Origin of the sequence: Bradyrhizobium sp. dw_78, from assembly GCF_018449525.1 — a bacterium.
Lineage (GTDB): Bacteria > Pseudomonadota > Alphaproteobacteria > Rhizobiales > Xanthobacteraceae > Bradyrhizobium.
The window spans coordinates 230687-288357 of record NZ_JAAVUS010000007.1; the positions used below are offsets into that span (position 1 = coordinate 230687).

General features: G+C 58.6%; 51 protein-coding genes, 1 tRNA gene and 1 pseudogene (2 of these 53 running past the window's edge). 24 read left to right on the forward strand and 29 right to left on the reverse strand.

What is annotated here, in order from left to right; translation table 11 throughout:
• Positions 1-1808 carry the 3' portion of an acyltransferase family protein gene (locus HB630_RS19270; protein WP_213773861.1) on the forward strand. It extends 136 nt beyond the left edge of the window, so only the last 1808 of its 1944 coding nucleotides appear in the window; its start codon lies off the left edge, out of view; its stop codon occupies positions 1806-1808.
• A 316-nt stretch (positions 1809-2124) separates the two neighbouring features.
• Here the strand turns inward: HB630_RS19270 and HB630_RS19275 are convergent, their stop codons facing one another.
• The 3 genes from HB630_RS19275 to HB630_RS19285 all read right to left on the reverse strand — a co-directional run bounded on the left by HB630_RS19275 (position 2125) and on the right by HB630_RS19285 (position 6161).
• Positions 2125-3210, reverse strand: a complete 1086-nt coding sequence (locus HB630_RS19275) for a hypothetical protein (protein WP_213773862.1) — start codon at positions 3208-3210, stop codon at positions 2125-2127.
• Positions 3211-3242: 32 nt separating this feature from the next.
• The gene (locus tag HB630_RS19280; protein ID WP_276571610.1) at positions 3243-4634 is read right to left on the reverse strand and encodes an oligosaccharide flippase family protein; all 1392 of its coding nucleotides are present in this window, start codon (positions 4632-4634) and stop codon (positions 3243-3245) included.
• A gap of 69 nt (positions 4635-4703) precedes the next feature.
• Positions 4704-6161 carry a hypothetical protein gene (locus HB630_RS19285; protein ID WP_213773864.1) on the reverse strand — a complete coding sequence of 486 codons (1458 nt, stop codon included), beginning with the start codon at positions 6159-6161 and terminating at the stop codon, positions 4704-4706.
• A gap of 273 nt (positions 6162-6434) precedes the next feature.
• Between HB630_RS19285 and HB630_RS19290 the strand changes: the two genes are divergently transcribed.
• Complete coding sequence (locus HB630_RS19290; RefSeq protein ID WP_213773865.1) at positions 6435-7322, forward strand: hypothetical protein; 888 nt, start codon at positions 6435-6437, stop codon at positions 7320-7322.
• 51 nt (positions 7323-7373) lie between these two features.
• On the opposite strand, the gene HB630_RS19295 is transcribed toward HB630_RS19290, so the two are convergent.
• The 5 genes from HB630_RS19295 to HB630_RS19315 all read right to left on the reverse strand — a co-directional run bounded on the left by HB630_RS19295 (position 7374) and on the right by HB630_RS19315 (position 11704).
• The gene (locus HB630_RS19295; RefSeq protein WP_213773866.1) at positions 7374-8597 is read right to left on the reverse strand and encodes a glycosyltransferase; all 1224 of its coding nucleotides are present in this window, start codon (positions 8595-8597) and stop codon (positions 7374-7376) included.
• Between the two features lie 7 nt (positions 8598-8604).
• Entirely contained in the window at positions 8605-9591 is a 987-nt protein-coding gene (locus HB630_RS19300) for a glycosyltransferase (protein ID WP_346656113.1), read from the reverse strand.
• 6 nt (positions 9592-9597) lie between these two features.
• The gene (locus tag HB630_RS19305; RefSeq protein WP_249780919.1) at positions 9598-10047 is read right to left on the reverse strand and encodes a DapH/DapD/GlmU-related protein; all 450 of its coding nucleotides are present in this window, start codon (positions 10045-10047) and stop codon (positions 9598-9600) included.
• A 114-nt stretch (positions 10048-10161) separates the two neighbouring features.
• Positions 10162-11175, reverse strand: coding sequence for a glycosyltransferase family 2 protein (locus HB630_RS19310; RefSeq protein ID WP_213773868.1), 1014 nt, complete (start codon positions 11173-11175; stop codon positions 10162-10164).
• Between the two features lies 1 nt (position 11176).
• Complete coding sequence (locus HB630_RS19315; protein ID WP_249780920.1) at positions 11177-11704, reverse strand: serine acetyltransferase; 528 nt, start codon at positions 11702-11704, stop codon at positions 11177-11179.
• Positions 11705-12048: 344 nt separating this feature from the next.
• Between HB630_RS19315 and HB630_RS19320 the strand changes: the two genes are divergently transcribed.
• Complete coding sequence (locus HB630_RS19320) at positions 12049-13314, forward strand: WecB/TagA/CpsF family glycosyltransferase (protein ID WP_213773869.1); 1266 nt, start codon at positions 12049-12051, stop codon at positions 13312-13314.
• A 91-nt stretch (positions 13315-13405) separates the two neighbouring features.
• Positions 13406-15742, forward strand: a complete 2337-nt coding sequence (locus HB630_RS19325; protein ID WP_213773870.1) for a tetratricopeptide repeat protein — start codon at positions 13406-13408, stop codon at positions 15740-15742.
• 115 nt (positions 15743-15857) lie between these two features.
• Here HB630_RS19325 and HB630_RS19330 read toward each other — a convergent pair whose 3' ends face one another.
• The 3 genes from HB630_RS19330 to HB630_RS19340 form a co-directional block, all read right to left on the reverse strand.
• Positions 15858-17225: a hypothetical protein gene (locus HB630_RS19330; protein ID WP_213773871.1), complete on the reverse strand. Its 1368-nt coding sequence runs from the start codon at positions 17223-17225 to the stop codon at positions 15858-15860.
• Positions 17140-17784, reverse strand: coding sequence for a polysaccharide biosynthesis/export family protein (locus HB630_RS19335; RefSeq protein ID WP_249780921.1), 645 nt, complete (start codon positions 17782-17784; stop codon positions 17140-17142). Before HB630_RS19335 ends, HB630_RS19330 begins: the two co-directional genes overlap by 86 nt.
• Positions 17785-17854: 70 nt before the next feature.
• The gene (locus HB630_RS19340) at positions 17855-18700 is read right to left on the reverse strand and encodes an AAA family ATPase (RefSeq protein WP_213773872.1); all 846 of its coding nucleotides are present in this window, start codon (positions 18698-18700) and stop codon (positions 17855-17857) included.
• A gap of 245 nt (positions 18701-18945) precedes the next feature.
• On the opposite strand from HB630_RS19340, the gene HB630_RS19345 reads away from it, so the two are divergent.
• Both HB630_RS19345 and HB630_RS19350 read left to right on the forward strand, forming a co-directional pair.
• Positions 18946-20313 carry a sugar transporter gene (locus HB630_RS19345; protein ID WP_213773873.1) on the forward strand — a complete coding sequence of 456 codons (1368 nt, stop codon included), beginning with the start codon at positions 18946-18948 and terminating at the stop codon, positions 20311-20313.
• Between the two features lie 216 nt (positions 20314-20529).
• Positions 20530-21135, forward strand: a complete 606-nt coding sequence (locus tag HB630_RS19350) for a CpsD/CapB family tyrosine-protein kinase (protein WP_249780922.1) — start codon at positions 20530-20532, stop codon at positions 21133-21135.
• On the opposite strand, the gene HB630_RS19355 is transcribed toward HB630_RS19350, so the two are convergent.
• Together HB630_RS19355 and epsI are read right to left on the reverse strand one after the other, a co-directional pair.
• Complete coding sequence (locus HB630_RS19355) at positions 21129-21737, reverse strand: serine protease (protein WP_249780923.1); 609 nt, start codon at positions 21735-21737, stop codon at positions 21129-21131. The genes HB630_RS19350 and HB630_RS19355 overlap by 7 nt on opposite strands.
• Positions 21738-21876: 139 nt before the next feature.
• Positions 21877-22578: an exosortase-associated protein EpsI, B-type gene (gene epsI, locus HB630_RS19360; RefSeq protein ID WP_249780924.1), complete on the reverse strand. Its 702-nt coding sequence runs from the start codon at positions 22576-22578 to the stop codon at positions 21877-21879.
• Positions 22579-22780: 202 nt separating this feature from the next.
• Between epsI and HB630_RS19365 the strand changes: the two genes are divergently transcribed.
• The 3 genes from HB630_RS19365 (at position 22781) to xrt (ending at position 24908) form a co-directional block, all read left to right on the forward strand.
• Positions 22781-23674: a hypothetical protein gene (locus HB630_RS19365; protein ID WP_213773874.1), complete on the forward strand. Its 894-nt coding sequence runs from the start codon at positions 22781-22783 to the stop codon at positions 23672-23674.
• Positions 23675-23688: 14 nt separating this feature from the next.
• Positions 23689-23916: an XrtV sorting system accessory protein gene (locus HB630_RS19370; RefSeq protein ID WP_213773875.1), complete on the forward strand. Its 228-nt coding sequence runs from the start codon at positions 23689-23691 to the stop codon at positions 23914-23916.
• Positions 23917-23978: 62 nt separating this feature from the next.
• A complete protein-coding gene (gene xrt / locus HB630_RS19375) occupies positions 23979-24908 on the forward strand; it encodes an exosortase (RefSeq protein WP_213773876.1) in 930 nt (309 codons plus the stop codon).
• A gap of 25 nt (positions 24909-24933) precedes the next feature.
• Here xrt and HB630_RS19380 read toward each other — a convergent pair whose 3' ends face one another.
• Positions 24934-26169 carry a glycosyltransferase family 4 protein gene (locus HB630_RS19380; protein WP_213773877.1) on the reverse strand — a complete coding sequence of 412 codons (1236 nt, stop codon included), beginning with the start codon at positions 26167-26169 and terminating at the stop codon, positions 24934-24936.
• A gap of 353 nt (positions 26170-26522) precedes the next feature.
• Between HB630_RS19380 and HB630_RS28675 the strand changes: the two genes are divergently transcribed.
• Both HB630_RS28675 and HB630_RS19390 read left to right on the forward strand, forming a co-directional pair.
• Positions 26523-27140, forward strand: coding sequence for a PEPxxWA-CTERM sorting domain-containing protein (locus HB630_RS28675; protein WP_213773878.1), 618 nt, complete (start codon positions 26523-26525; stop codon positions 27138-27140).
• Positions 27141-28065: 925 nt separating this feature from the next.
• Positions 28066-28485 (forward strand): VanZ family protein, encoded by a 420-nt coding sequence (locus HB630_RS19390; RefSeq protein WP_213773879.1) that lies wholly within the window; start codon positions 28066-28068, stop codon positions 28483-28485.
• A gap of 488 nt (positions 28486-28973) precedes the next feature.
• Here HB630_RS19390 and HB630_RS19395 read toward each other — a convergent pair whose 3' ends face one another.
• The 3 genes from HB630_RS19395 to HB630_RS19405 all read right to left on the reverse strand — a co-directional run bounded on the left by HB630_RS19395 (position 28974) and on the right by HB630_RS19405 (position 33299).
• Positions 28974-29345 (reverse strand): H-NS histone family protein, encoded by a 372-nt coding sequence (locus HB630_RS19395; RefSeq protein ID WP_213773880.1) that lies wholly within the window; start codon positions 29343-29345, stop codon positions 28974-28976.
• A 568-nt stretch (positions 29346-29913) separates the two neighbouring features.
• The gene (locus tag HB630_RS19400) at positions 29914-30510 is read right to left on the reverse strand and encodes a PEP-CTERM sorting domain-containing protein (RefSeq protein ID WP_213773881.1); all 597 of its coding nucleotides are present in this window, start codon (positions 30508-30510) and stop codon (positions 29914-29916) included.
• 452 nt (positions 30511-30962) lie between these two features.
• A complete protein-coding gene (locus HB630_RS19405; RefSeq protein ID WP_213773882.1) occupies positions 30963-33299 on the reverse strand; it encodes a Tex-like N-terminal domain-containing protein in 2337 nt (778 codons plus the stop codon).
• A gap of 453 nt (positions 33300-33752) precedes the next feature.
• Between HB630_RS19405 and HB630_RS19410 the strand changes: the two genes are divergently transcribed.
• Positions 33753-34784 carry a DUF4331 family protein gene (locus tag HB630_RS19410; RefSeq protein ID WP_213773883.1) on the forward strand — a complete coding sequence of 344 codons (1032 nt, stop codon included), beginning with the start codon at positions 33753-33755 and terminating at the stop codon, positions 34782-34784.
• Positions 34785-34876: 92 nt separating this feature from the next.
• On the opposite strand, the gene HB630_RS19415 is transcribed toward HB630_RS19410, so the two are convergent.
• The 4 genes and pseudogenes from HB630_RS19415 to HB630_RS19430 form a co-directional block, all read right to left on the reverse strand.
• Positions 34877-36517, reverse strand: coding sequence for a Na+/H+ antiporter (locus HB630_RS19415; protein ID WP_213773884.1), 1641 nt, complete (start codon positions 36515-36517; stop codon positions 34877-34879).
• Positions 36518-36723: 206 nt separating this feature from the next.
• The gene (locus tag HB630_RS19420; protein WP_249780925.1) at positions 36724-37668 is read right to left on the reverse strand and encodes an SDR family NAD(P)-dependent oxidoreductase; all 945 of its coding nucleotides are present in this window, start codon (positions 37666-37668) and stop codon (positions 36724-36726) included.
• Between the two features lie 51 nt (positions 37669-37719).
• On the reverse strand, positions 37720-38247 hold the full coding sequence (locus HB630_RS19425) for a TetR/AcrR family transcriptional regulator (RefSeq protein ID WP_249780926.1): 528 nt from the start codon (positions 38245-38247) through the stop codon (positions 37720-37722).
• 220 nt (positions 38248-38467) lie between these two features.
• Positions 38468-39360 (reverse strand): annotated as a pseudogene (locus HB630_RS19430) (LysR family transcriptional regulator).
• Between the two features lie 94 nt (positions 39361-39454).
• Between HB630_RS19430 and HB630_RS19435 the strand changes: the two are divergent.
• Complete coding sequence (locus HB630_RS19435) at positions 39455-40474, forward strand: SDR family NAD(P)-dependent oxidoreductase (RefSeq protein ID WP_213773886.1); 1020 nt, start codon at positions 39455-39457, stop codon at positions 40472-40474.
• Positions 40475-40478: 4 nt separating this feature from the next.
• On the opposite strand, the gene HB630_RS19440 is transcribed toward HB630_RS19435, so the two are convergent.
• On the reverse strand, positions 40479-41090 hold the full coding sequence (locus HB630_RS19440) for a TetR/AcrR family transcriptional regulator (protein ID WP_213773887.1): 612 nt from the start codon (positions 41088-41090) through the stop codon (positions 40479-40481).
• 95 nt (positions 41091-41185) lie between these two features.
• Between HB630_RS19440 and HB630_RS19445 the strand changes: the two genes are divergently transcribed.
• Positions 41186-42406, forward strand: a complete 1221-nt coding sequence (locus tag HB630_RS19445; RefSeq protein ID WP_213773888.1) for an FAD-dependent monooxygenase — start codon at positions 41186-41188, stop codon at positions 42404-42406.
• Between the two features lie 102 nt (positions 42407-42508).
• On the opposite strand, the gene HB630_RS19450 is transcribed toward HB630_RS19445, so the two are convergent.
• The gene (locus HB630_RS19450; RefSeq protein ID WP_213773889.1) at positions 42509-42931 is read right to left on the reverse strand and encodes a hypothetical protein; all 423 of its coding nucleotides are present in this window, start codon (positions 42929-42931) and stop codon (positions 42509-42511) included.
• 84 nt (positions 42932-43015) lie between these two features.
• Positions 43016-44032 carry an NADP-dependent oxidoreductase gene (locus HB630_RS19455; RefSeq protein ID WP_213773890.1) on the reverse strand — a complete coding sequence of 339 codons (1017 nt, stop codon included), beginning with the start codon at positions 44030-44032 and terminating at the stop codon, positions 43016-43018.
• Between the two features lie 95 nt (positions 44033-44127).
• Between HB630_RS19455 and HB630_RS19460 the strand changes: the two genes are divergently transcribed.
• Positions 44128-45066 carry a LysR family transcriptional regulator gene (locus HB630_RS19460; RefSeq protein WP_213773891.1) on the forward strand — a complete coding sequence of 313 codons (939 nt, stop codon included), beginning with the start codon at positions 44128-44130 and terminating at the stop codon, positions 45064-45066.
• Positions 45067-45427: 361 nt separating this feature from the next.
• On the opposite strand, the gene HB630_RS19465 is transcribed toward HB630_RS19460, so the two are convergent.
• Positions 45428-46234: an SDR family oxidoreductase gene (locus HB630_RS19465; protein WP_213773892.1), complete on the reverse strand. Its 807-nt coding sequence runs from the start codon at positions 46232-46234 to the stop codon at positions 45428-45430.
• Between the two features lie 95 nt (positions 46235-46329).
• On the opposite strand from HB630_RS19465, the gene HB630_RS19470 reads away from it, so the two are divergent.
• The 3 genes from HB630_RS19470 (at position 46330) to HB630_RS19480 (ending at position 48743) form a co-directional block, all read left to right on the forward strand.
• Complete coding sequence (locus HB630_RS19470) at positions 46330-46947, forward strand: TetR/AcrR family transcriptional regulator (protein WP_213773893.1); 618 nt, start codon at positions 46330-46332, stop codon at positions 46945-46947.
• Positions 46948-47221: 274 nt separating this feature from the next.
• Entirely contained in the window at positions 47222-48013 is a 792-nt protein-coding gene (locus tag HB630_RS19475; protein ID WP_249780927.1) for an alpha/beta hydrolase, read from the forward strand.
• A gap of 34 nt (positions 48014-48047) precedes the next feature.
• Complete coding sequence (locus HB630_RS19480) at positions 48048-48743, forward strand: alpha/beta hydrolase (RefSeq protein WP_213773894.1); 696 nt, start codon at positions 48048-48050, stop codon at positions 48741-48743.
• Positions 48744-48820: 77 nt separating this feature from the next.
• On the opposite strand, the gene HB630_RS19485 is transcribed toward HB630_RS19480, so the two are convergent.
• The 3 genes from HB630_RS19485 to HB630_RS19495 form a co-directional block, all read right to left on the reverse strand.
• Entirely contained in the window at positions 48821-49846 is a 1026-nt protein-coding gene (locus HB630_RS19485) for an AraC family transcriptional regulator (protein ID WP_213773895.1), read from the reverse strand.
• A 176-nt stretch (positions 49847-50022) separates the two neighbouring features.
• Positions 50023-50112, reverse strand: a tRNA-Ser gene (locus HB630_RS19490).
• A gap of 493 nt (positions 50113-50605) precedes the next feature.
• Entirely contained in the window at positions 50606-51745 is a 1140-nt protein-coding gene (locus tag HB630_RS19495; protein ID WP_213773896.1) for an ROK family protein, read from the reverse strand.
• A 319-nt stretch (positions 51746-52064) separates the two neighbouring features.
• Here HB630_RS19495 and rplU point away from each other — a divergent pair, with 319 nt between their 5' ends.
• From rplU to HB630_RS19510, 3 genes are all read left to right on the forward strand, one after another.
• A complete protein-coding gene (gene rplU / locus HB630_RS19500; protein WP_213773897.1) occupies positions 52065-52451 on the forward strand; it encodes a 50S ribosomal protein L21 in 387 nt (128 codons plus the stop codon).
• A 120-nt stretch (positions 52452-52571) separates the two neighbouring features.
• Positions 52572-52844: a 50S ribosomal protein L27 gene (rpmA, locus tag HB630_RS19505; protein ID WP_213773898.1), complete on the forward strand. Its 273-nt coding sequence runs from the start codon at positions 52572-52574 to the stop codon at positions 52842-52844.
• A gap of 122 nt (positions 52845-52966) precedes the next feature.
• Positions 52967-53563: a GNAT family N-acetyltransferase gene (locus tag HB630_RS19510; protein WP_213773899.1), complete on the forward strand. Its 597-nt coding sequence runs from the start codon at positions 52967-52969 to the stop codon at positions 53561-53563.
• A 54-nt stretch (positions 53564-53617) separates the two neighbouring features.
• On the opposite strand, the gene HB630_RS19515 is transcribed toward HB630_RS19510, so the two are convergent.
• A complete protein-coding gene (locus HB630_RS19515; protein WP_213773900.1) occupies positions 53618-54535 on the reverse strand; it encodes a DMT family transporter in 918 nt (305 codons plus the stop codon).
• 169 nt (positions 54536-54704) lie between these two features.
• Between HB630_RS19515 and HB630_RS19520 the strand changes: the two genes are divergently transcribed.
• From HB630_RS19520 to proB, 3 genes are all read left to right on the forward strand, one after another.
• A complete protein-coding gene (locus HB630_RS19520; protein ID WP_213773901.1) occupies positions 54705-55190 on the forward strand; it encodes a MaoC family dehydratase in 486 nt (161 codons plus the stop codon).
• Positions 55191-55293: 103 nt separating this feature from the next.
• Positions 55294-56358 (forward strand): GTPase ObgE, encoded by a 1065-nt coding sequence (obgE, locus tag HB630_RS19525; RefSeq protein ID WP_213773902.1) that lies wholly within the window; start codon positions 55294-55296, stop codon positions 56356-56358.
• Between the two features lie 185 nt (positions 56359-56543).
• Positions 56544-57671: the 5' portion of a glutamate 5-kinase gene (gene proB / locus HB630_RS19530; RefSeq protein ID WP_213773903.1), read on the forward strand. It continues 15 nt past the right edge of the window; only the first 1128 of its 1143 coding nucleotides appear in the window; it begins with the start codon at positions 56544-56546; its stop codon lies beyond the right edge, outside the window.

Genomic DNA, 57671 nt, shown 5'->3' on the forward strand with positions numbered 1-57671 from the left:
CTGGCTTTTTGATCACGTCCATCGTCAAGCGCCAATTGGATGACGGAACGTTCGATCTCCGTCAGTTCTATGCCAATCGTATCCGGCGCTTAGCCCCAGCGTTATTTACTGTCATGGCCCTGACACTCTGCATGGGGATGGTTTGGTTGTTACCCCGACAATTGACGGATTTGGGCAAGGAGGCGATGGCGGCACAAACCTATCTGTCAAACTTCTACTACTGGAGGACAATAAATTATTTCGGCCTAAGTGCTAATTCGGCGTTTTTCCTGCACACTTGGTCGCTGGCCGTCGAAGAACAGTACTACCTGCTATATCCGATATTCTTGATCGCGGTTCATCGGATAGCAAAGCGACGCTTTTGGTTGGCCCTTGGCCTAGTGCTGATCGTCTCCTTTCTAATCAACATCTATTTCGTCGACAAAAAGCCGGAAGCGACGTTCTATCTTCTTCCAACCCGGGCGTGGGAGTTTTTGGTTGGAGCGCTAACATCTCGTATTGCGAGCATTTACGTGTCGCAAGCCGAGGCTTCATTGATTTTTCTCACGGGCCTCGCCTTGATCGGAGCAAGCGCCATATTCCTGAACCGTGATCTTCCGCTGCCAGGATATTACGCAGCCATCCCGGTTTTGGGTGCAGCATTTACCCTCTTTGCTGGCGATAAATGCTCTCTTCACATCCTCAGGGCTTTCAATGCCAGCAGCATCCGGTACCTGGGAAAGATTTCTTATAGTCTATACCTTGTTCATTGGCCTGTGGTGGTCTTCGCTCGATCGATGCTCGGGACTGAGGATAACCTGCCCTGGCGAGTGGTGCTATTTCTTAGCTCGATCGGCTTGGCAGTTGTCATTTATCATTTGGTGGAGAATCCAATCAGGAATCGAAAGGCATTTGCTGCTTCAAGGCAACTGGCGAGCGCCTACGGCCTGGGCCTGATCTGCTCTATCCTTTTTTGTGCGGTCATATTAGCAACCGGCGGACTACCTCAGCGTTTTCCCGGGCCGGTAATTGACCTGGCTGCTTATACCGATGACAAGACGCCGCCGCTGACCCAATGCGAATTCAGCCATCAGTCGCTCAACTCGATTACTGACCTGTGCATGATCGGATCAAACACAGCTCCGCGGTGGCTCATCTACGGCGACTCACACGCCTGGGCGGGATATCAGGCATTCGATATCTGGTTGAAAAGAACCAAGCAGTCAGCAGTCTTCATGTTTCAACATTCTTGTCCGCCGCTGCGGGGCGTCCATCTTTATCATGACCAGGATCGGTGCTTTAACTTCAACGAGCAGATATTCAACGTACTTGCGAAGAGCCCGGCAATCAGCAAGGTTCTGCTGGTGTCGATATGGCGCCAGGGAAAGGATGGCATCGCCACATCAAAGGACATCGTGCCTACCCAAGCAAGCGCATCAGTCCTATTCAAGGAAGCATTTCCGAAAACCGTCGCTGATTTGAAGGCGCTCGGTAAAGATGTCTATATTTGGGAACCCCTACCAGGCGCGCGTGAAGATGTCCCAATTTTCATGGCTAGAGCAGCGATGATGCATTTGAATCGGGAGCTTGAGTTTAGCCGTGACGAGTACCTGTCGGACTTCTCGTTCTTCTTCGACGTGCTGAATTCACTTCGCACCCAGGTTTCGGGACGACTGTCCTCTTCACGGGCGCTTTGCGGTTCAGGCATCTGTATGGCTTCGCTGGATGGAAAACCACTCTATTTCGATACAAATCACCCGACGGCTTCGTCGGCTGAGTTTTGGGCTGATCTGCTTGTTCGCATGGAAAGAGGGGCGTCGCCCTCGTGATGGGCGTTGGGTCTAGAAGGAAATAGAAAATCTAATCACTGAAGAGTGGATTGGTGAAGAAATTCCATTTGGCAGCTATTAAGCTGTCAATACTCCGACCCGTGTAGAACTTCTCTCGTGTTTGAACAGTGAAGCTGTTAGCCAAAATTCCGAACGAACCCATGGCAGCCGGCGCCAACCTGTTGCATACCTGCATCTAACGAGAAGACGTGACTAACCGTCTAGCCACCGGAGTAATAAAACGAGCCTAACTGTTGAAGCCTGCGATTCATCGCAGCTTCACATCTAGGCACAGGCATTCCGCATGCCCCCCCTTTTAATTCAAGAGATGCGAATGCACTTGTAATTGCCACTCTGGATCAATCAGATCGATTGGCCTTTCTTCGAGGGCAGCATTCATCAAGGCAAACGTGCGCTTTTGCGCGGCTGCGTTCGTCAAATATTTGAGGGCATAGCGCTTGGCCTCCTGGCCATAATATTCGGCCAATTGATTATTATTATAAAGTTTTACGATCGCTTGTCTTGTAGCGGTGGGGTCGTTCAAAGGAACTGCGAGTCCATGATCGCCAGCGATTAGGTAATCGTTCAGCACATCTGCATCCGAGAACACCTGAGCCTTCCCGAGCATCATGGCGCTCACGGCGGTAATGTGGCCCGCGCCCCGTTTCTGGTCCTTCAAAAGAATGATGCTCAGAGCCGCGTTGGCTATAATGGCCAGACAGTCGTCGAAAGGAATGTCGTATAGAATTTCGATCTGATCCGAGCTTTCCAGCCAAGGGTCGGTCACCCGCGATGCCACATAAATCGCCGGGATGGACGTCCCGCGTATAGCTTCGGTCAGCGCGGCAAAATCCCGGTTATTTCGTCCGACCATGCAGACATAGCGCTGATCGAACCGCCCGAGTGAAATGGCGCGACCTTCGCGAAACGTGCGTGGAAGATCATATCCCCAAAGTGCCAGCGCAACTCGATTGGGATCCAGATCATGAACCTGACAAAACAACCGACGTTCGGCGCGCGAATGCACCACGATGATGGAAAGCCGGGAGAAAATCCGATTTATGAGCCGGTTTGCCGAGCGACTTCGGGTGACGAGATAGCGTCGAGAAACGTTAAATCCGATGACCGCCAATTTGGTCGCGGCCGAAGAAACCGAAGCGCGGAGAGCCATCCCAAACGCGGAAAAATATTCCTGAGCGATAACGAGGTCGAAATCTCGGATGTCCTTGCACAGCAGGAAGGCACGAAGCACCTGCAAGTACGATCGGGCCTCTTTGATCCTTCTGGTTTCGACGTAGTTTCCTTTTTCCCGCAGCATATTGATGAAATCGGGATCTGGCGGGACTGCATCGGAAGAAGCTATCGCCAGAAACAAAACTCTCTTCGGAGTACTTGCAGTCATGGAGCCGCCATTTTTCATAAACCAGATCGCGACTACGCGCCAAAATGAAGTACGGGTCGGTATTGATGCCAAATGTTCAAGGCATACGGTGCCGCAAGGCCCGATACGTAACCGACCAGCCAGAATCCAAATGCAGCAAACTCGAGCTTGATGTTGTTCAGACTGTGTTTCCTGTTGAATACAAGGATCAAAAGAATAACCGGACATCTGTGAAAGGCGATACCAATAACCGCCCCGGTAACTCCATATGTGTAGAAAAGCACGGGGACGAGTATGAAGAGCGAGGCGAGCTGGAGGTAGTTCATTGCGGCGACGTAGTTCGGCTTGCCGATGGCAAGATAGGCATTTCCCGTCAGGTTATAGCGGTTGAACAGCAGCCCGAATGAGAGATATTGGAGCATTGCGCCCGCTGGCGCATATCGAGGGTCATACATGATCGACACAATGGATGGGCCGGCACTGAACAGCAAGCCCGCCATCCAAACGAAGCCCGCATCCGTCAACCATCTCATGCGAAAATAAACCGATATGAACCGCCGATGCCCGGAGCGGGCGGCCTCGCTCAACGCGGGAAAAAACAGACTTGTAAAAAGTCGGTTGCCGATTCCTTCGGTAAGCGTCGCCAGGTTTGCGGCAAGTGAATAATTTCCCAGCGCGGCGGGCGAGAGCCACAGGCCAAGAAGGAACCGGTCGCCGTTCATGCTGAATGCCATCGAGGCTGACGATAGGAACGCCCATTTTCCAAAGCGGCGCAGTTCGGCAAGGGCCGCCGGCTCCCAACCAAAGCGATCGGAATCTCCGCTCAACCAGATATGACTAATGATCGTGGTTGCCAGCGCGGAAGCAATAACGCCGCTGACGAATGACCAGACCGAGCCTGTAATGAAACCTACCCCCGCAGCGACGCAAAGACCTACCATCGAGCCAATGATCTCCATAATTGTGAGGTGCTTCATCTCGAGGCGCCGATTGTGAGCAATCGATTTCATCGATTGAAACCCAAGGATTACGGCAGTCAGCGAAGTCGCGACCACGACACCCGGGAGACGCGTATCGGCATACACCGAGTGGGAAGTAATCCAGCCCACAGAATTCGCGACAGCCAAGCCAATCGCAAGCAGAGAGCAAACCAACCAGATGAGCGCGCCGCGCAGGATCTGGACCGTCCACGCTGTCCGAAGGAAGTCACGCTCGGCACCTCGCGAACTCTGAACAATGGCTTGGTGAAGGCCAATGTCAGAAAGAAGGGTAACCATGATTTGTATCGCCGAAGCGATCGCCATAACGCCGAACGCATCCGGCGCAAGAAGACGCGTCATGATGAGGCTGTTCGCCAGTCGAACTACCTGAGAAAGACCATGCGCAACAAGAATCCACCGGCCTGCGCGAAATGCCCGTGCTCTCAGAGATGTTGGCCCCGACAATCTGAATACCCATCTTTGCTACAACTTCGACTAATGCACATTCTGAAGAACGGTCTTCTTTATCTTTTCCTAACGAGGTGATGGCCGGTCAAAGGCCACCTTGGAGGGATTCGACGACCGATCTCCCAGCGGTGTGAACATTGGCTGCATTGAGGTCGTGCGCCTCCTTTGGCGAGCGCTTACACGGAGGGATTCGGCGCGGCCGACCAGAGCCCCCGCAAGCAACCATGTCCAAGGCAGAAGAGCAGAGTTAGGTATCAGCTCGACAAGATTTACGGCAACGATAAGTGACAAGCCTGCCAGCAGCGCCGCCTCCTGTTGGGAAGCGGCGTATCGTGCAGAGGAACCGGCCCGAAATACCGTAATGGCCAGCAACCCGAACTCTGCGATAAAGCCAACAATGCCGTACTGTCCTATCGTTATGACCCAACGGCCGTCAGTAATGCTGTCGTCCCGACCACTCGTCTCGCTATGCAATCGGCTGCGCCCATATCGCCCCCATCCAAAGAGGGGTCTTTCCATTGCGCGGTCGACCAATCGATGTTCATTGTCAAATCTCGTTTGAAGCGAGTCGGCCCTCTCAGGATTAACTGATCTGATCGTCTCGTCTATCAGCTGCGTTGGAATGATATCCAGCGTTCGTGCAGCGGGATAAATCAGCACGACAGCCGCCAAAACTGTGGCAACGCGGAATTGAACCCTGGTTGAGCACAGGCGTATTAAAGGTATGAGAAATAATGCATAGAGGATCGCACCGAAGCTCTTCGTAAGAACAAGCATACTCGTCAGGTAGACTGTAAGGGGACCCGCTTCGACGCCTTTTACCGTCGCGCGAACACGCCAAAGCACACAACTTGCAACCGCGCATGTCATTGCAAAGAATGCAGCAATCAAACCATGGCCCATGAACACGGTCGGACGGAAGGTGCCATCACGCGCTTCTTGATAAAACTCGCCCGGCATGAAGCCATAAATCCAGGCCTGAAGTTGTGGGCTCATACGAATTTCGAACAGCATCGGGAGCGAGTAAAGCAAGCCGGCAACAGCGAAGCAGCGAAAGATCTGCTCGGTGCTTCGCTCCGTCGTCAAAATGCTTCGTCCCAGAACAAATGGAATCACGACGACGCATTGGCTGATGACGGACGATAGGCCGTCATAAAGCCCTACGGATGGCAATACTCCATTGGGCAACGGAATTACGTCACCATTCAGCATCGCCGTAATCAGAGGGCTCAGCACAAACACGAACAACAGAACATCGACCAATCCTGGTCGCCAAGGATTGGCCGACTTGAGTCGGCCGCTCAGGATACAAGCCAGCAGCACCGCCAAACTGGGGAGCGAGGCCTTATCCAGTTGTGGGATCATCGACAGCTTTAATGCTGAGCCGGCGGGGAGCAAAAGCTGTCCGCCCAGTACGGCCCATAACAGAGCTTGGCTAACCTCGGTTCTCGTCAACAGGACAAAAACAACGACAGGCCAGGAAAAAAGCGCGGCTACAGCGAACCAATTTCCTTCCATCGGCAAGTCTAACTCTAAGTGTTGACGGCTATTTTGAACAGCAGCGCCCGCGTCTAATCGAGATATTCAATAATTCTTGGCCGTTGGAAAGACCAATTTACATCCTTCTAGCGCAAAGACCGATTTGCCAAGGTATGGCTCATTTTACCTTCGATCGAGATTAAGTGGCTCGTTATCGAAAAATCTGCAAACTCCGCATATTGTTAGTGGGAGCGGGTTCATATTACTAGTCGATAGGCAAACAGACCTACGCGAGATTTATAGAGTAAAGAGGGTAAAATGAGCTTCGGAGTCTTAACCCTTGCAACTATGGATGACTATCTGAAGGCGATCGGCTTGGCTCTTTCGCTTCGGGTTTCAAATTCTGACGTCCCCCTCGCGGTGGCATGCTCGCCGAAGGTGCGCCCTTACGTTGCGCCTTATTTCGACCTATGCGTGGACGAAGATCCGGAGCTTAAAGGCTTTGTCCATAAAATTCATTTGGATCGGTATTCGCCCTTTGACGAAACGTTTTTCTTCGATTCGGACGTTTTCATCTTTCGACCTTTGAAAGGATTATTAAACGATTGGCGTACGCAATCCTACTCCGCCTGCGGGAAATACACGACGGATGGAATCAGCCCATTCGGACTCGATACGGAGGCAGTCCTTAGGAAAATCGGCCGGAAAGCCCTCGTCCAAATAGACGGTGCCGGACATGCTTACTTTCGCAAGCCCGAATGTGTGGCAATTTTCGATCTCGCTAGAACGATTGCTGCAGACTACAGGAATTACGCCGGGAACATCAAGTTTGCGGATGAAGATGTCATGAATATTACAATGACTTTACTCGATCTCCGACCGATGCCGCATTTTGATTTTTGGTCGCGGCCTTTGAGTGCAAGAGGAAAAATCGATATCGACGCCACGAACGGGAAATGTGCATTTGAACTTATGGACACTGGTCAGAAGCAGGAACCTGTTATGATGCACTTCGCCGCAAATGAGGCCGCGTTTCTCTATGTCAAGCAATTAAGGCGATTGTTTAATAAGTTTGGGGTGCCTGCCCGCGGCCTAACCGAGGTCGCGCTGAAGGACTTCTATCTTCGAGAGATGAAATGGCCGATAAAAGCCAGGGTTGACATTTTTAAAGCGTGGTTGTCAGAGCAACGCTATTTCTCGCGGTAGTCGGCTTCGGTCGTTGTTGTTGTATCGCAGCTTTTAATTTTGCGCGGGAGTTCAGAGCTTGATGTTGGCCGGATATGATAGTCTCGTGAATAATCTCTGCAATTTTAAGGCTTCGTCATCGGAATCGTGGTAGTATTTAACTCGATGGTGAGCAGCTTGCCCTAACATGGATAATTCATTGTCTGACGCGATGATACAATTCTGAATGGTGTCGACAAGAGATTGAACGTCCCCCGCCGGAACTAACCATCCGTGCTCACCGGGTATAACAAGCTCCGGAATACCCGCGACAAATGTACTGATCACCGGCCTGCGCAGCGCCATCGCTTCCATGATCACGACCGGCAAGCCTTCGGCAAAACTGGGCAGCACTAATACTCGCGCCGCCAACAGTTCCTCGCGGACCTGATCGTTGCTAATCCAGCCGGTGATGCGGACCCTGGAGGTGAGCTTGTGCTGCTCGATAAACGCTTCCGCTTCACGGCGCATTTCGCCATCGCCGGCGAGCACCAGTTCGAAATCGACGCCCTTGGCGGCAAGGATTCGCGCGGCCTCAAGTAACAGCAACTGACCTTTTTGCTCGCAAATCCGCCCGACGCAGACCAGCCGCCGTGCCGAGAGCGGCCGATCAGGCACATCATCGAAAAACTTGCGATCCAGACCACAGCGTACCACGTGGATCCTGGGCCAGTAGCGATGATCCACCAGCCTATAGAGCTGGCTTCGGCCATAAGAGCTGATCGCCACCACGAAAGTCGCGCGCCGGATCTTTTCCGCCAGCCCAATGGCGAAGGGCTTGTCGAACTCTTCCGGCCCATGAACGGTAAAGCTCCAGGGCGGTCCTCCCAGTACATGAATCAGCATCGCCACTTCAGCGGAATTGGTGCCGAAATGGGCGTGCAGATGCGTCACGCCTGCGCGTTTCAGCCACAGGAATATGCGGCAGGCTTCCGCGAGATAAATCAGGTGAACGGGCAAAGGGCGGTCGGAACGACGCGCCATCCTGATTTCAAGCGCAAGCGCCCTGAGAAAGCGGATGGGATGCGTCAAACAGAGTTTTAGCGTCGCTAAAACCATAGCAAGCGCGCCGTCGCGCAGCACGTAACGCGTGCGGGTTCGTTCTTCCAGATCATCGACATCCACCAGCGGCTCGTTCCAGCCGCGGATCGAAATCCGCATCACGTCGATGCCAAGACGTTCCAGCGCCTGGATTTCACGGCGGATGAAACTGTGGCTGACCTTCGGATATTGATTGATCAGGTAAGCAATAGGCATCGAAGTGTCATTTATACTCGATCAAGAGCGATTTACGGCTGAACAGCCGGTCGCGCCAGAATTGCAGTTGGCCCAGCGCTTCGGGAAACCGGCCGATCACCTGAAAGAAAGCCTTGGTCGCACGCTCGCGAAAGTCGCCCGGCCCCCGCGACGACTGCCGGATCATCTGCAAGGGATAAATCGCAAAACTGACCCAGCCCCATGGCATCAGCGCTATGCCCGCCGCCACGCACAGGATTGGCAAGAAGACACCCCAAATCCAGGCCCGCCGGGATTCCCATACCCAGTGCCGCTCCGGCGGCGCGCCATGCAGATAAGCGCCCTCGGCAAAGGCGTAGCCGCTGCGCAAGGTACGCTTCCACCACTGGCTGAAGCGGGTCATGGCGGCATCGTGCCATGTCATTTCGGCATCGAGACGAACGATGCGCCAGCCGGCCGCGCGCAGCCGCACGCATAGTTCGGGCTCTTCCCCCGCAATCAGGAGATCGCGGTACCCTCCAACCTCCTGGAAAGCGGTAGACCGTATCATCACATCGCCGCCGCAGGCGCGGCTGTCGCCCGCCGGCCCGTCCCATTCCCAGTCACACAGCCGGTTATAGACCGAGCGATCGGGAGCCCGTTCGCGCCGCCGGCCGAACACCGCCGCAACCTTGGCGTTACCTTGCAAAAATGAAATGGCGGTGTCCGGCCATTCGCTGGCGAGTTCGCAATCGCCGTCGACAAACTGCACCCAGAGAAGATCGCGATTGAGTTGCGACAGCCGGCGAAAGCCGGCGTTACGCGCCCGCGCCGCCGTGAATGGCGTAGACAGATCGAGTTGCACCACCTCCGCGCCAAACCCGCGCGCCCATTGGTCCGATCCATCGCTTGAGCCGGAATCGACATAGACAATTGGCGCGCCCGCCGGCAGCGACCTCAGGCAGCGCTTGAGGCGATCGCCTTCATTGCGGCCGATCGCCACAATGCCGAATGTACTCTCAGCGCTATGCGCCACATCGCCTCACAGTGTCGTTGGCGCGGCGTCGCGCGGCTTCACCCGTGCCGGCACGCCTACGGCAATCGAATTGTCCGGCACATCACACAGCACCACGGCATTGGCGCCGATCAGGACATTATTGCCGATACGGATCGGACCCAACAGTTTGGCGCCAGCGCCAATATCGACATTATCGCCGATGATCGGCGCGGATTTCTCCTCAACCCGGCGCAGTCCAATCACCACGCCATTGCGGACCCGGCAATTGTCGCCGAACTGGGCATAGCCGCTGATGATGATTCCGCCGAAATGATCGATGACAAAATTGCGGCCGATCTGCGCCTCGCAAGGCAGCTCAATTCCAGTGAGGATCTGAATCAATTTGAACAGCACCTTGTAGATTAGCGAGAAAAGCTTCCGCGCCATGGCCGGCCGCACCCCGTAGCGCCAGCGGCCGAACCGATATACCAGCATGACCCAAAATCCTTGGGCGCCCCAATCCCCGTCATGCGCACAAAAATCGTTACGGATGTTCTCAAACATCGCTGGTTGCTGTGTTCAAATGCATGAGACGAGCGTTTTGCAATCCTATCTCGTCGGTTGAGCGGCCAATCTGGTTGCACCGACAATTCTAAAAACTGTCACGATGTGCTGCCAGGCAATTCGAACGCCTTGAAAATCGAGCCGCCGGAACAGGCCATTCATCGCCGTGAGAGCATCGGCAAAAATCGATAGCAGGACGCCGCTGAGCAATCCAACCAGCCCGTAATATTTGCGAAAATAAAGAAATTCGCTCTCGATCTGCAGCACTGAAATTTGCCGCCCTGCTTTCGTAATCGCGCTGCTGCTTTTGGCACTTTCCCCGCCGATATGCATGACCTCGGTGAAAGGATAGTAAATGACCTCCCAGCCGGCATTTTTGACCACACGACAGTGATCGACCTCCTCATAGTAAAGGAAGAAGCGCGGGTCAAACAGACCGAGTTGACGGACGAGTTCGCCACGCGCCAGATAATAGCAGCCGGGAACCCAGTCGCAGCGACGGACCGAAGCGTGATCCCAGTCCATGTCGTCGACCAAACGATGGCGCGAAAAAAAACGGGACAGGCCGGTGCGCCGCAGGAATACATTCCAAGGCGTCGGAAAATAGCGGCAGGATGGCTGTAGCGAGCCGTCTTCCCCGATCAGCTTAACCCCGAGCACGCCGCAAGAGGGGTGGTCGTTCATATAGGAGACGGTCTTTTCCAATGTATCCGCTGCAACGAACGCATCTGTGTTGAGGAGCAGCACGTAGCGGCCGTGAAGATGCGGAATCGCCTGGTTGTTGGCGCGGCCAAAACCAACATTTGTCTTGTTTTTAATGAGGGTAACGGTCGGATATTCGTGCTCCAGGATCGCGACGGAATCATCCACCGACGCATTGTCGATAACAATGACCTCGACCTTGAGCGAAGCGGTTGCCGCGTCAAGCGCCGCGAACATGCGTTTGAGCAGATGGGCGGTGTTGTAATTGACAACAACAACCGAGACATCAGCTGATGGCTGAGCCGCAGGGGAAACGTTTAGAGCGCCGGCGCTCGGCGAAGCGAGAGGACAAATCATGTTATTGAAAACCGATCGCGGTCCCAAACGCTGGGACGTTTTTGGTGACCACTGCATTCGCCCCAATTCTCGCGTGATCGCCGATGACGACGTTACCCAGAATCTTTGCACCCGCGCCGATATCGACATGACCGCCGATTACGGGAAGCCTGTCGCTTGAGCGGGAGCCGATTGTTACCTGTTGGAAGATCAGGCAATTGACACCAACAACAGCCTGCGGATGGATCACAATCCCATTGGGATGCGGGATGAGAAGGCCTCCCCCTATTTGGCAACTCAGCGGAATGTCGGCACCGGTCACCACGCTCCAGAACCGGTGACGCAACACATGAAGTTTACAGCATAGGCGCGCGACCAGGCCGGTCTTACCGCACCATTTTTGATAGCCCCGGATGGTTGCAAGCAGCTTGCGGCCTGGATCCCAGAATGTTTGCGGCATCTCCCTGGTCCAGTCCGGAACATCCGCGCTGATCGGGATGCCCGATGACCGCATCATCGCATCAGGAAGCTCAATCGAGTTCGCAGACATTGTTCAACTCAAGGCTCAACCCACGCCTGCCCGCAATTCCTCTCAGCAAAGCGCACTCCGGGCGCATAGTAACGGTAAACCCGTCAAAATAACCCGAGCACGGGTAAGAGGTGGATGTGGCAATAACCGTTGCCGGTAAATAGCATGGATCGGAATTTTTGGGACCTTTTAATTCAGAATGACGTAAATGGCGGGGACGGATGCCCCGAAGGACATTTGCGCCCCCACCGACACGAGGCATGATCGGCGCTTAAATTAATCAACTTTAAAAAGTCCTATTTACGTTTTTGCCGGCGTGCCATAATGGCAGCCTTAAGGCTTTAAATTATTAAAGCGATAATTGGTTGGTTTCTGCAATGGATTGCCCGGCCGGGTCGACGCAAATGCAGTATTGGGCACCCGTTGCGGAACCCGAGGCAACGCACCAGTTCGGCCACCCTATCATACCGGCCAAAGCGGCTTTGTTAGACGGCCAAGAATTACAGGAATTAAACGACCATGACGATTTGTCACGAAATGTGTTTGGCGTGCTGGGTATCCCCATCGATGCGCTGGACTTGAGCGCGCTGCTCGGTCTCATCGATGCAGCGGCGGCTGAACGCCGACGCTTTCTATTGTCCACGCCCAACGTCAATTTTTTGATGATGAGCAGGTCGGATAAGGATTTTCGAGAATCCTTGCTGGTCAGTGACAGTTGCCCGGTCGATGGCATGCCCATGGTCTGGATTGCTCGCCTGTTGGGGGCGCCAATACCGAAGCGGCTCTCGGGATCGGATATTTTCGATGCATTGCGATCGCGCAAGCCGCTGGGCGACAAGCTGAAGGTATTTCTGTTCGGCGGCGCCGAGGGGGTTGCGGATACCGTGAGCCGATCCATCAATGCCGATGCGCATGGCGGGATGGATTGCCTCGAAGCGTTCAATCCAGGTTTCGGCTCGATTGCAGACATGAGCGCGGACACCGTCATCCACCGGATCAATGCAAGTAAGGCAGATTTTTTGACGGTATTTTTGTCGGCGCGAAAGGCCCAGGGCTGGTTGTTACAAAATCATGACCGACTTGAAATTCCCATTCGCGCGCAGTTAGGGGCAACCATCAACTTGCAAGCCGGTATCGTTCGGCGTGCGCCCCCTGTCGTCCAGCGCTGGGGTTTTGAATGGCTGTGGCGGATTAAGGAGGAACCATATCTTTGGCGTCGTTACTTTAGCGATGGGCGAGGCCTGCTATACCTCGTCCTGACCTGTGTGCTGCCTCTATCGGCCCGTCATCTTTTTCGATCGCTGACCGGAAAAGACCGGCGCGAGGGCCTCGTCATCGAGCACAGCCAGGAACCCGAAGCCATGCGGATCAAACTTGTGGGAGCCGCGACCGCACGGCATATCGACGCCGCGATCGCCTTTTTCAAGCGCGCGGTTGCAGCCCAAAATGCTATTGTCATCGATCTGTCGCAAATTTCGGCGATCGATACACGTTTTTTCGGCTTGCTCCTGATGCTACGAAAACGGCTGTTGCGCCAAGGCAGGCGACTGTCATTCATCGCGGCGACACGTCGGATGGAGTATATCTTCCGCATGAACGGGTTTGGGTTCCTGTTGAACGAGGAAGCGTGATCGCGCTACAGCGTGAGCTTCGAACAGAGAGCGAGAAATGATCAGGTTTAAAAGTAATATCCATCGGTTGAGCCTCCTCGCCGGCTTGCCAGTGGTCCTTTTGGCCGGTTGCGGCACGCCCGACGAAAACGCCCAGACCTATTACAAACAGGGACTGGAGCAGGTCGCCAAGCACGATGACGTGGCGGCGCGCGGCGAATTTTTAAAGGCCCTCAAATATAAAGCCGACAAGGTCGATGTCTGGCGTGCTTTGGTCGGGGTGGATGAACGCACCAAAGCCGGACCGGCATCGGTTTTTGGCGATCTTCGCCGCGTGGTCGAGCTTGACCCCAATGATCTGGACGCCCGGCTGAAGTTAGCGCAGATGATGCTAAGCGGCGGCGGCGCGGATGCGGCGCTCAAGATCATCGAGACCGCCAAGGAGGGAGACAAGCCGAGCGCGCCGCTCCACGCCCTGAAGGCGCTCATTCTGTTGCGGACCAGGGATACCGCTGGCGCCGAGCGCGAAGCCCAGCGCGCGATCGCGATCGACCCCAGCAACATTGACGCGACCGTCCTGCTCGCTTCCACCAGGACCGCTAATGGCGATAGCGACAGCGCGCTCAAGATGCTGAACGCCCTGCCCGCGCAGGACAACGACCCCAAGATCTCGCTTGTCAAGGTGCAAGCCTATGCCCGCAAGGGCGACCTGCCGCAGGCGGAAGGCTTGCTGAAAAAGCTGATTGCGGACAATCCCAAGGAAACCAGCCTCCGTGGCCAGTTGATCCAGTTTTATATCGCCAGCCGCGATTTCGATGACGCCGAGCACGAATTGCGCACCGTTGCGGATGCTGCGCCGGCGAACAGCAAAGCGGGAATGGATCTCGTTCGCTTTCTCATGACGACCAAGGGATCGAAAGCTGCCCGCAGCGAACTTGAAACGCGCATCAAGGGGGGCGGGGACGTATTCGATTATCAGATCGCACTGGCAGAAGTGAACTTCGCCGATGGAGATCTGTCGCAGGCAGCGCAACAACTGCAGGACTTGGCCAACGGCGCCATGGCTCCTGAACGCAAGGTAGCGGCGCAAGCCAGACTTGCCGAAATGTATGTGAACAAGGGAAATATGGCGGCAGCCGAGCCGCTCATCGCGGAGATTCTGCAAAAGGACCGGCGCAACACGACCGGGCTTCGCCTGCGTGCGGCCATCGCGATTCAAAAAGAACAGTTCGACAGCGCCATTGCCGATCTGCGCGAGGCCCTCAATGATCAGCCAAAATCGCCGGATCTTTTGATGCTAATGGCGACCGCCTACGAACGCAGCGGCAAAACCGAACTCGCCGAGCGGCAATACGCGGATGCGTTGAAGGTTTCCGGACAAAACAGCGATATCGCGCTGCAATACATTGCTTTTCTGCAACGCCGCAGCGACCTCGCCCACGCCGAGGATGTCTTGAACCAGGTTTTGACGCAAAATTCGCGCGATACCAGGCTGCTGGCCGCGCTCGCGCAGCTTCGCTTGGCGCGGCAGAACTGGACTGGCGCGATGGCCGTCGCCGACGCCATATCCAAGCGTGACAATGGCCGCGTACTCTCCGACGAAATCCGGGCCTCGGCGCTGGCCGGCCAAAACCGGATTGATGAGAGCTTGAGCGCGCTGGAAGACGCCCATGCCGCGATACCGGATGCAGTTCAGCCGATCGGTTCGCTGGTAACCAGCTATCTCAAGTTTGGAAAAGCGGACAAGGCCGAGACTCTGTTGCAGCAAATGCTCAAGAAGTTTCCGGACAATGCAGAATTTCTGGTCTGGATGGGCCAAACAAAGCTGGCGCAGAACAAGCCCGACGACGCCTCGCAAGACTTCAAGACCGCCATGGCCAAGCAGCCAAAGGATTCTAGCGGCTACCATGCGCTGTCCGATCTCTATACCCGCCAGAAGAACTATGACGGCGCTATGCAGGTAATCCAGGCGGGTCTCAAGGAGCAGCCTGACAATATCAATTTGCGCCTGACGTCGGCAGCGCTTGAGATCCTCAAGGGTGATCCAGGCACGGCCGTGTCGCAATACGAGACCCTGATCAAGGATCAACCCAATTCACCGGTGGTGATCAACAATCTCGCCAGCCTGATTTTGGATAGTCGGTCCGACAAGGAAAGCCTCGATCGCGGAATTGCGCTTGCCGAAAAATTAAAGGGCGCGAGCTTGCCGCAATTCCAGGATACCTATGGCTGGGCGCAGTTCAAAAAGGGCGATTACAAATCCGCCATTGCGATCCTTGAGCCGGTCGTGAGCAGCATGTCCAATTCGGCGGTGGTGCATTATCACCTTGGTATGAGTTACGCCGCCAACGGAGATACGGCCAAAGCCGGCGAGCAATTCAAGGCGGCGCTTGCCCTTGAACCCGACGGCACGCCGCTGAAGACCAATATCCTCGCCGCAATGAAGTGACGCGGGCGCGCGTCGCCCGCCGTCAACTTTCGAGCATGATCTCGCGCGCAAACCTGAAGAAACGCGTCAAACAAAAATAGAGTCTCGATTCTGATTCCATCGGAATCGAAAGGCTCTAATAGCCGTCCGGCAAGACGCTGACACTGCGCGAAACCACCAGCATGATGCTGTTCGAGTTGGCCGCACCGAGAGCCGATGAAGTTGGAACCGGGATGCCCGTGACCGGATCGATCACAAGGCCGGAAGCCGCAGTTCCACTATCCGCAAAGCGGTGCATATAGCGGTAGGTCAACTGGGCGGACCATTCCCGCGTGAACAGATAACCATAGGTCACCGACGTCGACATATAGTCGGACGTCGTCCCCGACGACGTCGTGCGCGAGCCGTTGGTGCCGAACGACAACGTCTCTTTCGAATTGACGGTATAATTGACGCTGGCGCCGACCGAGGTCGTTTCCATCAGTGAACCCACTAAGCTCGGTGAGATCGATTGGATTCCATTGAAGGTAATCGTGGTGTCCGGATACATTTTATACGTCAGCACCATGTTGGTGATGAAATCCGCAGCCGAGCCCGAACTTGATGCATTAGGACTCAGGGACGCCAGCGATATCGCCGGACTACCGTTGTCGGTTTTCACATAGGCAACACCAGCGGTGCCACTGAAAATTAACAACGGCGACAGAGTCGCATCGACGCCCAGATTCTCCTTCAACATCGTGACGCTGGAATTCAGCGTGTTGTTGTAACTGAGCTCTTCGACGTCCGAGGACGCAGAAAACGTCGTCTGCGAATTGACCCGGTGGCGCCAGCTGCCCGTCGCCCCGGAATCGACAAAGGTCGTGCCACCGCCGCCGGGATCGTAGCTGGTATAGCTGGACCGACCCGACAGGCTGATCGTGTCGAGATTGGTAATGGCATGATCAACGCCACCCGAAAGACTGGTGTTGTCGATAAAGCCCTGGCTATTGGTGACCAGGCCGAGTTGGCCCAACAGCGCAAACGCCGTGCTCTGGCGTGTCCAGCCAGCGTCCAGATAAGTACGATCAGCGCTGTTTTTGCCGTAGTTTTCGTAATGCAGCTTGGCGTCGCCGCCCATCGATTCGGTCGGTGCGTCGGCGGCTCCCGGTCCCCAATACTTCCGATAATTTATGTCGCCATCGAAATTGAACTTGGAGTCCGGCGTCTTCGCCACCGCATTGGCGGCAATGTTCGAATAGGAATCGAATGCGCCGGCGACCACGGCGCGCAAATATGGATTATCGTTGACCTCGACATTTTCGGTCAATGTCGAATTGAGCGCCCAGTCCGTCGCATGGACAGGAACAGCGCCCAAGCCCACCAAGACCGCTAAAATGATTCTCTTCACGGGCGGTGGCCTTGGCGCTGATAACTGATTATTCGAACAGACCCCGCTCCGGCACCATGATGACGTCGCCGGCCTGCAGCGTAATATTGCCTTCCAAGTCTTGTCCGGCTTCATAGGCGCGATAATCGAACGTATAGATATTCTCGCCAGGCTCGCTCTTGCGGCGAACCATGATGCGCCGCTTGGCGGCATAGGGGCCAAGTCCACCCGCCAAGGCAATGGCCTGCATCAAGGTCGTCTTTTGCCGGACCACGTAAGCACCAGGCCGACCGACTTCTCCCGTGATGAAGACCTTCGGCTTTAGGTCTTCTTCTGGAACGGTCGTGCCGGAGAGCCCTACAGTGATGTCCAGATCTTCATCCTTGTAGTTGTCCTTCAGCCGTTCTTTCAGGATGCGTTCAAGGGCCTGCGGGGTGAGGCCCTCGGCGCGAATGTGCCCAGCCAGCGGGACGGCGATCTGTCCGGAGGGATCGATCAATACCTGCCGATCGAGCTTGGGATCCTGCATGACGCTGATGCTGAGACTATCGCCGGGTTTGAGCGTTTGCGCCGCGGCCGCCGATGCCAAGACAGCCAGGCCAAGGACGGGGCCAAGCAATAATATCAAAAATCGCATGCTTATCTCCATACCGCCAGCCCTCGCCGAGTAAAATCCGGGCAAAACGGCGGTCAAGCAAAACAGCAGTTAATATGGGTTCCCCACTCTGACACCATTAAACCGCAATATTATATTCCACAAATGCTTAACGGGCCGCGAGGGCATTACGGAGTGGAAAAATACTATACTGTTGCTTGTCTGCAATGACGTCGTCGACAAGCTCTGCTGAAATAGCCCTTTCCCCCCGGGCAAACCCATAAACCAGTGCGGTATCGCAGAGAATATTGATCATCCGCGGAATTCCGCCGCTGGCTGCGGCGATCTTGTTGCACGCCTCGAGCGTAAACAAGGCACGCGGCGGCGCCGGCCCCCCCATGCTTTGCAACCGGAAGGAAATATAATTCACCACGTCCCGCTCACCGAGTGAACGCAAATGAAAGTCGGAGGAAATGCGCTGCGCAAACTGATGCAGCTGCGGCGATTGCAGAAGGTCCCGTAGCTGCGGCTGGCCCACGAGGATCAATTGAAGGATCTGATGCTGATCGGCATTAATGTTGGAGATCATGCGCAGATGCTCCAGCGCTTCGGGCTCGAGATTTTGCGCTTCATCGATGATCAGAATGGTGCGGCGGCCGCCGGCATATTGGCCGTGTAGATAGTCCTGCAACCGTTTGAACAGCGTCGGATAGTCGCCCTCGAACGACCGCCCGAGCGACATCATGATCCACTGCAGCAATTCCTGCCGCCCCTGCGGGGAATTCGAAATCAAACCGACCGAGATATTCGTCGGCAATTTCTTGAGCAGATGCCGGACCAGGGTGGTTTTGCCAGACCCGATTTCGCCGGTAATCACCGTAAAACCCGCATTGTTCATCACGCCGAATTCCAACATGGTGAAGGCCATGCTGTGCATCCGCCCCCAGTAGATCAGGTCGGGATCCGGCAGAATCGAGAACGGCTTACCCCGGAGCTCGTAAAAAGCCTCGTACATTAAATTTCCTGAAAATCTCGATCCTTGACCCTATCATACCAGTTTATGCGACGACCCGCATATTTTACAGCGGCAGGGTAAACCGCGGAGGTGCTTTTAAAGAGGGGGCGGCCCGGAACTCCCGCGGCCGCCTATTAACGACGCGAGCTTTGTCTTGGTGCGTTCATGCAAGTTTGATGCTATACACTAAGGCTAATATTCCTAGGCTCGGTTTTACCTGCGTCGCGACCGCAATCGGATTTTACATGCTGCAGAAGCTCGATCGTGAAGATGACGGTCAAGGGCGGACTTTCCAGTTCCAGCCGCCGGTTGACGAGGAACCCGACCAAAGCCATCTGCTGCGGCCGTCGTTCTATTGGCATTTAATCAAGCGCCGGGCCGTTTTCTTTGCGATTCCCTTTGTCCTGGTGTTGTCGGCCGGCTTGGCGGCTGCGGCGCTTTGGCCGGCGTCGTATGAATCGACCGGCAAGATCCTGGTTGAATCCCAGCAAATTCCGACCGAGCTTGTCCGCCCAACGGTGACAAGCGCCGCCACAGAACGCATCCAGGTCATCGAGCAACGCACGATGACGCGTGAAAACCTGCTAGCCATTATCGACAAGTTTCAGCTCTTCCCGGAGCGGCGCAATTTCATGTCAGCGACCCAGCAGGTCGATCTGATGCGCAAAGACACCAGGATCGAGCCTGTGGCTCTGCCGCTTACCTTCGCGCAGACACGCCGAGACGATAATCCGACCGTTGCGTTCACGGTGAGTTTCGAGGCGTCTGATCCGGAGGTCGCGGCCAAGGTGGCCAATGAGCTGGTCACGCGTATCCTCAATGAAGATCTGCGCGACCGCACCAGCCGCGCTTCCGACACGACCAAATTCCTGGCGCGGGAAGTACAGCGGCTGCAGGCCGATAATGCGGCGATCGATGCCAAGATTGCCCAGGTCAAACTCACACAAGTAAAATCGGCAGGATCATCGACCTCGGACCAGCCGAGCCCGTTGGCTCAGCTGAAAGCAGAATTGGTTCAGAAGAGCGCGCTCTATTCGGATCGCCATCCCACGATGCAAGCGCTGAAGCGGCAGATCGAAGCGATGGAAAAGGCCGCAACGCCGCCGCCGCAAAACGGAGCCGACTCTCCGGTTCCGCTCGATTCGCTGGAAGCACAACAAGAGAGCGTTCAAAAGGACCTGGAAACCGCGTCGGCGAAACTCGCGGCGGCGCAGATGGGCGAAACGCTGGAAAAGGACCAGCAATCGGAAAAACTCGAGGTCATCGAGCAGCCTACCGTTCCACAGGAGCCGACCAAGCCGAACCGGCGCAAAATCGCCGGCATGGCCCTGCTCCTTGCCTTTGCCGCCGGCGGCGGATTGGCATTCCTGGCGGAAATAGCCGACAAAACCATTCGCCGCAGCAGTGATGTTTTCAGCATCGTCGATAGCCATTTGGTTGTCGCGATACCCTACATCACCACCAAAGCCGAGCTTCGAAAACGGAAACAGTGGCTTTGGGCTACAATTGCGCTGGGACTGGCTATCGTCGCGGCGGCGCTCATTGCGGCCTATTTGTTTTTGCCGCCACTCGACCTGATCCTTGCAAAGGCCCGCGTTGGACTTTTTAAGTAGGTCAGTCAATCTTCCCCGGAGAACGCACGCGTGGATTCAATCAGGCAAGCCGTCGAACTCGCGCGGGCAGGCAATCCGCACAGCACGCCTGTTGGCGTTGCGCGAGCCGCGGACGAGTCGCCGCAGCTCAAAACAGTACAGCTTGATGCCCGATACCTCGAATCCATGCGGATCGTGGCGCACGATCCCATCGATCCGCGCGGCGGCCTTTATGACATGCTGCGCACCCAGGTTCTCCGGGAGATGGATGACAATGGCTGGCAGTTTCTTGCAATCACCTCGGCAACCGCCGACTGCGGCAAGTCCGTTACAGCCTGCAATCTTGCGCTCAGTATCGCCCGCCTGGCGGAACGGTCGGTGCTTCTGGTCGACCTCGATTTCAAAAAACCAAAGGTCGCGGAATATCTTGGTCTGCCAGGTAACGGCGGCCTCTTAAGCGTGCTCAAAGGCGAAGCGAGCCTTACGAGCGTCATCACCGAAGCCGGCATCGGGCCGAGCAAAATACTGGTTTTGCCCGGTGAGGTCTGCAAATCCGGCTCATCCGAATGGATGGCTTCGCAGAACATGAATACCGTGCTGCAAACCGTCAAACGTGAATTCAGATCCCGGCTCGTCATATTCGATATGCCGCCGATGCTGACCGGCGACGACGTCATTTCCGTGTTGCCACAAATGGAAGCCGTTCTGCTGGTGGCCGGCGTCGGCACGACCTCGCTTGCAGACATCAAGGAGTGCCGCAAGCACTTGAAAACCACGCCAGTGGTCCGTGTCGTGGTGAACCGCGTCACCGAGGTAAAAGACTCCTATTACGGCTATTATTGATGGCCGGAAAACTGGCTCGGCGGATTGCTCTCGGGCATCAACCCAAATCGTGCCGGCATGAACGCGGCAATGGTCGCGGCTGGCACGAAATACTTGGCAATGTCTTGCATCTTCTTCTCGCCGGTATCCTTCCGCATCCGCATCTGAGATATTTTTCGGCTCATGACTCCAAGCAGACATTTGCGATCTGCATCAAAAACCCCTGACCCGGAATTGCCAGTCGTCGCCACATCGCGGATCACGGTGGAAAATCGTCTTGTTTCCGGCGGAAGAGCCAGAGGCGACAGGATATGCGACCGCACCGGGGTCTGCCCCAACAGACTGATGACTTGCTCGCCCGGCCAGGGCGTGCCCTGACAGAGGGTGATTCTCCGCAATCGCAGGCTTATCGGCAGACGCGATTCGTCGAACTCAAGAACGGCCAAATCCAGCTGCTCAAACGGACTTTCCTTGACGACGGTCGCGGAGCGTTGCTGACCCGCGACCGTGATGGTGGGCCTGTCGATAATGCCGCCGCCGACCACGTGCGCAACCGACAGCACGAGGCCATTACCAAGATAGACGCCGGCGCCGCCATTGACACCGACTCCGTAGATCGACAACGAATCTTCAGGGCTTGAAGCGTAACCTTGGCCAGGAAGGCTCAAGACGAGCAAAACAAACAAACTACGCCATATCCACATTCCTTGATGTGATTCAAAACAGCACCATCGATCAAGACGTTTCGGCAATTTTGCGCAGTTAGCCCGTGAAAAATTTTCGATCCCGAGGCGCCAAAGCTTCGAGCAAATCATGAATGAACCGGTCCTGCAGCTCGTAGGAGGCTCTCTCCGATAGGCCAACCGTCGACACCCGGATCAGCGCGCCGTCTGGAATTATACCCTGCAGACCATACTTCATGCGTGCGATTTGACGATCGAAAACCCCCGTAGCCACATCGCCGCCAACTTTCATCCAATAGGTGATCGGCTCAAACCGGCGCTCCTTTTGCGCGATCAGCCGGCTGACCGTGAGCGGAGCTACACCTGCTTGATAGGTGAATTCGGCGACAGTTTTTGCCGAGACCCGAAAACCGGCAGCGCCATAGCAGACTTCCGGCAAATGCGATTTGAGACGGTAATTCTGCACCGGGCCATACGCGACCAGAAACATCACCATATTGCCGTCCGTATCGGCATATGCACGGGTGACTTCCTGGCTATAAATGCGCGCCTCAAGTTCACTTTTAAGGTAGGTCTCGGGCTCGCTGGGGGTCACGAGGCTGACGTTGGGAATAAGGTGCCACTGCCCAAATTGCTTTGGGATCACTTTTTCGAGGTCAGGCGCTCGTTGCGTGCTGGCGAGCAATTCGGTCGGCCGCAGGGCCTCCGAAAGGCCGGCAGCGCATAAAATAACTACCGCGGCCAATATGGCCTGAACCGGATTAATTCGCATCTTCTCCATGTCCCTTTAATCGCACCCATAAACGAACGATTTATAGCCCAAAATCCCGGTCTGGACAGGCGGCGACGGCAATTTTAATCCGTTCGGCCATTAATATAAACGACGTATTCTTATGAGATTTGTTCGCGCTATATCGGCGACAGGTCGACCGACGGGCGATATCCCGTTATGAGAACGGGCTGAACGCCCACCGGAGCTTTTGATGACAATCTGGAACCATATGTCCGCCACTGCCTTGCGCGCGGGATTTCTTATTGGCCTGGGCAGCCTCGTCTTGGCCGGCTGCAGCAAGAACGCCGACGTTCAGACCGAAGCATCAAAAAGCCAGGTGGTGGCCAAGCTTGGCGATCAGGTGGTCACCATCCAGGAACTCGATAATGAATTCCGCCTGGCCAATGTGTCCGGCGAAATGCGCAAGGATCCGGAAACTATCAAGCGTGTCCTCGGTGAACTTGTCACACGAAAATACATGGTCAAGCAGGCCCTCGACGCCAAGCTCGATCGCGAACCGACCGTGCTCCTCGATATCTTGCGTTCAAGGGAATTGACGCTCGCCAACGCCTTGGTCACGCGCGACGTAACCACCAAGAGCGCGTCGATTTCGAATACCGACATCGACAGCTACATCGCTAACAATCCGATGAAGTTCGCCAATCGCCAGATCATGTCGGTGGAGCAGATTTCTGTTCCGCTGAGCGCGACCTCACCAGCCGTCCTTGACGCGACCAAGGAAATGAAAACGCTCGATGAGGTCGACCAGAAACTGACGTCTATGGGAGTGCAGCATGGTCGCTCGACCGGCGTGATCGGCAGCGGCGACGTTCCCCAGGATCTGCTCGACAAGATCATCGCAAGACAGGCTGACGACATTTTCTTTCTGCGGGCCGGCGTCAATGGCATATTTTTTAAGGTAACGGGTCAAGAGCCGCGGCCGCTGGAAGGGGAAGCCGCCATCAACGCGGCCCGTCAGTATCTGAGGCAGGATATCGTTAAATCCGAGATCAGCATGACCTCAGTGGCGGCCAATCTAGAGGCCAAATACGAGGGAGACTATGCCGGTATCATGGGCAAAGATGCCGCTCCCACCGAGAAATAAGGGCGGGAGCCGAAATGAACACGGCCTTTGATTTTTTGACCGTGGCCTGCTTTGCAGGCTTGGTGATCGCTTTTTTCCAGTTTACGACCCGCGACACCCGAACCTTGCTGCACCTGACGATTTCAGCCGCCGTTTTTGCAATCGCCAATCAACTCGGCAACGCTGGGCTGCCGCTGTTTGCGTTGATTTTGGTCGTTGCGGGAGCCGGTTATGCTGCGCTAATTGTAAGGCAAAGCTTCTGATCGACGTTGGCCCATGTTTGAACGCTGGATAGCTTTTTTTACGTCGCCCGAAATCAGCTTGGTTGGTTCCTGTCATGAGCTACTCTGAGGCATTGATCACCACAAAATCACAGGCCACCCGGAGCCTGTTGTGGCCCGCGCTGCTGGCCGCCTCGGTCATCGTCGCCTATATCCCGACCTTCATCACCCTCGCGCAGGGGCCGTGGCAGACCGAGCAAGAAGGACATGGCCCGCTGATTATAGCCGCGGCCGTTTGGCTGGTCTGGCAATCACGCGACAAATTGCGGAAGGCCACGCTCTCCCCTTCACCCCTTCCGGGGTGGCTCGCCCTCATCGGCGGCCTCATAGTCCTCGTGCTGTCACGCAATCAAGACATCTGGTTTACGGAGGTCGCCTCCGAGATTCCGGTGCTGGCAGGGTGCATCTTGATATTGGCCGGCTGGCAGGTGCTGCGAATCGTTGCCTTTCCAATCGGCTTTTTGATCTTCTCTGCACCCGCTCCGGGATGGATGGTCGATGGCGCGACCGTACCGCTCAAGGTTCTCATTTCGGATCTTGTGACAAACGGACTATATGCGCTCGGCTATCCGATCGCGCAAAATGGCGTGGTCATCGAGATTGGCCCCTATCAGCTCCTGGTCCAGGATGCCTGTTCCGGGCTAAACTCAATCTTCGCGCTTTCCGCGATCGGCGTATTTTATGTTTACGCGTTTCGCTGGCACGAAAAAATCCGGGGGCTTATCCTTCTGGCCTTGATCGTCCCGATCACGATTACCGCTAATTTTCTCAGGGTGGTAGCACTGGTTCTGATTGCCTATTACGGCGGTGTCGAAAAGATCGAAGGCGTTCTGCACGACATGACCGGCATTGCCCTGTTCATCGTCGCGGTCCTGCTGATGTTCGCTTGCGACGGCCTGATCAGTCTGATCGGCAATTTCATCGTCAGAACGCGGCGGTCTCGGCCCAATTCGGCAGCGATGACGAGCACCTGACCTTTCCGTCGCGCAATCGCTTTGATCAGGTCCGGGCAAGGGACGCATAGAGCATCAGGACTTGATCAATCTTGCGCTCCCAGTCGAAGTGCTGGCGAACGCGGTCGTAGCCCGCTTGGCCCATGCGAGCCCGCAATGGCGCGGAGCTGCCCAGCTTGATGATTGCATCGCTAAAGCCGGCAACCATCGCTTCCCGAGACGCCGGCTCGATCAGTATGCCGCAGGTTTCGTCGAGATAGTCCAAAGGACCTCCCCACGCGGTAGCAATGACAGGCAACCCCACCGACATGGCCTCCAGGACTACGGCGCCTCCACACTCAAACAGGCTCGGTAAAACAAGCACGTCGGCTTCCTGCAGACGTTGCGCGCATTCGCGCTGCGACAAGAAGCCCGAGAACCTTACCGCAGACCCAAGTCCCAGCTTTCGAACGAGATCTTGCCACGTCTCGCGCATTGGCCCATCTCCGATGACCTCAAAGGACACGGCGATTTGATGACTCGCACGGCGCATACTCTCGATGACGATTTCGAGCGCTTTCCAATCGATCAGCCGGCCAACAAAAATCAGCCGGATCGCGGATCCTGACCATGTATCGATCGGCTTGCGTTGCCAGATCGACAGATCGACGCCATTTTCCACCAGTTCAACGACTCGTCCCTTAATGCCCCATGGCAACGCGTCACGCGTGCGACGATTTGCGACAAGGATCAATTGAGCGAACCGTTTTCCAGGAATGATCAAATTGAAAAAGACTGCAATTGCACGTCCTAGGGCCATCGCGACGGTCGCAAGTCTTCCTTGCTCTTTTTGAAAAGCTGGCGGGTATTTCATGCCACCGTTAAGAGGTCCCATGACCACGGAGGCCTCGACGCCAAACATCTGCGAAGGCGCCTTGGGCGACACAGGAATCGGCTGATGCACAACGTCGATGTCGAATTTCCTGACGAGGTCACGAACGATGCGGCGCTGGACGAACTGCGTTGTCAGGTGAATCAACAAACCCGTGGTCGCCTCAGCGAGCCGCTGGGGCAAAAGCTGTCCGAGGCGGAACAGCGTCTTGTGGAACTCCGTATCCTCAACAAAATGCAGCCGATCCAAATCCTCTGGGAAACGCTCAACGAGTTCGGAGCGATTGCGCGCATGCACCACGAGCCGGACGTCGATATTTCTGGAGCGCAATAATCTAAAATAATTGAAGGGAATAAATGCCTCGCCGCCAAATCGGGTGGAGGCATTATCCGCGACCAATATCACTCGCATTTTTCACCTGGATATCTTCAGCTTTTCGATAGGCGAGCAGAACCGACGTGGGCCCGCTTCTCTGTTTCGACGCGCAGCCAGAGCATGCGTTAACTATGCCATTGCCGTCCAAGCTAACATCTTTTGCTGATTTTTGGCTCCAATGGACACGACCCGTCGGGCACACCCACGCGTTCGATCGGCGCCTTAACGGAGGAGATTTACTATTTCTGCACTGGCAATGGCAGGGCAACAATAACCGGCGCGTTCGACGAAACCGGCCAACCCAGTTTAATAGAGATTAATCGATTTCCGCTCTTGATTTAATCAAACCATGAAGTAATAGTCACAAATCTTTAACTTGGGGTAATACAGTGGACATTTCCGCAAAGCGCTTCATCTACATTTTATCTCTGGTTTTTCCTCTGGCGACCATGGCTTTGACTTCTGCAAAGGCTTCCGTTCTGAGCGAGCCTGAATTCGAGGTGATTGAAACCGCAGGGCCTGGAAATACCAGTTATTACACGGTCATCAACAATTCCGACGACCGCGGATACTCGCCTGAATATATCTATGCGTTTTCGGTGACGAACCCTCTGGCCGCGCATGTCAGCGATTGGACCACTGACAAGGGCTGGGATGCTGGGAAAACAAGGTCGCTGTGGGGTTCGGAGAACGGTTTTTATTATTCCACGCAGCCTGGCACGACAGATTATCGGCGCGGGCGGCCTTACTACTCGGTCAATCCTGAAACGATTGGGCCAGGCGAACAGTCCGCCGACTTCTTCTTTGGCACCGACCAACTGGCGAGTTTGGCCACGTTATTTCTCGTCGATGAAAATGGCCATTTTTCCGAAGTTACGGTGACGCCGATCACTGCGGCGGTTCCTGAACCGTCGACGTGGGCGATGATGGTGCTGGGCTTCGCCGGCCTCGGCTTCCTGGCCCATCGACGGAAGAACAGGGCGGCTCCCACCACGGCGGCCTGCTGATCCACCTGGCACCGCATGAGCCTTATCCGTACTAATTGAATCAGAACCGGGCTCTCCCATTTGTCTTGGTGCATTTCTTCGGGCGAAGTGGAATACGCTTCGCCCGAATAATTTATATTTGCTCGAAGCCTTTAATAAATGGCAGACGGGCTTTTCTTTGATCGCTTGAAAATCCGGATTTGCTGCCGGCCTGCTCAAGCGAGCCCACTCCGATTTGAAGCCAATGATCCAGGCATCAGTGATCTAAGAACATGTGCCCCATTTTCCGAGAGGCCCGCCGCGCCTTCTGCAGCGGTCGATGATGTCGTCTTCAGCTTACGTCATTCGATATTGCGACAAGGTTCGGTGCCACGCAGCAATCGCGAAGTACGATGTTAGATCACAACCTGCATCCATGACATTTATGACGGACTCATGTCAGCGGCGACTTTCAGTTCCAACCGCCCGATAACAAATAGTCGACTCGCGAGTTTCGCACGAAGTTCCTAAAATCCATTGGGATTACCTGGATTGTCACATGAAATCGGGGCGATCACCGCATAGGAGCCGACGCAATAGCGCCAAAGGTAAGATAAGCTTCCTTACCGATTAACCTTTGCCGAGTGCATCAAGCTTAACGGATGAATTCCATTGCACCTCGACTCAAACCCCCTATGGTTTGCATTGTAATAACGAGAGAAATCCAATTTATTTTGAATAGAGAACGGTTGCGGTTGGAGTAACGGGTGAGACGTCGCAGGAAAAGTTTGAGATCTGCTCTGGGACAGCCGACACAGAAATCGCTAAGTGTCCGCTATGAGGAGGTGCTGAAGCTGCGTCAGGCTATTTTGCGAACGCAGTCCGACCTGAAACAAACCATGGGGACGATCGGAGCGATCCGAAGCAAGGCGAAACAGCCAACTCCCTGCAAATGGAATTAGCTTCGTTGCAGAAGCAAGGGACTGGCTGGAGTAAACTGTTCATTACCGCAGCTTGGCTGGCCACCATCATAATTACTTACGCAACCTTGGCCCATGTCGGCTTGCCATATTCAATCTACCATCGGCTAGCGCCGCTTTTAATGCGACCGGAAATAAAGACATATGCCCACCTCGAACATATTATCGTGTTTGCGGTGCTCGGCGCACTCTTTGCCATCGCCCATCCCCGGCACACGATTGTTGTCTGCTGTATCGTTCTCGGCGGAGCCGTGTTTCTTGAGATTTTGCAGAACCTGACGCCGGATCGGCACGCCAGGGTGCTGGATGCCGTCGAGAAAATAGCCGGCGGCGCTGCCGCCATCGCTGTTGTGAAAGCCGTTCAGTGGATCGGATTGCGCAGATCGCGGCTGACCCGCCAGAGATAAGCCATCGGCGTTCGGCTTCGAAAATAATAAAACACGCTGCCGCAAACGACGCGCAAACTATGCCGGATATATCACCTGTCCTGCGGCGTGGCTGAATTTGGCAAAACTCCGCCAGAGCCCCACGGTCCAAACTTCGCAGGCACAGGGTATAGCCCGGCAGGTTCAATTGAACTGCCAGCCCGCCGCAGGTCCCGCTATTTGTTCTGACAGCTTTGCTTGCACGTCTGTTCTTGGCTATCACAGGAGCTTAGACAGGGCGTGCTGAGCGTCGCGGGGCAGACGCGCTTGCAGGAATTATTTTGGCTGGAGCAACTGGCCAGGCATGCATCCGTTGCGGCATCCGCAAATCGCACTTTGCCGTGGCCGACGAAGGCCTCGCCTGCGGCTGCAATTCCAAAGAAGGAAAACACCAGGACCACGCTCAACACGACCCTCATGAAACAGCTCCGATGCAGATGCCGAACGAAAATAGACCGGAATTGCCCTGCTTATGCGCGCCGCCGGCGAGAATTGCTCTTCATTGCCTCTGAATTGGCGATCACGAATTCGTCTATCGTATGTCCCGTCTTCAGCGCCGCCGCGAGCCATCTCGGCTGCTTTCCGCGCCCCGACCATGTCTCGGAAGGCTCGTTCGGATTCCGGTATTTTGGATAAACCCGCGGATACTTCCGCCGCTCCCCGGAAGCCCGATCGGGGGCTTCCACGGATTGTATTTCTTTCTCACGTCGAAGCTGCGACAGCCGCTTTTCGAGCTCGCGCTTTTCTGAGGTCAAACGGACAGACAGAACTTTGCTGATCTCCTCATGGAGCTGCCACATCTCGTCGACGGACATCGCATTGAGGTTCAATTTCCTGTTCATCGCTTCCTTCGAATTTTTGATTCGTTGTCGAATATATAATCCTACTCGTTAAATAAATGTTTGCCACCCTCAAAGGATCCAGGTCGCGCAACGAAAAAATTCAAACACCGGTTGAATTTGATCGGACAACCGAGCGGCTCGGCCTAATAAGCAGTTCTACCCAAAGAGAATTTGCTGTGCTCGAAAGGAAGACCAGCGCACCCGGCAAGCTTGCTCCCAATGAAACTGGCAGTTGCAGGCGGGTCATTTAACCGGATACGAATAGGTAAGCGCCGATCCGGCACTGCCTTACACCGATCATTCCGCGACCATTCGACAGCTCCAATTGACCGCAACTCACGCGCGACGCGGCGCACGCTTTGAAAGATACGGGCGCGTACGCAGCTATAGCGTTTCGAGCGAAGCGGCATGCGGTCCGTCAAAACAAAATATGAGAACCCGGTTCTGATCCAATCAGAACCGATAGGTTCAAGGAAGAAGCGACACGGCACCCAGCCCACCAAGTAAAATCCAACACTAACAAAAAGGCCGCCCGAAGGCGGCCTCGTTATGCGTATATTTATTTCGGTTAGGCTGAGGCAAGCACCACAGTGCGCTTGCGCGACTGCCTGTATGCCAGAAAACCAAGGCCGGCAAAGCCGAGAATCATCATCACCCAGGTCGAGGGCTCGGGAACGGCGGCAACCATCGGGCCGCTGACCGCGACCGTGCCAAACACGCTACCATATTCGAAATCCAGGCCGGGGCGGATGTCGGAGCCATCTCCAGTGAAGAACAAGAAATTCCCGGCGAAGATCCCCTGTCCGCCAAAGGGAGCAGAAATAGCTTCGATCTGACCATCATTGATCGTGAAGCCGCCAACCATGCCGATGCTGGTTTGCGATGCGAAAATTCCGGCGAAATTGCTGGGCGACACGGTGAACTGATTTCCACCAATCGTTCCCGTGAGGCTGATGAAGTCCGACGTATTATTTTTATCGCCCACGACCAGCGTCGAATTCGCGCTCGGAAGATCCAGTGAAAGCGTTGCGGTGCCGACGGACGAGCCGTCGCTGTTGAAGGTGAGAGTGTAGTCAACGATCTCGGCACGGGCGGCGTTCGAAAGGCCGATGCTGGCGAGCACGGCGCTTGCCATCAGCGCGGACGTGAGCTTTGCACGAAACATAACAAATCCCCATTTTGCAGTACAAAATTAATATTTAATTAACTAGAACGAAGGTTTGACAGCGTCGTGACAAAGGGGTGACAACCCCTCTTGCAAAGCCGTTCAATGCTATTTGGCCTGCGATCGCGACAAGAATCGACGTGGCCGGAAAGGGGCCTTTAAATTAAAAGGCCTTTTAAATAGCCCTGTACCGAGGTCCTACTCGCCCATCGGGAAAGGGCTATCCGGCGGCCAGGAATAATGAAGAAAATAACCACCTGAATGCACGCTGCAGTTTGCGGATGCCGACGTATCGGTACCTCCGCCCGAGACACCCGTTTCAGCTATTCGCTTTGTGCAATTTGAAAATGCGCCTCGTAAAACCCAAAGCGCCGGCTTGGCTCGCTGCTCCTTAACTACGGCATTTTCGAGCGAAGCGATTCCGGTTCGCGTGAATCAGAACCGATCCTGCTTTAAGCCTTGCTGCTGCCGCGCTTCTCGGCGGCGCGGCGCAAAGCCTCCGCAAGCGCCCCGCCGTTGGACGGCTGTTGCGGCTTGCGCGGCGCCGACGATGTCATCGATGCGCGAGAATTGTCGCGCGGCATCCCTTGCGCCGGACGCTCGCCCCTGCTGCCGGGATCATCGTCTAGCCGCAGCGTCAGAGCGATGCGCTTGCGTTCGACCTCGACCTCCAGCACCTTCACCTTGACGACGTCACCCGACTTCACCACCTCGCGCGGGTCCTTGATAAAAGTCTTCGACATCGCCGAGATATGCACCAGTCCATCCTGATGCACGCCGATATCGACGAAGGCGCCGAACGCCGCGACGTTGGTGACGGTGCCTTCGAGGACCATGCCCGGCTTGAGATCCTTCAGCGTCTCGACGCCTTCCTTGAACACCGCGGCCTTGAAGGTCGGGCGCGGATCGCGGCCGGGCTTTTCCAGTTCGCGGAGGATGTCGGTCACGGTCGGCAAGCCAAAGGTGTCATCGGCAAAGCTCTGCGGCTTGACCTGGCGCAGGATCTCGGCGTTGCCGATCAGCGCCTTGATATCGCTCTTGGTCGCAGCAAGGATCCGCCGCACCACCGGATAGGACTCCGGATGAACGCCCGACGCGTCGAGCGGGTCTTCCCCATCGGTGATGCGCAGGAAGCCGGCACATTGTTCGAACGCCTTTGGCCCCAGCCGCGGCACGTCTTTCAGAGCCTTGCGAGATTTGAACGGTCCATTGGCGTCGCGGTGCTGGACGATACTCTGCGCCAGCCCGGAGCCGATGCCCGAAACGCGCGCCAGCAGCGGCGCGGAAGCGGTGTTGGCGTCGACGCCGACGGCATTCACGCAGTCCTCGACAACGGCATCGAGCGAGCGCGCCAGCTTGTTCTCACCGAGATCATGCTGGTATTGCCCGACCCCGATCGCCTTCGGATCGATCTTGACCAGTTCGGCCAACGGGTCTTGCAGCCGCCGCGCGATTGACACCGCGCCGCGCAGGGTGACGTCGAGCTCCGGCAGTTCCTCGGAAGCAAAGGCCGACGCCGAATAGACCGAGGCGCCGGCCTCCGACACTACGATTTTCGACATCTTCAATTCGGGCAGCAGCTTCACCAGTTCGGTCGCCAACTTGTCGGTCTCGCGCGAGGCGGTTCCGTTGCCGATCGCGATCAGGTCGACGCGATGCTGGCGCGCAAGCTTACCCAATACCGCCAATGCTTCGTCCCAGCGCCGCGCCGGCTCGTGCGGATAGATCGTGGCGGTCGCAACCACCTTGCCGGTCGCATCGACGACGGCGACCTTGACGCCGGAGCGGAAGCCCGGATCGAGACCCATGGTGACGCGCGCGCCGGCCGGCGCCGCCAGCAGCAGGTCGCGCAGGTTCGACGCGAACACCCGGATACCCTCCTGCTCGGCCGCGGTCCACAGCCGCATCCGCAAATCGATGTTGAGATGAACCTGGATCTTGGTGCGCCAGGCCCAACGCACGGTCTCGGCCAGCCAGCGATCGCCCGGCCGGCCGCGGTCGGCGATGGAGAAGCGCTGCATCATCTTCAGCTCATAGGAGCTGACGGCGGCTGGCGTCGCGTTGGGCGGCTCAGCCAGCATCTGCAGGTCGAGGATCTCTTCCTTTTCGCCGCGGAACAGCGCGAGGATCCGGTGCGATGGCAGTTTGGTGAGCGGCTCGCTGAACTCAAAATAGTCCTTGAACTTCTCGCCCTCGGTTTTCTTGCCGTGGCGCACGGTGGAGGTCATCCGGCCGGCCGACCACATCTGTTCACGCAACGCGCCGATCAAGTCGGCGTCTTCGGCGAAACGTTCGACCAGGATGGCGCGCGCGCCGTCGAGCGCGGCAGCGGCATCGGCCACCTGCTTGTCGGCGTCGATGAACGGCGCGGCCACAGCTTGCGGATCGTTCTCCGGCTGCGCCAGCAACAGGTCAGCCAGCGGCTCCAGGCCGGCTTCCTTGGCGATCTCGGCTTTGGTGCGACGCTTCGGCTTGAACGGGAGATAGATGTCTTCCAGCCGGCCCTTGCTGTCCGCAGCCAGAATGGCCGCTTCCAGTGCGGCATCGAGCTTGCCCTGCTCGCGGACCGAATTGAGAATCGCGACGCGGCGCTCTTCGAGCTCGCGCAAATAATTCAGACGCTCCTCAAGCATGCGCAGTTGCGCATCATCGAGCGCACCGGTGATCTCCTTGCGGTATCGCGCAACGAACGGAACGGTGGCGCCGCCGTCGAGCAACTCAACCGTCGCCTCCACCTGTTGTTCACGGACACCAAGCTCTTCGGCGATCTGTCGATAGATATTTGCCACGTGCAATCTCTCTGAAGCCTGTCGCGGAAGTGAATCACCCGCCGCGGGGAGGACGCTTATGGACTATCGCCGCTCGCTTCTTCAACCCGTCGCACCAAACAAATTGATCTGTGGACGGCCTCGGCGACGGAGTATCGGTGATAAATTCTTGCGCCGCGTCAATATGGACATGTCTGAGCCGTGCGACAGATTGACCGTGCAGATGTCCAGGACGGAGCAGCCGCCGAGGCCCAAACTGACGTAAGCAAAATTCTTTGATTTTCCGAAGCCTGGCCGGATGGTAGACTTTACAAAGTCCCGAAACGGTTCGGGCGGACACGAAGCAGATCGAATTCCGACGCCTGATCTATTGCCGCTCAGATCACGTCGTAAGGGCTGTTGCATCGCGGGCGGCTGATTGGCCCATTCCAGGTCCAGATTCCCCGTTAACGCATAGCAAACGAGTAAACCATCATGTCCCACCACCTCGACTCGCCCCTCGCCCGTCAAGACATCCGCCTCGATATTACGGATTTGTATCTCTTCCGCGGTGAAACCGGCACCGTGTTTGTGATCAACGTTTGCCATTCGATCTTCGGCGCAATTCCGAGCCCGGGATACCATCCCGAGGGGATGTATGAGTTCAAGATCGATCTCGACGGCGACGCCGTCGAAGACATCACCTACCGCATTACGTTCGACGAGCGCGATCCCGCAGGAAAGCAGCGCTTCGTGCTTCGCCGCATCGACGGCGTCCAGGCTATCGATCCTCATGCTGAAGGAACTGTCGTCCTGCGCGGCGCCACAGGCGAGACGGCCACCACCGCGGGCGGCCTGCGCATATGGGCCGGGAAGGCCGGCGACCCGTTCTGGATCGAACCCGACGTGCTGCATGCCGTCGGCCATGCATTCCAGGACGGCACCATCATCGATCTGAAGGGATGGAATCCCGCTCAGGCCAAGAACCTGTTCGCCGGCCATAGCGTTTACTCGATCGTCCTCGAAGTTCCCGACAAAGAGTTGACGGGCGCCCGCGAACGCAAGATCGGCGTGTGGGCCGTGGCTTCGCTTGCGACCGACGCGGGCGGGTGGCGCTCGATCAACCGGGTCGGCCTTCCGATGATCCATCCGTTGTTCACACAATACAATGAAGATCTCGGCAATCGCCTGAACGCCGGACGCCCGGCCGATGATTTCGCGACCTACGGAGACACCGTGATCAAGTCGATCGCCGGCGCAGTCACTGCGCTCGGGACCGCTGAAGATCCGCGTGGTTATGCCAGCAAGGTCGCGCACCGCTTCTTTCCGAACGTACTGCCCTACACCGTGGGCACGGCCGCGGTGTTCGGTTTCGCCGGCTGGAACGGCCGCTCGCTGACCGACAACGCGCCCGACGTGATGTTCTCGATCGCCGCGAACCGTCCTGTCACCCTCGGCATCGGCAAGGAATCGGTTACCTCAAAACCTTCGCAGGCGTTCCCGTACGTTCCCGCCGCTCCAAAATAAGGATACGAAGTAAGTGCTTCAGTCCTTGCGGCGAGAGACGATGTGGGGAGAGACGACACCGAAAGCGCCGGTCGCGATCGGGCGATCTCTCGTCACTTCGTTGCGAATCGCGATTCCAGCAGATCGACCTCTCTGACCAGCTTCCGGGTCGTCTCCTCCGAGAGTTGGTGGCCGCGCGCGATACGATAGAATTCTGTCCGTTCGGCGCGAAGCGCGATCAGGCGCAGCCTGCGTTCGATCTCGTCGATCTTGCGGGCCAGCGCGGCGTCTTTGCCGGCCCTGGAGCGGCCGTCGATGCGATGGCGATAAAGCTCCATGATACGCAGCCCGGCGTCGGTATAGAGATCGGCGTCGCCGCGGCCCTCTCCCATGTCGTGTTGCGCCTGCGCGATCGCTTGGATAGCCGCCTCCGCGGCGGCGATGCGAGCCCGGTCCTCCTCTTCCTGCCGCGATGGCTCGGGTGGCAATTCCAGCTTCCTCAGCAGATATGGCAGGCTGAGGCTCGCCGCGACCAGCGACACAATAATCACACCAGCGGCGAGGAAAATGGCGAGATCGCGGGCCGGGAATGCCGAGCCATCATTCATCGTCAGGGGCAATGTCAGCACGCCTGCCAGCGTGATGGTGCCGCGCACCCCGGCGAGCGATGTCGCCGCGATGAGCCGCCAGCTTGGAACATAAGGATGCTCACCCTTCAGCGCGGCCCGAAACAGCGTAAACCGCAGCGAGGTCCAGACCCAGACGAAGCGCAAAGCCGCAAGAGCGAAATTAATCGCCAGGACATAGAGCAGCAGCCAGACCGGTTTATGGTGTCCGGTTTCATGCACGACACGTGCGGCGCTGGTGAAGAGCTGCGGAAGCTGCTCGCCGAGCAACACGAAGATGATGCCGTTGGCGGTCAACTGCACCAGATCCCAGACCGCACTGCGCCGGACCCGGGTCACCGGAAGCGCCTGACCGCTCTGCTCCACGTAACTCATGGCGATGCCGGCGGCGACGGCGGCGAGAATCCCCGAACAGTGCAGACGTTCGGCCAAAAGGTAGGCGCCGAACGGGATCAGCAGGCTGATCAGGATTTGCGAACCTGTCTCCTCGCCGAAACGTTGCGATAGCCAGTTCTTCCAGGTCGCCGCGACCCAGGTAACGCCGACGCCGATGATGACGCCACCGATCGCAAGCCAGAGAAAGGTACCAATCGCGGTGGCGATCGAGAACGTGCCGGTCAGGGCGGCGACAATCGCAAAACGCATGCAGACCAGACCTGATGCGTCATTGAGCAGCGACTCGCCCTCGAGAATGTGCATCAGGCGCCCGGGGATCGGCGCGCGGGCCGCGATGGCCGACACCGCGATCGGATCGGTGGGCGAGACGATCGCAGCGAGTGCAAAAGCGACGGCCAGCGGCACGGCCGGAATCATCCAGTGAACGAAGTATCCGATGCCAATAACCGTGAACACGACAAGCCCCAGCGCAAGCTCGAGGATCGTCCCCTTGTCGCGGAACAATCTTTCTTTCGGGATCCGCCAGCCATCGAGGAAAAGCAGCGGCGGCAGAAACAGCAGAAAGAAAATATCCGGTTGCAGCTCGACACCGAGATTGGCCACTGAAGCAATGACCGCGCCGATTGCGATCTGGACCAGCGGCAGCGGCAAGGCCACTGGAGACATGCGCGCGAACGCGCTGCTGACCACAACGGCCAGTAGAAGAATCAAGGCAACGGCAATCGTCTCCACGCTCTATCTCGTGATGCTTGATGTGTTGATGGGGATTTGGCGAACGATGGTTGGCATCATAGCCCTATTTCGCTCGCGGATCGATCCCGGTGCGGGAAGACCACGGATGCCCCTCGCCGCAAAGAGTTCGGGATGCTGATCACGCATCTGACATTTGATGCTGTCGTCGTCAGCCTTGCGACGCATGAACGAAAGCATCTCTCCTTTTATGTTGGAATCGCCGACAGCAAGGCGCGTGTCTCGGCGACGACGCGATCCTGGAACTTCGGATCGCGCACGAGTTCGGAGCCCGGCATCGGATGGCCGCTCTCGTTGTAGTAGATGCCGGTCTGACCGGATGTATCGATCAGGATTTTGGCGATCACGCGTGCGGCTCGCTTCGGGGTGCTCAAAAACTTCATGAAGGGCATGAACAGCGGCACCAGCGGCGAAATGATGTATGTCGCCAGAAAGCCCACGAGGGCGCCGGCATCGCGCCGCCCGAGACCGGTGGTCAGATTGACGCCCGGCTCGACCGCGTTGAAGTGCAGCCGTGGAATTTCGCGGGCGAAAGCCATTACCGTGGCGAGATTGCACTGCTTCGACGTGGCATAGGCGTCCGCGCCCGGCATTTTGGAACCGCCGGGCTGCCACTCGCCGCGCGCGCTTGCTTCGGCTGAAATATAGCGAGCTCCGCGGAAGCCGACGGCTTTGGCGGGCTTGCGCTCCGGATCTTCCACGGCGGAGGCAACGAAGACGACGTTCGCCCCGTCGGGGAGATACGGTACGAGCGCCTCGGTCAGCGCGAACGGGCCAAGGTGGTTGGTCGCGAATGTCATGTCCTGGCCCAGCGCGTTTGTCGTGGCGCGCATCTGCATGATGCCCGCGTTGTTGAGCAGGCCGACGATCGGAAGATGGAGCGCGACGATCTCTGCGGCCGCGCGCCGCACGCTCGCAAGATCAGACAGATCGCACACGACCGATACCGCCTGCTGCCCTTTTTGCTCGATGGTCTTTTGCACCTCATCGAGCTTTCCACGGTCTCGGCCGACCAGCACGACCGTGCCGCGCTGGGCCAGTTCAAGCGCCGTGGCGCGGCCGATGCCGGAGGTCGGACCGGTGACGACGTATGCGTGGCGACCTGGGGGATTTTCCGAAGCGGTCATCGACATGTTTTTCTCCACTTAATTGTCTGTCTAGTCAGTCATTATCGGGTCAAAAAATCAGGCAAGCATTCGCCAGAGGGCATCGAATGCGGTCATGGAATGCTTGTGCGCATTGGCTGGGTCATTGATCGTGAAGTCGATCGTCGCGTCCGCCAATGCGTTCATCAGGGCAACAACGAACCCCAGCGGAACATCGCGCATCGGCCCGTTTTCACGGCTCCGCTCCAGAAGCTTGGCGATACCGGCCATCGTCTGGTGCCCGGCCTGACGGCTCTCCGGAGTGATGTCGTCCGATACGCTGAGATGCGCGAGCGTTCGGCGCTTCTCGGGGTAGGAGGTCGCCCAGCGCAGCCATTGCGACCACATATGAAATGTCTGTTTGCGGATGTCGCTCCCCGCTGGCAGTCCGTCCAAGGCAGCCGCGGCCGTCTCCGCCTTGAGCTCAAGGTAGAGCTGGTTGAACAAATCGGCCTTGGTCTCGAAGTAGGTGAACAGTGACCCGTTGGAGACGCCCGCCTCCTGCGCGATCGCCGCCGTTGCCGCGCCCAGTCCCTGGGAGGCGATGATGCGGATCGCGGCCGACATGATGGCGTTCCGTCGGTCGTCACTTTTTGGTCTGGCCATGCTTCCCGTCTCTGATCTGCGAGTTCGCAATATAGAAGAGTGTCCAGTCAGTCAAATGAAGTAATTAAAAGCAGACCCGCCGCGCTTCAAAACTGGCGGCCATCGCGCCACGGCCAGCAGCGGCAGCGCGAGCTATCGCGGCTTGGCATTGCGGGCGGTCCGACCAGCCGGGCGCACGCGTTTACGCGTTGAGATATTGGCCTAGGTCGAACGCCAGTCCATCGAAGACGGCCCGGCAGCGGGGCGTTGTTCGTAGATTCTCATGCATGGCGAGCCAAACGCCGAGTTCGAGATCGAAGGAGGCCGGCAACAGGCGCACCAGATCCGGCTCCCGCTTCGCGATCCCGACCTGGCAGATGCCGATGCCAAAGCCCGCCTTGATCGCGCGCCATTGCGCGATATCGCTGTCGGCCCGAAAGGCGAAGTCGAGCAGTTCGGCGCCGGGTACGCGGCTGCGCATGGCGCGGATGGCCGGCGTCTCCCGATCGAAGCCGATCAGCTATGGTTCGCCAGATCGCTGAACGCGACCGGCGTTCCGGCACGGGCGAGATAGTCCTTGTGAGCGTGAAGACCCACATGGACGGCCCCCAGCTTCCTGACCAGCAACGCATCCTGAGCCGGCTCAACCATCCGCACCGCGATGTCGGCGTCGCGGCGCAGCAGATTGTCGATGGCATTGGAGAGAACCAGTTCGAACGCCAGCGCGGGATGCTGTTGCCGGAGTCTGGTCAGCATCGGCGGTAATATTTCGGCGCCGACGATCTCGCTGGCGCTGATGCGCACCGTCCCCTTGATCGCCGAGCCCAGGCCGGAAGCCGTCCGCAACATCGCGGCGGTGTTGGCCGCGAGATTTTCCGCATAGGGCATCAGTTCCAGGGCAGCCTCGGTTGGTGACAGGCCCTGCTGGGAGCGGGTGAACAGTTCGAACCCCAGCGCAGCCTCCAGCGCGTCGATATGGCGGGCCAGCGTCGGCTGGGTCAAGTTCAGGGCGCGGGCCGCCGCGGACAGCGATCGCTCCCGGAGTACGGCCAAAAAGCTGCGGTAGAGGTTCCAGTCGGGCTCGGATGCATTCATCTATTTTAGTATAGATACTGCACGGATTTCAGCAATTCCGTTTGATGCCGAGCTTCTCCATCTTGAGGTCACACCCAAGCAACGGAGACAGATCATGACCCATCAAACGGCGCTCATCCTTGGTGCCACTGGCGGCATCGGCGGCGAGGTGGCCCGACGCCTCCTCGGCCGCGGCTGGACGGTTCGAGCACTCAACCGCAATCCGGACCGGCTGTCCGCCGCGGCGGAAAGGACTTCCGGCATCCAGTGGCTCCGGGGCGATGCCATGTCCGCCGCCGATGTGTCGGCTGCCGCCGCAGGCGTCTCCGTCATCGTCCACGCGGTCAATCCGCCCGGCTATCGCCATTGGGGCGAAACGGTGCTGCCGATGCTCGACAACACGATCGCGGCCGCCCGCGCCGCCGGCGCGCGCATCGTCCTGCCGGGCACCGTCTACAATTTCGGGCCGGACGCTTTTCCCGAGTTGCATGAAAGCTCCCCGCAGCATCCGGTCACCGTCAAGGGCGGCATCCGGGTCGAGATGGAGAGCCGGCTGCGTGCCGCAGCGGATGCAGGCACACCTGTCCTGATCGTGCGGGCTGGCGACTTCTTTGGCCCGAAAGCCGCCAACAACTGGTTCGCGCAAGGTCTGGTCAAGCCCGGCAAGCCGGTAACCGCGGTGAGCTATCCGGGCAAACGTGGCGTCGGCCATCAATGGGCTTATCTGCCCGATGTCGCCGAAACGATGGTCCGGCTCCTGGAACGATCCGATGCACTGGAGACCTTCGCGGTGTTCCACATGGAAGGGCATTGGGATGCCGACGGGACGCGGATGATTGAGGCGATCCGCGAGGCGAGCGGCAATCCGGACATCAAATTCCGCAGGTTCCCGTGGCTGCTGATACGGATGCTGTCGCCCTTCGTGGTCCTGTTTCGCGAACTGGCGGAGATGCGCTACCTCTGGACCACGCAAATCCATATGGGCAACGCGCGGCTCATCGCGGCCCTCGGCGCTGAACCCCGTACCCCGTTAGCGATCGCCGTTCGCGAGACCTTGGCTGATATGGGATGTCTGAAAACGACGTTCCGGCCTGTCTACGCGGCAACCATGCGCGCAACCTTGCCGCCGAATTGATCGCTCACGAAGAGATCCGCTGATCCGCTGGGCTCACCAGCGGCAGGAAAACCTCATCGACGATCTCCCTGATAGCTTCGTCCGACAAGGGCTCGAAGGTCATCAGGATCTCATGGCGTGCAAGGTCCGTCGGAAGCGACACAATCCGCGGGGTGAGCCGGGCAGCGGCGATCTCACCACGATCAATCGCGCGTCCCAGGATGATTTGCATGACGTCGGGTTCGACGATTTGCGCCCTCAGATGTGCCCTCATATCTGCCAAGCTGGAGTGCTCGTCCGCCAGGTCCTTCCGCATATCGAAAACCAGCCTGATCATGTCCGGCCGGGCACGGTCGGACATCCGGCGAAGCAGAAGGCGGATTTCGTCGCGAAGGCTGCCGAGATCGGGCACGACGACCGGGTTCTGCGTAATATGCCGTCCCAACGCGGCCGTTGCGAGTGCGGTGCGGCTTGGCCAGCGCCGATGGAGCACAGGTCGACTGGTGCCGGCACGCCTGGCCACGCCCTCCAGTGTCAGCCCGGGATAGCCCTGCTCGACCAGCTCCGCCCAGGCGGCGTCCAGGATCGCGTCCTCCAGCTGGGAGCCCCGCCGCCGTCCGATTTTGTCTGCCCTCATCTCACCCTCGGTTAAGATACATAATGCATCCTATTGAATCCTCAGATCCATTCACATAAGATACATATAGCATCTTATCTGATCGGAGAAATTATATGCCGGACAGCCAAAGCCCAAAATCCCGCTCGGTGCTGATCTCAGGCGCCAGCATTGCCGGGCCGGCGCTGGCCTACTGGCTCGATCGCTATGGCTTCGACGTAACAGTGGTCGAGCGGGCTCCGACCGTTCGCAGCGGCGGCTACCCGATCGACGTGCGCGGCACGGCGATCGACGTGGTCGAGCGAATGGGCCTTCTGCCGCGCGTGCAGGCTGCGCATATCGGCTCGCGCGAGCTGAGGTTCGTGGATGCCGAAGGGGCCGTCATCGGCAGTATCCCGCCCTATGAACTCACCAACAATCAAACCGGCCGCGACGTCGAACTGCCGCGTGGCGCGCTGGCCACGCTGCTTTACGATCTCACCAAGGAGCGGCCGATCCGCTATCGCTTCAACGACTCGATTGATTCACTCGGGGATGACGGCTCGGGCGTAGAGATCCAGTTCAAGAGCGGCGACCGCTGCCGCTACGACGTGGTCATCGGCGCCGACGGTCTTCACTCCCGTACGCGCCGGCTCGCGTTCGGTCCGGAACAGCAGTTCAATCACTACCTCGGCAGTTGTTTCAATATCTTCTCCATGCCCAACGACATGGGCCTGTCGCACGGGGGCATCATCTATGGTGAAGCGGGGCGCAGCGCCGGTGTCTTCGCGGTGCGCAACAGCAAGGAGGTCTTCGGCTTCCTGATCTTCGCCAGCGATAAACCGCCGTTTGGCACGCATCCCGACGTGGAGGAACAGTACACGCGCACAGAGGCCGTGTTCGCCGACGGCGGCTGGGAAGTGCCACGGCTACTGCAAGCCATGCGGCACGCCAACGATCTCTTTTTCGACACCGTGAGCCAGATCCGCATGCCCGCATGGTCTTCCGGGCGCGTGGCCTTGGCTGGTGATGCCGCCTATGCGCCGTCGTTCAGATCCGGCCAAGGCACCAGCCTCGCGCTTGTCGGCGCCTATGTGCTCGCCGGTGAACTTGCCGCGCATGACGACCCTTCGGACGCATTTGCTGCCTATGAGCGAATGACCAGACCGTTTGTCGAAGCAAACCAAGCCTTGGCGATCGAAGGTAACGGTTTCATTCTCCTGCCGCGAACACCTCAAGAGCTTGAAGCGCGCAACCGGATCCTGGCGGCTCTCGCCGAGGCAAAGGGCGATGCTATGCGAAACGACCATGCACGGGACGTGCATAGCATGCTGAGCCTTCCTGATTACGCCCGGTGACTTCAAGAGGAACGTCGGAAGTGAGGCGCGATCGAAATCGCCGCATCCCCCCTCCCCCGCGATCAGCCGCCCGGGCGGAAAGTCCCGACCGCATCTCGCGCGCTAACTCGTACGGTCCGTGATTCGGTCGTGTACCGCGTTCAGCCAGCCTCCTAGGCGAGATAGATCGCCTTCCACCCGCATTTCACCCGAGCGGAGGAAGGTGTCGAATGCGGTTCGACGATTCGGATCGGCACTACCCAACAAGTTCAGCCTCCGCGCAGCCGCGGCTGTTATCTCAATCGTTATATCACCCTGCTCGTCAGGCCGAACGCCGATCCTGAACGAGGGTTTGCCGCTGATGATGTCAAAGCGAATGCCTTGAACAAGACCCTCGGAGAGTTCGACCCCGTCGGTGTAGCGCTCAACCAGCGACACATTGAGCTCCGGCGAAAGTCCGGACAGCGAAGCCGCTTCGCTCATCAATATCCCTACCATTTCAAACCAAGCCGTCGTTCCTTGGCGCAGCTTCGTATCCGTGGCCATCAAACCGCTCCTTTCATGAGGTGACCGCCGTCGTTTGTCGCGACAAGGCGCCAAAGGAAGGATGATCCCTTCGAGCTTCGGCCTTCATTCTACATTGAGCACGATCTTGCCGTGGATGTGCCCTCGGGCCGCCCGTTCGTGCGCCTTGCGGGCGTCGGCGAGCGGAAACTCGCTGTCGATCGCAACGCAGATCGCGCCGTCATTAAGCAAGCGCCCGACTTCCGCCAGTTGAGCCCCGTTTGAACGGACCTGGGTTGCCGAGACCGTGACGCCCAGCTTCTCGGCCTCCTCGCCACCGGAGAAGCCTAACGGAAACACCGGGAACAACGCCCCACCGCGCTTCAGCGTGCGCAGGAAACGACCGGTGCTCGGTCCGCCGAGGGCGTCGACGACGAGATCAACGTCATGCGCCACGTCCTCGGGAGGCGTTTTAGTGTAATCGATGAATTCATCGGCGCGGAGATCGCGCAAGAACGCCTCGTGCTCGCCGGACGCCACTGCGATTACTCGCGCACCCTTCCACTTGGCTATTTGCACCGCGAAGTGCCCCACGCCGCCAGCGGCGCCATTTACGAGAACAGTCTTGCCTTGGAGCGGCACCGGCTCATGCTGGTTCGGCTGAAGCGGGTTTGGTTCATTGTGCCCCAACTCGATCAGGAACTGCCACGCGGTGAGCAGTGACATCGGCGCTCCGGCGGCATGCAGGTGATCGATGCCGGTCGGCTTGAGCGCGACTTCCGACGCTGGCGCGCTGACGTACTCGGCATAAGCCCTGCTGCCTCCCGCAAGGCCGACGGGAAATCGCACCATCGAATATACTTTGTCTCCAACGGAGAAGCTCTCAACGCCCTCGGCGACCGCGACGACAACGCCCGAAATGTCTGTTCCGAGAATGATCGGGAACGACACCTGCGGCTGCCACTCGGGGGGAAGCATTTTATACCCGTCGCGCAGGTACCAGTCGGGCGGATTGAGGCCGACCGCGTGGACGCGGACGAGTACTTCGCCTGCCTCCAGTTCGGGTTTCGGCGCATCTTCATAGACCAGCACCTCGGGGCCACCGAATGCATGCAGCCGGACCGCCTTCATCGTATCGCTCATTAGAAACCTCCACGAGGGAACATCGATGCCTCAACGACCACATATTCCATCATTATGAAGTTGATAATTGGAGCCCGCATCGCTTCAATAATGCCATGAAGGAACAAATAGCCCTGGAACGGCTGACCGGTTTGATTGCTTTCGCGCGCGCGGGATCGATGGGTAGCTACACTGCCGCTGCCCGTTCCCTGTCGATCTCGCCCTCGGCCGTCAGCAAGAGCGTACAGCGACTCGAGCGGCATCTGGGGCTTTCGCTCTTTACCCGCACGACCCGCTCGCTGACGCTCACGCCAGAGGGTCGCGAGTTGCATGAGCGCGCGCTCAGACTGCTGCGCGATGCGGAAGAGATCGAGCAGGCGGCGATGACGGCGCGCTCGGAGCCGTCTGGCACCTTGCGGATAGCCGCGCCCCTGCCGATCGGCGTCCATGTGATAGCGCCCGCCCTGCCGGCGTTCCGCCAGCGCTACCCCAAGGTAATGGTTGATCTGCGGCTGAACGATCAGGTTGTCGATATCATCGAACAACGGATCGACGTCGCGGTCCGGATCGGCGAACTTGCAGACTCGCGGCTGTTGTCGCGCCGGCTCATGCCGCACCGGCTCTGCGCCTTCGCATCACCAGCCTATCTGGCAACGCATGGCACACCGAAACACCCGGACGAGCTGGAGGGGCATGACACCGTCAGCCTCCGTTACCAAAGCACGGGCCAAGCCTTTCGCTGGCCTTTCCAGATCGGCGAGCGGGTGATCGAGATCGTGCCACCATCCGGCATTATCGTCGATGTCAGCGACGCGCTGGTCGCGACGCTCGCCGCCGGCGGTGGCATCGGGATCAGCGCGACCTTTATCGCGGCGCCTTATGTGGCACGCGGCGAACTGGTCCCGGTACTTCCCGAATTCGCAGTCGAGCGGCACAATATCACGGCGCTGTGGCCGGAAAGCCGCCGCGCTAACCCTGCCGTGCGCGCCTTCCTGACCTTGTTACAGGAAGTTTTTCAGGAGCGGATGACGGCCACGGCGAGCTTGTCGGTGTGAGGGCGTCCCGCGCCCCTGTTCGAAACCTCACCCGCCACAGCGAGGCACGCGCGACCTGAGCCGCAATCTTTGACCACCTCGGCTGCCCCGCCGCAACGTGAACATACGGCAGTTTCCAGAAACGACGATCGTTTCGCTGAACGGCGACATTTGGGCGCGAAACTGCCGGAGGCGCCCTCCGCAACAAGCAGCATGGAGAACGCCGATCCTACGACCCAGCCACCCTCGGTACGCTATACTGCGCCACACATTGATGGCGGGCCAAGAACAATGAAGATGGGCACTATTCCTACGCCATAGCCACCTAACGCGCGCTATGGCTCTCTCGTGTCGGTAGGCCGTCACGCCGAAATGGATGGGATCAGCGATGGGCGTTCAATCCGAAGGAGCGCGACAGAATCTTGCGCCATGCGGACTCGGGCAACAGGCGGTGCATACGCAGCGCTGGAACCGCGCTCGTGGCGGCATGGCGTAGCCGGTCGCCAGGTTCCTTGGCCGCGGCCAGGATCACCTTGGCGACTTGATCGGCCGGCGGGGCGCTCTCGACGCCGCGTTCCATCTTTTCCCGGACGGCTTCCGCTGCGGGGGAATAGGCCGGGTGCTCCGCCCATGGATGGGAGAAGCGGGTACGCGCGCCACCCGGTTCGACCAGCTTCACCCGGATGCCATGCGGACGCAGTTCATAATAGAGCGCTTCGGTCAGCCCTTCGACGGCGAATTTGCCTGCACAATAGGGCGCCAGGAACGGAACACCGACCCGGCCGGTCAGCGAGGTCACATTGACGATCAACCCGCGGCCGCGCGGACGCATATGCGCCGCCGCGATCTGGCAGACGGCTGCCACGCCAATCACGTTGACCTCCAGATGATCACGCAACTGAGTAAGGCTGATGCCCTCCAGCGGACCGCCCAGGCCGATGCCGGCGTTGTTCACGACCATATCCACAGCTCCAAACCGCTGTTCTGCGACCTGGAACGCCGCTTCGATGGACTCGGGATCGGTGACATCGAGGCGGGCGGGCAGGAGGCGCGGATGATCCATTCCGCCTGCCGCTGCCGCTGGATCGCGGGCGGTCGCGACCACATTCCAGCCATCGGCGAGGAAAGCCCGCACAGCGGCTTCGCCGATTCCGCTTGAGGTTCCTGTCACGAGCACCGTTGTCGACATTGCATCCTCCTCGTCTGTGGAGGGGATATATTGATTATGGACTGATCTATCCAGAATTATTTTGGATAGATCGTTCTGATTTGCTATGAGGAAGCATGGCCCGGCCCAAGCAATTCGACCGTGACAAGGCGCTGATGATCGCCATCGAGGTGTTCGCCGATCACGGCTATGAGGGGGCCTCAACCGAGACCTTGTTGAAGGCGATGGGGCTCAATCGCCAAAGCCTCTACGATACCTATGGCTCCAAACGGCAACTCTACCTGGAAGCTCTGCAACGCTATAACCGCGAGAATGCGGAGCAGATTGCCCACGACATTGCGGCAGGCCCGACGCCGCTCGACGGGCTTGAGCGAGCACTCGTCGCTTTCGTGGAACGGGCCGTCCAACGCCCCGCCCCCTCCTGCCTGGGTGTAAGAGCCATTTGCGAATTTGGTTTGCGGGATGCCGATGTTCTGGCCGCCGGCGCGGCGAGCCACACCCTGTTGCGGGATGCCGTGAGCGAGGCGATTGAGCAGGCGAAAGCCGCGGGACAGGTGCGCGCGGACAGTGAAATCGGAACGGCGACGGACCTTTTTCTCGCAACTCTGACTGGATTGAAGATGAGCGCTCGCGGGGGCCTCTCACCCGAGAGGCTACGGAAAATGGCGCATCTGGCCATAAGGGCGCTCGCTTGGGCGCATCCCGCCGAAGTTATCGGTCAGCGAGCGGTATAGAGCACGTCGATTCTACGATCCGGCCACCCTCGGCACGCTTCACTACGCTACATTTTTGTGGCGGGCCGGGAACGATGAAGATGGGCACTATTCCTACGCCATAGCCACCTGAGGCACGCTGCACTTGGCTCTCTGGAGGGACCACGAACATAGAGAGGCGCTCAGCCGGGGAACAAAAGCGTTCAAAATCTCAAAGCAGTCATGTGCAAGGCGGCTTGGCTGCGGCGTGCAAACATCGGTCCGTTTTGTACATATCCGCAACACGGAGTAACTGATGATGCGCAACGCAAGTTTCGGCCGACGTTTCTGGCCCGCTCTGGCCATCCTGGCGGGCATGGCCGGCTGGTGCGACGCCGCAAGCGCGCAGACCACAAAGAACGTCATTCTGGTTCATGGTGCCTGGGCGGACGGTTCGAGCTGGTCGAAAGTCATCCCTCTGCTCGATGCGAAGGGATTCAACGTCGTCGCCGTGCAGCTCCCCCTGACTTCCCTGGCCGATGATGCCGCCACCGTAAAGCGGGCGATCGCGCTGGAAAACGGGCCTGTCCTACTGGTCGGTCATTCCTACGGCGGCGCCGTCATCACGGAGGCGGGCGATGACCCGAAGGTCAAGGGCCTCGTCTACGTCGCTGCCTTTGCGCCCGATGCGGGACAATCGGCGGGCTCCCTGAGCGGCTCGGTTCCCGTGCCGCTGAACGATCAAGTCCGCCCGGATGCGAACGGCTTCCTGAAACTGACCAAAGCGGGGGTCTACGACGACTTCGCCCAGGATCTTTCGACCCAGGAAAAAGAAGTGCTTTTTGCCGCGGAGGCCCCGACCAGCGTCAACGCGCTGGGCGGCAAGATCGGCGATCCCGCGTGGCGACACAAGCCGTCCTGGTACATCGTCGCCGCGAATGACCGCGCGATCTCGCCGAAACTGGAAAGGACCATGGCCCAGACGATCCATGCGACCACCTCCGTGCTGCTTCACACCAGCCATGTCGCGATGCTGGCCCAACCCCAGGAGGTCGCTGGCGTCATCGAACAGGCGGAGGCCGCCGTCGAGCGAGCGGCTTCGAAGTGAACGCTGGAACGCATTGGACGTGGAGGCTGAAGTGATGGCGGCAAAAACCGTAATTCTCACGCACGGGGCCTGGGCCGATGGTTCCAGTTGGTCTGAGGTCATTCCATCGTTACGAGCCCATGGTTTGAACACAACGGCGGTCCAGATGCCTTTATCTGGATTTAAAGCCGACGTCGCGACGCTGTGCCGCGCTATCGCAGCCGCCGAACCGCCGGTCGTTCTCGCCGGCCACTCCTATGGCGGGGCGGTCATCACCGAGGCCGGGACGAATGCGAAGGTATCCGCCCTGGTTTACGTCGCCGCCTTTGCTCCGGATGCCGGCGAGTCGGCGGACCTGCTCGGCAAAAAAATGGAACCGCCCCCGATGGCTACGGAAATAAGACCCTGTGGGGACGGATACCTTACGTTGACCCAAGCAGGTGTTCATCAGGACTTCGCGCAGGATCTTCCTGAGCCGGAGCGAGACATTCTGTTTGCGGCGCAAGGTCCCACCGCGATCGCCTCATTGACCGGCACGGTTTCGCGCCCGGCCTGGCGGGAAAAACCGAGTTGGTATCTGGTCGCCGGGGAGGATCGGGCAATCCAGCCTGCGCTCGAGCGTTCTATGGCCGAGCGCGTCGGTGCCACCGTTACGGAAATCGCCGCAAGCCATCTCGTGATGCTGTCGCATCCCGATGCCGTCGCGGAATTGATCCTGCAGGCAGCGAACGCCGCCTTGCCGCGGCAATGAACCTCCGGATCGCGGCGAAAGGACGATTGCGGTCTTCCTATATGAAACGGCTGCCCGCCATGACCCGGCGACGGCGCTCAATCGCGGGCCAGCCGCCGCCATTGGCCAGGCGGGCTGCCCTCCTGTCGAGAGAATGCTCTCGTCAAATGGCTTTGGTCCGCGAATCCACACATCAACGCGATTTCCGACAATGTCAGTTTAGTGCGGCGGAGCAAGCTTTTGGCCCGTCGCAATCGTTGGTCCATCAGCCATTTATGCGGCGGGATGCCCATCGTCTTGCGGAATGCATGCACGAAATAGCTCACGGACAAGCCACAGCCTGCCGCGAGTTCCGCGATGGTCACGCGGCCGGACAAATCGGCTGTCATCATGCCGCACGCCCGCCTGCTTTGCCATGGCGCAAGTCCACCACGCGGATGGACTGGGTCGCGAACCTCGCCATAGGCTCGCACGATATGCGCGTGGAACGCGAGGGCGGCATAGTCGACAAAGAGGCTGTCCTCGGGGCCATAAGTCTCGAGCCGATCGGCCAGAGCTGAGCTCAGCCCGTGCAGCACCTGATCACGCGTGCCGCCCAACGTCGGATGAAGCCTGCGGGGCGGCCGCTCTCCCCGATCATATGCTATATCCTCCAGTGTACGCTTGGATATCTGGACCAGCATGAAGTCCATCGGGTGATGGATATGTGCAAAGGGCGCGGCGTCGAGGTCCAGGATCACCACCTCGCCGATATGGAGCGACGGCATCTCGGCGTGCCGGCCATCGATCCATATGTCCAGTTCGGGAAGCGGCGCCATATGCACATGGACCACGAAGGCAGATTCCGCCGGCAATTCCTCGGTCTTCACGGGGGGAGAGATGACGCGGGATATCTTGATCGGTTCCGTTGAACCGACGTTTGCAAAAAGCGCCCCCGGGACAGGCGATCTGAAACGGCGAGAGATCGACTCCCGAAAGCCTTCGATATCTGCGCCTTCCCCGCTGTTCATGCTTGAGCCATACTGCAATGATCCAGTTTTGAGAGGATGATGAGTCGGAACCATTATTTCAATGCACGGCACGAGGCGGTACGGCAGGTCGCCATCGCCCACATCTTCGCGCATCGATACTGCCAGCACGCTACATGAATTGCGCCATGGATTGAGCCTTTTCTATGCGCCAAGCCGTGGGAGAGATTCAGTTGCCCCTCAGCAGGGGGTTGCCGGTCAGCGAGCAGTATAAAGAACGCCGATTCTACGCTCCAGCCACCTTCGTCACGCCATGCTGCGCTACACTTTGATGGCGGAGAGGGAGGGATTCGAACCCCCGATAGGCTTGCACCTATGCCGCATTTCGAGTGCGGTGCATTCGACCACTCTGCCACCTCTCCAGCGGTCGGGGCGTGTTCTAGGCGAGGACGGCTGGTCAGACAAGGCGCGCCGGGCAAGAATTCGCCGCTTCGGGTGCAGGAAGCAACGTCCGGGACGCATCTGACGGTTCGGATAAACAAGGCGACCTTCGATGTCGCACGGACGAATCGGTGATGCAGCCCTTAGCGCGCGGCGCTCCCGAACATATCGGCTGGAATTGAGCGCAGGAAAAAGTGGGGCCGCCGGACGCGATAAAAACCGGCGGCCCCGTGTCGCGTCATTGAAATTGCGGCCGGAAGTGCGGCTTCACGGGCGCTTGAGCGACGGCTTGGAGGGTAGCCGCCCGCCCGGGAACGGCAATGGAAACCCTATTTTAACCTAACCGATCAAGGTTACCGGCCCGGCCGGGATAGCGTTTTCGAGCGAAAGCCTGGCCCGGACTTGGATCGTGGGGTGGGGATTCGGCTCTGATTCAATCAGAACCGATAAGGCGCCAAGCAGGCCCCCATAAGCTTAATCCTTGCTCTTTTTAGCTTTCTTCCCGTCCTTGCCGTCTTTCCCCGCCACTTTCCTGTCTTCCTTGTCCTTGCCGTTTTCTCTTCGGCGGTTGGTGAAGCGCGCGTTGCCCAATCCGGTTCCGATGGTCAGCACGCCCCAATGGGTGATGTCCTGCATGAACGGCACTTCGGACAGGCCCTGGGCCACGCCGTCATTATGCATCGCCACCGTGGTGTCATGCTCGCCGATTTCCGGGATCGCTTCGATCAGGCTCTGCGGCAGGTTGAACTTGCTGCTCTCCCAATTGCCCGGCAGGTTCTGCGCGCCTTTCTCGATCGAGCCGTCCTCCTTGATGACGCCCGGGCAGGCGATTCCGATAAAGGGCGCGAGTTTCAAATCGCCGGCTTCGGCTTCCGCGATCTGGCCTTTCAGCATCTTGACCAGCCGCTTCACCGCGGCCTCGCGCGTCGGCGCGTCGTCGGCATGCCGCCACAGTTCGGACTGCCACACCTGCGCCTTCGACAAATCGGGCGCTTTCTTCCAGCGCGTCTCGACCACGCCGCAGCGGATATTGGTGCCGCCGATATCGACGGCGAGAATGCTGTCATAAGCCTCGAAAATCCAGGATGGGGCGAGGTGCAGCGCACCGATCAGCCCGGCTTCGTCGGGGTGGAATCGAATTGGCGTCATATCGACCTTGAACTGCTCGGCCTTGAGAAGCATATCGGCCCGCGCGATCGCGAGTTCGCCGAGCCGGCTGTCGCGGAAACCGCCGCCGACCACGATGCGTTCGGTCCCGGCCCATAGCTTTGTCTTCAGAAACCGCCGCGTGACATAGGCCAGCTCCTGCGCGAAATCCTCGACCGCGCCATGCACGACGGCGGAGGCCTCGGTGTCGTCGCCGACCAGCATGTCGTCGAGCGTCTTTTTGCTGATCTCTTCCGATGACTCGTCGCCGAACGGGTCTTCGCCGGTTTTTTTCAGCGGCTTGCGCCAGCGGTCGACGATCCTGCGAAACGCGCCCTTGCTGGCGCGGTCGCCGAGGAAGCCCTCCTCGTCCTTCAGCTCGATATTGAAGCTGTCCACCTCCACGGACGGCAGGCGGGTCGCACCGTGACCGGCGATACCCGTGGTCGTGACGATCTCTTCAGCCATTTGCCCTTGCCCGGTGAAAAACCGGCACAATAACGGGCGGGGAACCCATTGGTTTCATCGGCCTGCAAAGCCTATGGAATTGACCGAAATGCCCCAAAACTCCTAGATTTAGCCCTGTTTCGGGCCGGCTTTGCCTTGACTTGGCGTCGCCACTGGCTATAAATCGTTCAACCCAGCGTGGGATTTTCTCGCGCTGTTTGTTTTTGCGCGGGCTTCAAGGGATCGCTCCCTGCACGCGGAAATCGAACCCATAACGACTGAACAAGAAGCCGGCCCGGATCCAATCCGAGGCTGGGATCGAACACGAAGGAATTAAACGATGTTCGCAGTCATCAAAACCGGCGGCCGGCAATACCGTGTCGTTGCGGACGATGTACTCGAGATAGGCAAGATCGCCGGCGATGTCGGCACGATCGTGCAGCTTGGCGAAGTTCTCCTGGTCGGCGGCGATTCGCCGGTGCTCGGCACCCCCACGGTAGCCGGCGCTTCGGTGGCGGCTGAAGTCTTGCTGCACAAGCGCGGCCCGAAGGTGATCTCGTTCAAGAAGCGTCGCCGCAAGAATTCGCGCCGCAAGCGCGGCTATCGCGACGAGATCACGGTGCTTCGCATTACCGAGATCCTGACCAACGACAACAAGCCGACGATCGGCCCGCGGCCGAAGCGGGAAAAGGCTGCGGCCAAGCCCGAGGCGGAAGCCGCTCCGTAGCGGTTACAGGCGAAAGCGATAAAAAGTGAACGCTTCCACCTGAAAATTGAAGCGACACAAACTGAAATGATTCCGTCAAGGAATTGATCTAAAGATTGCAGCGAAGTTTGGAGACGAGCCATGGCTCATAAAAAAGCAGGCGGTTCATCGCGTAACGGCCGTGATTCGAAAGGCAAGCGCCTCGGAATCAAGGCGTATGGTGGCGAACATGTGATCCCCGGCAACATCATTGCGCGCCAGCGCGGCACCACGTGGCATCCCGGCCTTAATGTCGGCATGGGCACCGACCATACCCTGTTCGCGAAAATCGAAGGTCACGTCGAGTTTCGTGCAAAAGGCAATGGCCGCACTTTCGTGTCGGTAGTCCCGGTGACGGAAGCTGCGGCCGAATAGACGGCGGACCATATGAGTCCGCCGGGTCCTGTTGAACCGGCGGAGCTCCTGAAGCTCTAAAAGGGGAGACGGGAAACCAGTCTCCCCTTTTTGTTGCGCGTTTTTGCTTACAGGAGCCCGAAATGTTGCAGGATATCCCCACCCCGACACTGCGCGAGGCGAGAAGCTGCGTCCTCGAGACCGAACGGCTGACATTGCGCAAGCCGACGCTCGCGGACGTAAAAGCAATTGCGGGTCTCGCCAACGACCGCCGCATTGCAGAGAATACCCGCCGCCTGCCGCATCCCTATCTGCAGGACCATGCGGTGGAGCTCATCCGCGCAACGGCCGACGGCCAGCGCGACATCGTGTTCCTGATCGAGAACGATCGCACGCCGATCGGCATCGTCGGCGTCAATTGGCGCGGACCGGACGCGCCGGAGCTCGGCTACTGGCTCGGCGTCGGCCATTGGGGACAGGGCTTCGGCACCGAGGCCGCACGCGCCATGATCGACTTTACCTTTGAGGAGTTCGATGTCGGGCAACTGATTTCCGGCGCCCGCGTCGCCAATCCGGCCTCGCGCAACATCCTTGAAAAATGCGGCTTCCAGTGGAGCGGCGTCGAGCTGCATCGCTTCGAGGCGCTGGGATCGTCGGCGCCGGTCGACTGTTTCCGCCTGTCACGCGGCGTCTGGTCGTCGCTGAAGAACTGGGGACATTCGACCCGGCGCATGCGATAGTTCCGCGCGCTCCGATCTCGTCTCCACCAACACGGGAGCGGCGGTGATGGGGCTTCATACCGGCGGACTGACCACCGTCTCCTTTCGTCCCAGATCCCGCTCGCGCAGGAAGATGTAAAATCCGGCGCCGATGATGATGGCGGCGCCGATGATCGTCGACGGCGAAGGTACATCGCCGAACACGGCGTAGCCGAACATCACCGCCCAGACGATCATCGAATATTGATAGGGCACCACGACGCTGGCCGGTGCCAGCTTCAGCGACCGATTGACGCACAACAGCGCCCCCACCGAAATGCAGCCGGACGCCACGAACAGGGCAAGGCTGACGGCATCGGGCGTGACCCAGCCGATCGGCGACAACGCCGCGCCGAGCACGAAGGTGCCCATGAATTGCGACGACGCCAGCACGACATCGGGTGTCGCGCGCAGCGAGCGGGTGATCAGCATCAGTACCGCAAACGACGTGCTGCCGCCGAGCGCGATCAGCGCCGGCCAGCTGATGGTCTGCGACGATGGACGCAATGCGATCAGCACGCCGCAGAAACCGATCAGAACGGCGCTCCAGCGCCGCCAGCCGACGCGCTCGCGCAGCAGGATCGCCGACAGCGCGGTGACGAAAATCGGACACGCCAGATAGTAAGTGATGACGTCGGCAAGCGGCAGATAGACGGTGGCCAGGAAAAACCCCGCGACTTCCAGCGTCGAGAGCACGGCCCGGAACAATTGCAGCCACGGCCGCTCCAGGCGGGTGAAGGCGCTGCGATTGCGCCACACCATCGGCGAGAGCACGAACAGCGCCGCGCAAGCGCGCAGCCACAGCAATTCTCCGACCGGATAGGTCTCGACCAGGAATTTTCCTACCGCGTCGCCAAAGGAGAACATGAAGATCGACAGCAGCATCAGGCCGATGCCGGCGAACCGCGCGGCGCGCTCGTCCGTGTAGGTCGATATTCGGGCGAACAGGGTCATGAATGCGGCTGCATAACAGCGTCCTTGCGAGGAGCGCAAGCGACGAAGCCCTCAATGAGGCTACGCAGCCGTGCGAGCCGTCGCGCAGCCGGAACGACCGACCGAGATTGCCGCGGCGACTGCGCCACGATACCGATACGCGCCCCCGCAACATCACAGGAACCCCGCCATGACCGACTTCGATCCCGCCCTGCACCGCATGGTGCCGCAACAACGCTGGTTCGAGGATTTTGCGGTCGGCGAACGTTTCGTGATCCCCAGCCGCACCATGACCTCGGCCGTATTCACGGCGTTTCAGGCCGCGAGCGGTGACACCCATCCGGTGCATTACGACGTCGAATATTGCCGGGCGCGCGGGATGCCGGACCTGCTTGCCCACGGTTTCCAGACGCTGATCCACACCGCGCCGGGCGCCGGCCTGTTTCCCTATATGGTGGAGGAATCGCTGGTCGGCTTTCTCGAACAATCGAGCCGGTTCTTGAAGCCGGTCTATGCCGACGACACCATCTATCCGGCGCTCGAAGTGATGGAACTGGTGCCTGGCCGCACCACCGGCGCGGTGACGCTGCGCAGCACCGTATTCAACCAGCGGCGCGAACTGGTGCTGGAAGGCATGCAAAAATTCCTGATCCGCCGCCGGCCGGCGCAGTCGTGATCGATGCGGGCGACCTGCTGAAAAATCGCAAAAGTTAAGGCTTTTCGTCGATATCGGCGGCTAAGGGTTGCCGCATCGGTGCCCCTGCCTTACCTATGACTTCATGAAATTCCTCGATGAAGCCAAGGTCTATATCCGCTCCGGCGACGGCGGCAACGGCTGCGTGGCGTTCCGCCGCGAGAAGTACATCGAGTTCGGCGGCCCCTCCGGCGGCAATGGCGGCCGCGGGGGCGATGTCGTCATCGAAGCGGTCGATGGATTGAACACGCTGATCGACTATCGCTACCAGCAGCACTTCAAGGCGCAGAAGGGCACCAACGGCATGGGCAAGGACCGCCATGGCGCCAACGGCAAGCCGATCGTGCTCAAGGTGCCGGTCGGAACCCAGGTGTTCGACGAGGATCGCGAAACGCTGCTTCATGATTTCACCAGGCTCGGCGAAAAATTCACCCTCGCCGAAGGCGGCAATGGCGGCTTCGGCAATGCGCATTTCAAAACGTCGACCAACCGGGCGCCCCGCAACGCCAATCCCGGTCAGCTGGGCGAGGAACGCTGGATCTGGCTGCGGCTGAAGCTGATCGCCGATGCCGGACTGGTCGGCTTGCCGAATGCCGGAAAATCGACATTCCTGGCCGCCGTCAGCGCGGCAAAGCCCAAGATCGCCGATTACCCGTTCACGACGCTGCATCCACAGCTCGGCGTGGTCGATGTCGACGGCCGTGAATTCGTGCTGGCGGATATTCCCGGCCTGATCGAAGGCGCCCATGAAGGCGCGGGCCTCGGCGATCGTTTCCTCGGCCATGTCGAACGCTGCCGCGTGCTGCTGCATCTGGTGGACGCGACCTGCGAACACGCCGGCAAGGCCTACAAGACGGTGCGAACCGAACTTGAGGCTTATGAAGGACAACTCGCCGAGAAGATCGAGATCGTTGCGCTGAACAAGATCGATGCCGTGACGCCGGAAGAGCTGAAGAAGCAGAAAGACCGGCTGAAGCGGGCGGCAAAAAAGACGCCGCGATTGATCTCGGGCGCGACTGGCGAGGGCGTGAAAGACGCATTACGGGCGCTGGTGGAAGTGATTGGCGAAGCTCCGGTGTCCGGCAAGGCTAAGGGCACGGCAGAAGCCGAGCCGTGGAGCAAGCCTCCGGTGCCGCTGCCGCCGCTATAGCGTTTTCGAGCAAAGTGGATTCCGGTTCGCGCAAAAAAACGCGTCAAAAAAACATAGAGATTCGGTTCTGATTCCATCAGAGCCGATAAGCCTAGGCTGGCTGACTTACACCACTGACTTGCGCCGCAGGCATCCATGCTGCAAAAACCTTGAGCTTTCTTCGAAGCTTTACCGAAATTTCCGCCATGTCCCGCCCAAGCCTGAAAAATTTTCGCCGTATCGTCGTCAAGGTCGGCTCGTCGCTGCTGATCGATTCCGGCGCGGGCGAGGTCAAGGCGGCATGGCTTGCCGCGCTTGCCGCCGATCTGGCCAAACTGCACAATGAGGGGCGCGAACTCCTGATCGTGTCGTCCGGCTCGATCGCGCTCGGGCGCAGCCGGTTGAAATTGCCGCGCGGCCCGTTGAAGCTCGAGGAAAGCCAGGCCGCCGCGGCGGTGGGGCAGATCGCACTGGCGCGGATCTGGTCGGAGGTGCTCGGCCACCACGGCATCGGCGCCGGGCAGATTCTGGTGACCTTTCAGGACACCGAGGAACGCCGCCGTTATCTCAACGCGCGTTCGACCATCGCCAAGCTGCTGGAATGGCGCGCGATCCCGGTGATCAACGAGAACGACACGGTCGCCACCAACGAGATCCGCTACGGCGATAATGACCGCCTCGCCGCCCGCGTCGCCACCATGGCGAGCGCCGACCTTCTGATCCTGCTGTCCGACATCGACGGCCTCTATGATGCGCCGCCGGCCGGCAATCCCGACGCAAAACTGATTCCGGTCGTGGACTCAGTTACCTCCGATATCGAGGCCATGGCGGGCGCTGCGGAATCGGAACTATCGCGGGGCGGCATGTACACCAAGATCGAGGCCGCCAAGATCGCGACCACGGCCGGCACGCATATGCTGATCGCCTCCGGCAAGATCGAGCATCCGCTGCAGGCGATCGCCGACGGCGGCCGCTGCACCTGGTTCCTGACCCCCGCCAATCCCGTGACCGCGCGCAAGCGCTGGATCGCGGGCTCGCTGGAGCCCAAGGGCACGCTCACCATCGATGCCGGCGCGGTGAACGCGCTGCGCGCCGGCAAAAGCCTGCTGCCGGCCGGCGTGATCCGGGTCGACGGGCAATTCGCCCGCGGCGACGCCGTGGTGGTGCGGGGCCCGGACAGCCATGAAATCGGCCGCGGCCTCGTCGCCTACGACGCCGAGGACGCCGACAGGATCAAGGGCCGCTCGTCGCCGGACGTAATGACGATCCTGGGCATCAGCGGACGGGCCGAAATGATCCACCGCGACGACCTCGTGGTGGGCCCGAGCGGCGCC

Bases quoted from the DNA above. Each gene is read 5' to 3' on its own strand.
- HB630_RS19275 (WP_213773862.1), bottom strand. From the start codon at position 3,210: ATGACTGCAAGTACTCCGAAGAGAGTTTTGTTTCTGGCGATAGCTTCT.
- HB630_RS19290 (WP_213773865.1), top strand. From the start codon at position 6,435: ATGAGCTTCGGAGTCTTAACCCTTGCAACTATGGATGACTATCTGAAG.
- HB630_RS19295 (WP_213773866.1), bottom strand. From the start codon at position 8,597: ATGCCTATTGCTTACCTGATCAATCAATATCCGAAGGTCAGCCACAGT.
- HB630_RS19305 (WP_249780919.1), bottom strand. From the start codon at position 10,047: ATGCTGGTATATCGGTTCGGCCGCTGGCGCTACGGGGTGCGGCCGGCC.
- HB630_RS19310 (WP_213773868.1), bottom strand. From the start codon at position 11,175: ATGATTTGTCCTCTCGCTTCGCCGAGCGCCGGCGCTCTAAACGTTTCC.
- HB630_RS19315 (WP_249780920.1), bottom strand. From the start codon at position 11,704: ATGTCTGCGAACTCGATTGAGCTTCCTGATGCGATGATGCGGTCATCG.
- HB630_RS19330 (WP_213773871.1), bottom strand. From the start codon at position 17,225: ATGAAGCCGGACAAGACTTGGAAGGCAATATTACGCTGCAGGCCGGCG.
- HB630_RS19340 (WP_213773872.1), bottom strand. From the start codon at position 18,700: ATGTACGAGGCTTTTTACGAGCTCCGGGGTAAGCCGTTCTCGATTCTG.
- HB630_RS19345 (WP_213773873.1), top strand. From the start codon at position 18,946: ATGCTGCAGAAGCTCGATCGTGAAGATGACGGTCAAGGGCGGACTTTC.
- HB630_RS19350 (WP_249780922.1), top strand. From the start codon at position 20,530: ATGCTGCGCACCCAGGTTCTCCGGGAGATGGATGACAATGGCTGGCAG.
- epsI (WP_249780924.1), bottom strand. From the start codon at position 22,578: ATGGAGAAGATGCGAATTAATCCGGTTCAGGCCATATTGGCCGCGGTA.
- HB630_RS19365 (WP_213773874.1), top strand. From the start codon at position 22,781: ATGACAATCTGGAACCATATGTCCGCCACTGCCTTGCGCGCGGGATTT.
- HB630_RS19370 (WP_213773875.1), top strand. From the start codon at position 23,689: ATGAACACGGCCTTTGATTTTTTGACCGTGGCCTGCTTTGCAGGCTTG.
- HB630_RS19380 (WP_213773877.1), bottom strand. From the start codon at position 26,169: ATGCGAGTGATATTGGTCGCGGATAATGCCTCCACCCGATTTGGCGGC.
- HB630_RS19395 (WP_213773880.1), bottom strand. From the start codon at position 29,345: ATGAACAGGAAATTGAACCTCAATGCGATGTCCGTCGACGAGATGTGG.
- HB630_RS19400 (WP_213773881.1), bottom strand. From the start codon at position 30,510: ATGTTTCGTGCAAAGCTCACGTCCGCGCTGATGGCAAGCGCCGTGCTC.
- HB630_RS19410 (WP_213773883.1), top strand. From the start codon at position 33,753: ATGTCCCACCACCTCGACTCGCCCCTCGCCCGTCAAGACATCCGCCTC.
- HB630_RS19420 (WP_249780925.1), bottom strand. From the start codon at position 37,668: ATGTCGATGACCGCTTCGGAAAATCCCCCAGGTCGCCACGCATACGTC.
- HB630_RS19425 (WP_249780926.1), bottom strand. From the start codon at position 38,247: ATGTCGGCCGCGATCCGCATCATCGCCTCCCAGGGACTGGGCGCGGCA.
- HB630_RS19435 (WP_213773886.1), top strand. From the start codon at position 39,455: ATGACCCATCAAACGGCGCTCATCCTTGGTGCCACTGGCGGCATCGGC.
- HB630_RS19440 (WP_213773887.1), bottom strand. From the start codon at position 41,090: ATGAGGGCAGACAAAATCGGACGGCGGCGGGGCTCCCAGCTGGAGGAC.
- HB630_RS19445 (WP_213773888.1), top strand. From the start codon at position 41,186: ATGCCGGACAGCCAAAGCCCAAAATCCCGCTCGGTGCTGATCTCAGGC.
- HB630_RS19450 (WP_213773889.1), bottom strand. From the start codon at position 42,931: ATGGCCACGGATACGAAGCTGCGCCAAGGAACGACGGCTTGGTTTGAA.
- HB630_RS19455 (WP_213773890.1), bottom strand. From the start codon at position 44,032: ATGAGCGATACGATGAAGGCGGTCCGGCTGCATGCATTCGGTGGCCCC.
- HB630_RS19460 (WP_213773891.1), top strand. From the start codon at position 44,128: ATGAAGGAACAAATAGCCCTGGAACGGCTGACCGGTTTGATTGCTTTC.
- HB630_RS19465 (WP_213773892.1), bottom strand. From the start codon at position 46,234: ATGTCGACAACGGTGCTCGTGACAGGAACCTCAAGCGGAATCGGCGAA.
- HB630_RS19470 (WP_213773893.1), top strand. From the start codon at position 46,330: ATGGCCCGGCCCAAGCAATTCGACCGTGACAAGGCGCTGATGATCGCC.
- HB630_RS19475 (WP_249780927.1), top strand. From the start codon at position 47,222: ATGATGCGCAACGCAAGTTTCGGCCGACGTTTCTGGCCCGCTCTGGCC.
- HB630_RS19480 (WP_213773894.1), top strand. From the start codon at position 48,048: ATGGCGGCAAAAACCGTAATTCTCACGCACGGGGCCTGGGCCGATGGT.
- HB630_RS19485 (WP_213773895.1), bottom strand. From the start codon at position 49,846: ATGCGCGAAGATGTGGGCGATGGCGACCTGCCGTACCGCCTCGTGCCG.
- HB630_RS19495 (WP_213773896.1), bottom strand. From the start codon at position 51,745: ATGGCTGAAGAGATCGTCACGACCACGGGTATCGCCGGTCACGGTGCG.
- rplU (WP_213773897.1), top strand. From the start codon at position 52,065: ATGTTCGCAGTCATCAAAACCGGCGGCCGGCAATACCGTGTCGTTGCG.
- rpmA (WP_213773898.1), top strand. From the start codon at position 52,572: ATGGCTCATAAAAAAGCAGGCGGTTCATCGCGTAACGGCCGTGATTCG.
- HB630_RS19510 (WP_213773899.1), top strand. From the start codon at position 52,967: ATGTTGCAGGATATCCCCACCCCGACACTGCGCGAGGCGAGAAGCTGC.
- HB630_RS19515 (WP_213773900.1), bottom strand. From the start codon at position 54,535: ATGACCCTGTTCGCCCGAATATCGACCTACACGGACGAGCGCGCCGCG.
- HB630_RS19520 (WP_213773901.1), top strand. From the start codon at position 54,705: ATGACCGACTTCGATCCCGCCCTGCACCGCATGGTGCCGCAACAACGC.
- obgE (WP_213773902.1), top strand. From the start codon at position 55,294: ATGAAATTCCTCGATGAAGCCAAGGTCTATATCCGCTCCGGCGACGGC.